The organism is Streptomyces gardneri (assembly GCF_006539185.1).
Taxonomy (GTDB): Bacteria; Actinomycetota; Actinomycetes; order Streptomycetales; family Streptomycetaceae; genus Streptomyces; species Streptomyces gardneri.
On sequence record NZ_BJMN01000005.1, the window covers coordinates 341,720 to 399,390 of the forward strand.

Consider the following 57,671-nt stretch of genomic DNA (forward strand, 5'->3'; position numbering starts at 1 on the left):
GCAGCGGGCACGATGCTACCGCCCGCCGGAAACGCGGCGCGCCGCACCTCCCGTTCGGGAAGTGCGGCGCGCCGTCGTGCTGTCGGTGCCGGGGGATCAGACCGCCGGAGCCGGGAAGGTCGGGTACTCCACGCCGGAGACGTGCTGGACGACCCGGATGACCTGGCACGAGTAGCCGAACTCGTTGTCGTACCACAGGTAGAGGATCGCGTTGTCGCCGTCGACCTTGGTCGCACCGGCGTCGACGATCGACGCGTGGCGCGAGCCGACGAAGTCCATCGAGACGGCGTCGGGGGCCGTGGTGAAGTCGATCTGGCGCTTCAGCGGCGAGTGCAGCGAGACGTCGCGGAGGTACTCGAGGACCTCGTCGCGGGTGGTCTCGCGGCCCAGGCGCAGGCTCAGGATGGCGATCGAGACGTCCGGGACGGGGACGCGGATCGAGCTGCCGGTGATGGGGGCCTTGAGGTCCGGCAGCGCCTTGGCGACGGCAGAGGCGGCACCGGTCTCGGTGATCACCATGTTCAGCGGCGCCGAGCGGCCACGACGGTCGGCCTTGTGGTAGTTGTCCAGCAGGTTCTGGTCGTTCGTGAACGAGTGAACCGTCTCGACGTGGCCGCGGAGCACGCCGTACTCGTCGTCCATCGCCTTCAGCGGCGGGACGATCGCGTTCGTGGTGCAGGAGGCGCAGGAGATGATCTGCTCGTCCGGCTTGACCGTCTCGTGGTTGACGCCGTGCACGATGTTCGGCACGTCACCCTTACCGGGCGCGGTCAGGACGACCTTGTCGATGCCGGGGCGCAGGTGCTTGGAGAGGCCCTCGCGGTCGCGCCACTTGCCGGTGTTGTCGATGAGGATGGCGTTCTCGATGCCGTACGCCGTGTAGTCGACCTCGGAGGGGTCGTTGGCGTAGATCACCTTGATCGTGTTGCCGTTGGCGACGATCGTGCTGTTCGCCTCGTCGACCGTGATCGTGCCCTGGAACTGGCCGTGGATCGAGTCGCGGCGCAGCAGCGAGGCGCGCTTCACGAGGTCCTGCTCGCCACCGCCGCGGACGACGATCGCGCGCAGCCGCAGACCGTTGCCGGAGCCGGCCTTCTCGATGAGGAGGCGGGCGACGAGGCGGCCGATGCGGCCGAAGCCGTAGAGGACGACGTCGCGTCCGTCGCGGCGCTCGATCTTGTTCTCACCGGTGGCGCCGGCGACGGCCTCGGCGGTGAACTCGGCCACGGAGAGACCGCGGTCGTCGGTCTTGTAGTCCGCGGCCAGCACGCCGATGTCGATCTGGCACGGGCCCAGGTCGAGGGTCGTGAGCGTCTGGAGGAAGGGCAGCGTCTCGGTGACCGAGAGCTCCTCGCCGTCGATCTGCCGGGCGAAGCGGTGGGTCTTGAGGATGCTGACCACCGACTTGTTCACCAGGGAGCGGCTGTGGACCAGGACGGTGACGTCCTGCTCCCGGTGCAGCTTCCCGATGATCGGGATCATCGACTCCGCGATCTCCTCGCGGTTCTTCCAGCTGGTGAACGAGTCGTCATTGACAGTCACAAGTTTATCTTTCGAGCTAGGCGGCGCTCATATGGTAACCCCAGGTCTGCGCGGTGCTTCAGAGGGGTGGCGCATCACACGCTCGGCCGCGGTGCGCCCTCGCGGACGCGCGCCAGTCGCTCCTCCAGGGCCGCCCGGCGTGCGGGCCACTCCTCGGCCACGATCGAGTAGACGGCGGAGTCGCGGAGCCGGCCGTCCTCGCCCGGGGCCCACGAGCGGGACCAGTTCCGCAGGACGCCCTCGAAGCTCGCGCCCGCCCGCTCGATCGCCGCCCGGGAGCGGGTGTTGCGCGCGTCCGTCTTGAGGTCCACCCGCGCCACGTCCCAGCTCTCGAAGGCGTGCCGGAAGAGCAGGTACTTGGCCTCGGTGTTCACGCCCGTGCCCTGGGCCGAGGCGGCGAGCCAGGTGAAGCCGATCTCGACCGCGCACAGGCGCTCACCGGACGGCCAGAGACGCGGATCCCAGAAGGAGGTGGCGCCGAGCACCCGCCCGGTGGCCACGTCCACCTGCGCGTACGGGGCGAGGATGCCCTGGGCGGCGCGGCCGAGCTGTGTGTCGACGTACGCCCCCATCTCGTCCCGCCCCGGCACCCAGGTGAAGCCGTACGAGTCCCGGCTCTCCTCGGCGGCCGCGGCGAGCCCGGCGGCGTGCTGATGCCCCAGCGGCTCCAGACGCACGATCGCGCCCTCGAGAACCGGCCCTTCCAGCGTGAAACCCATGGATCCGCACCCCGTGTACGTGTCGAGTTCGTCGGTGATCACCGAGCGGATCACCGAGCGGGGAGCAGAATCGCAGAGTCCGGGCGCGGGAGCACTCGCGTTTCACGGGCTGGTCAGGGCGGTCGGGGCCGGTCAGGGAAACGCGAGCGTCCGGAAGACCTCGCGGACCCGGGCCAGCGGACCGGGGTCCCGGGTGAAGTACAGCCGGTTCGTGAGGAGCACCGCCCAGCGCCCGCGCGCGGGCGAGACCCACAGGCCCGTGCCGGTGAAGCCGAAGTGCGCCCAGACGTCGTCCGCGGGCTCCGTACCTGGCGCCGGGTGCCAGAAGAGCCCGCGCGGCGGGGTCAGCGGGCCCGTGCGGACGCGCAGCGAGGCCGCCGTCCAGTCGGCGGAGAAGGTGCCGGGCACCGGGACGAGGAGGTGGCGCAGGAACCGGCCGACGTCGCCGGCGGTGGTGAAGACGCCGGCGATCCCGCAGGCGCCACCGAGCAGCCGGGCCGAGAAGTCGTGCACGGTCCCCCGGAGCGGGGCGCCGCTCTCCTCGTCGTACTCGGTGGGCGCGCACCGCTCCACGTCCTCGGCGGGCAGCGGCCCGTACCGCGTCTCCGTCATGCCGAGCGGCGTCCAGACCCGGTCCTCCGCGAGCCGGGTCAGCGAGCGGCGTGTGAGGTGCTCGGCGAGGTAGCCGAGGATCAGCGCCGCCCGGTCGGTGTAGGCGACGGCCTCCCCGGGCCGGTGCCGCAGCGGCTCGGCGAGGACCCCGTCCCGGACGTCCTGTGGGTCGGAGCCGTACAGCGGACGGAGGTTGGCGCGCAGCGGCAGCCCCGCGGTGTGGGTGAGGAGGTTCAGGGCCGTGACGCCGGCGAGGGGCCGCCCCGCGGCCTCCGGCCAGTACGCGCCGAGCGGCGCCTCAGGCTCCAGCTTCCCCGCGTCGACGAGGGTGCCGATCACGGCCCAGAGCGCGAGGATCTTGGTCAGGCTCGCGACGTCGAAGAGCGTGTCCCCGAGCATCGGCTCGCCCGGTCGCGCGGGATCGAGCGCCCCGACAGCCCCCTCGAAGAGGGTGGTACGGGCGTCGCCCACGGCCCACACGGCGCCGGGGTACACGCCCGCGCGTACGCCGTCGTCGAGGAGCCGCTCGAAGGGGTCGCTGCGCTGGGCCAAGGCGTGCCTCCGGCGGGTCGGGGCGGGCCTGACCGGGGCCGACGGGCAGGACCCGTCCGCTCCCTGACGGGCCGCGCTCCGGAGTCATGCCCTGGCTGTGGGGGAAGACACCCTTCCGTCAGCTCCTGTCCCAGGACCTCACTTGCACGTGACCTCGTCACGCGGGGTGTAGTGCGTCGTGAAGGTCTCGCGCTTCACCTCGGCGCCGCCGTCCTTGAAGACCCGGTCCACCGAGATGTCGAAGCCCTCCAGGGGCGGCTGCGGCACACAGGTCTCGCCGGTGCCCTCGCGCTTCGCGGGCTCCGTCTCGTTGGTGCGCGGACCGGCCACCGCCTCCACGGAGTCGTACTTCTTCGTCCCGAGGAAGCTCACGGTGACCGAGGAGTCCGTCGCGCCGGCCTTGATGTAGATCGGCTTGCCCGAGTCGTTGCGGAACTTCAGGTCCAGGCTGCCCCAGGCGACGGTGGCCTCGCGGCCGGCCGGGTAGCGCTCGATGTAGAAGGAGTGGGCGCCGTACTCGACGGGCTTCACCCCGGCGAAGAACATCGCGTTGAAGACGGTGGTCGCCATGGCCGAGACGCCGCCGCCCGGCGCGGACTGGTACCGGCCGTCGAGGATCATCGTGCCGTCCACGAAGCCGTTGTCCGGGGTGCGCTCGCCGACCGTCTCGTTGAAGCTCCAGACCTCGCCGGGCTGCACGAGCGAGCCGTTGATCAGCTCGGCGGCCCGGCCGATGTTGGTCGTCCGGTAGGGCGCGGTGGGGAAGTCCACCGTGAAGGTCGACATCTGCTCGGTGATGCCGATGCGGGCCAGCGAGTCGGCGGTCAGCTCGGGCTGCGTGACCTTGGTGGCCACCGTGGCCGTACGGGCCGCGGCGCCGTCCTTGGTGAGCAGCGGGCTCACGGCGTCGCCCAGCGCCTTCGCGGTGACCTCCTGCCCCGGCCTGCCCTCCGACTCGACGACGACCTTGCCGTCCCGCACCCCGAGGGTCGCCTCGACCGGGGCGCCCGTCATGGCCGCGAGGGGCTGGGCGACGTCCGGGTCGCGCAGGAGGGCCTCGGAGTCGAGCGCGGCGCTGAGCCTGCCGTTCTCGGTCTTCACGGAGAGGTGGTCGCCGAGGGTCGCGGGGGAGATCCGCAGCCGCTCGGCACCGGCGGTGAGCGTCACGGGACCGGAGACGGCGGGCTTGGCGTACGTGTCGAGGAAGCGGGTGACCTCGGAGTCGTCCAGCTTCGGCTCGGTGAGGGCGACGGGGAGGGTCACGGCCGAGGCGCCCGAAGCGGCGGGGTAGGCGGCGCGCAGGGTCTCGACGGCCCGGTCGGTCTCCAGCTTCTGGCCGGTCACCGCCCGGGTGGCGACGGCCTCGCCGCCGCGGAAGGCGACGGAGCCCTCGCGGACCTTCCGGTCGTTCTTCTTGGCCAGCTCGGCCACGGCGGCCTTCGCCTTGGCCTCGTCGTAGGCGAACACCGGCTGGATCTCCCGCTCGCCCGAGGAGAAGAGGCGCCCGATGACGGTCACGGGATCGCGGGACGGGTCGGCCGCCAGCTCGGCGGTCTTCTCCACGTCCACGGTCAGGCCCGCGGCGGCGGGGGAGACCGTGGCCTCACGGTCGCCGACCTGGACGGGTATCGGCGCGCTCCAGGCGGCCGGGGCCTCGGCCGCGAGCTTCGCCCGCGCCTCGGCGCGGCTCATGCCGCCCACGTCCACACCGGCGACGCTGGTGCCGGCGGATATGTCGGCCCCGGCGGTGACGAGCCCCGCCACGTACAGGCCGCCCACGGTGACGGCGACCACACCCGTCGCGATCGCCGCCGTCCGGAGGAGCGGACTGCGCCCCTCACGGGGCGTCGGGGCATGGTCGGTCCTGGAGCGGGGCACACGCTCTCCCGGGGCATCGAGGATGGGGGGATCCCCACGACGGTACGCCGAAAGAGTGTCAAATGCACATAAAGGAGTGATGACCTGCGGGGATACGGAGCGGGGCGGAGCCGGTACGGAGTGTCCCGACGGCCTCCGCGGCGGAGGCCCTCCCCGGGCGGTCCGTGGTCCGCCCGCAGCCCAGGGCGGCACAGCGTCGGACAGGCCCTAACCTGGAACGATGCCCGCCAACCCCAGCCCGAGCCCCGGACCCCAGTCCGTCGACCGGGCCCTCGCCGTGCTCGACGCCGTCGCCGACGCCGACCGGCCCGTCGCGGCGAAGACCCTGGCCCGGCGGCTCGGCTGCGCACTCTCGACCGTGTATCACGTCACAGGGCCCCTGCTCGCGCGCGGCTACCTCGTCCGCACCGCCGAGGGATACGCGCCCGGGCCCCGCGTCCCCGCCCTGCACCGCTCCCACCAGCGCCACCACGGCCTCGGCGCCGGGACCGGCGAGCTCCTCGGCCGGCTCCGCCGGGCCACCGGAGCGGAGGCGTACCACACCGCCTACCGCGAAGGACTGATCACCGTCGTCGACACCACCGCCCCGGTGACCGACGCCACCCACCCCTTCACCCCCGGCCCCGAGGACCGCGCGCACGCGACCGCCCACGGCAAGGCCCTCCTCGCCGCGCTCCCGCGCCCCCTGCGCCGGCGCTACCTCGCGGAGCACGGCATGGCCCGCTTCACCGAGCGGACCATCACCAGCGCCGAGCGCTTCGAGGCGGAGGCCACCCGCGTACGCGGCCAGGGTTTCGCCGTCTCGGTGGGCGAGGCGGACCTCGCGTACACCTGCCTCGCCGTGGCGCTGCCCGAGCGCGGCGACGGCATCGTGCACGCGCTCTCCGTCTCCCTGCCCACCGCCGACTTCGCGCGCCGACAGGGGGAGCTCCGGGCGGCGCTCGCCCGCGCCGTACCCGAGTTTCCGGCCCTGCCGGAATCCTGACCGGCCCGGCTGGTCCCGCCGGGCGGACCCCCGCAGGGTGGACGCATGATCTTCATCGCCGTCCGCTTCACCGCCCGCCCCGACCACGCCGACCGCTGGCTCGACCTGGTCGCCGACTTCACCCGCGCCACCCGCGAGGAGCCCGGCAACCTCTTCTTCGACTGGTCCCGCAGCGTCGACGACCCGAACGTCTTCGTCCTCCTGGAGGCCTTCGCCGACGCCGAGGCCGGCGCCGCCCACGTCTCCTCGGCCCACTTCACCGCCGGTCTCGCCGCGATGGCCGGAGCCATCGCCACCACCCCCGAGATCATCAACGTCGAGGTCCCGCAGCAGGGCTGGGGAGCCATGGCCGAGCTCGCCCCGACCGGGGCCTGAGCGCCCCGGGCCGCCGCCCTCCCGCCTGATAGGTTCGCGGGAAACGCAGGCGGGGCGGCGGCCCGAGGGGAGAACCGGCACATGGCGGTGAGCGGACGGCAGACCGGCAGGCCCACCCTGGAAGAGGTCGCGGCCCGGGCCGGAGTCGGCCGAGGCACGGTCTCCCGGGTCATCAACGGCTCCCCGAAGGTGAGCGAACAGGCCAAGGCCGCCGTCGAACAGGCCGTCGCCGAACTCGGCTACGTCCCCAACCGCGCCGCCCGCGCCCTCGCCGGCAGCCGCACCGACGCCGTCGCCCTCGTGATCCCCGAGACCGAGGCCCGCCTCTTCGCCGAGCCGTACTTCCTCGACATCATCCGCGGAGTCAGCGCCGAACTCGCCGAAGCCGACAAGCAGCTGCTGCTCACCCTGATCCGCAGCGACCAGGAGCGCCAGCGCTTCGAGCAGTACCTCGCCGCCCAGCGCGTCGACGGCGTCCTGCTCGTCTCCGTGCACGGCGACGACCCGCTGCCGGACCAGGTCCGCGCCCTCGGCCTGCCCGCCGTCCTCAACGGCCGCCGCAGCGAGGACGAGCGCGTCTCCTTCGTGGACTCCGACAACACCGGCGCCGGCCGGACCGCCGTCGCCCACCTCGCCGCCCGCGGCCGGCGCTCCGTCGCCACCATCACGGGCCCCCTCGACATGTACGTGGCCCGCTGCCGCCTCGACGGCTACCGCGAGGGCCTGGCGGAGGCCGGACTCGCGCCCGACGAGGCCCTGGTCGCCAACGGCGACTTCACCGAGGAGGGCGGCCGGCGCGCCATGCGGGAACTCCTCGACCGCAGGCCCGGCCTCGACGCCGTCTTCGCCGCCTCCGACGTGATGGCCGCCGGGGCACGCGCGGTGCTGCGCGAGGCGGGCCGCCGGGTCCCCGAGGACGTCGCGCTCGTCGGCGTCGACGACTCGGCCGTCGCCCGCCACATGGACCCGCCGCTCACCAGCGTCCGGCAGCCCATCGAGGAGATGGGCCGCACGATGGCGCGCCTGCTGCTCCAGGAGATCGCCGCGCCCGGCGAACCGGACGAGCAGCCCCGCCGGATGCTCCCCACCGAGCTGGTCGTCCGCGCCTCCTCCTGACGGGACGCGGGCCGGGACCTGCGCGGGATCCGCCTCGGGACCCTTCAGGGGCCCGTGCGGCTCCGGTGCGTTCCGGGCCGGTACGGGAGGCCGCGAGCCGTTCCGAGGTGCAGCCCGCTCCGGGCCCCCGGACAATGGACACCGTACGCGTCCGTATCCGCGACCAAGGCGCCCCACGGCGCCCGACCCGCTAGGGGGCGGTCGACGATGGCGTTGCGTCAGCCGATCCGGTCACGCACCGCGTCCGGATCACTCCGCGCGTGGACGCTGGTCTATCTCCTGGTCGTGACCCTGCTGACCGTCGCCTACCTGCAGTTCCCCGCCCGCCACACCACCCTCTGGGCACTCATCGGACTCGGCGGCGTCGTCGCCATCCTCGTCGGCGTCCGTCTGCACCGGCCCGCCCGGCGCTGGCCCTGGCTGGTGCTCGCCGCCGCCAACTTCGCCTTCGTCGCCGGCGACACCGCCTACAACGCCCTGGAGGGCTTCTTCGGCCAGACCCGGCCCTTCCCGTCCGTCGCCGACGCCCTGTACCTGGCCACCTACCCGCTGTTCGCCATCGGACTGTTCGGCTTCATCCGCTACCGGGCCGCCGGCCGCGACCTCGCGGTCGTCCTCGACGCGCTGATCCTCACCTCGGGACTCGCGCTGCTCTCCTGGGTCAACCTCATCACCCCGCTCGCCAGAAGCGAGGACATGACCTGGATCGAGAAGGCCATCTCCATCGCCTATCCCCTCGGCGACGTCCTGATGCTCGCGATGCTCGCCCGGCTGCTCGTCCCCGGCGGCCTGCGCTCACGGTCCGTGCAGCTCCTCACCCTCGGCACCTGCGGCATCCTCGCGTCCGACGTCATCTACGGCACCCTCCAGCTCAAGGGAACCTGGCAGGTCGGCACCCCCCTGGACCTCGGCTGGGTCGTGTTCTTCACCGCCTGGGGCCTCGCCGCCCTCCACCCCTCGATGACCGGACTGACCGAGCGCGCCCCCGAACCGACACCGCGCGTCGCGGAGCGCCGCCTCGCGCTCCTCGCCGGCGCCTCCCTCGTCGCCCCCGCCCTGCTCCTCCTCCAGTCGCTCCGCCACGACAAGGACCAGGACATCGGCGTCATCGCGATCTTCTCGGCCCTCATGTTCCTGCTGGTCCTCGCCCGGCTGTGGAGCATGATGACCGCCCACGGCAAGGCCGAGGCGCGCGAACGCAGTCTCAGGGTCGCCGCCGCCTCCCTCGTCGCCGCCCTGAGCCCGCGCGAGGTCGCCGGAGCGGTGGAGACGGCCTCCGCCACGCTCTTCGGCCCCGGCACCGACCACCGGGTCCTCCTCTTCACCCGGGACCGCAAGGGCGGCCTCACCGCCGTGGCCACCGCGGCCCACCCGTGGAGCTGCCGCACCGACCGGCTGACGCGCCCGCCCACGACGGCCTGGCCCGAGCTCGTCGCCCATGGCGCCCGGCTCGTTCCCGTGGACCGACTCGACCCCGCCGTGGCCGCCGAGGCGGCGCCCGAGTCCCACGTACTCCTCTGTCCGCTGGAGCTCCAGACACCGGCCGGACGCGAACCGCTGCTCGGCGCGCTGCTCCTCGCCGGACCCGAGAAGAAGCTCTCCGAGATCGCGGGCCCCGCCCAGTCCCTCGCCTCCCAGGCGGCCCTGGCCCTGGAGCGCTTCGGGCTCAGCGAGGAGGTCAACCGCCGGACGAGCGAGGCCTACTTCCGGACGCTCGTGCACAACACCTCGGACGTCATCCTCATCGTCGACGACGACGACACCGTCCGGTACGCGAGCCCGTCCGCCGAGTCCATGTTCGGTCACTCCCTGATCCCCGGCACCCCGCTCACCGAGCTGCTCGCGCCCGCCGACAAGGCCAGCGCCCTGCGCGTCCTCGCCGACGCCCGGTCACGCGCCACGGTCGACGCCCGGGACGACTGGAAGCTGCTCCACGGCGGCCCGGGCGGCCCCGGAGGCTCCGCCGACCGCCAGGTCGAGGTCCGGTGCAGCAACCTCCGCAACGAACGCACCGTGCACGGACTCGTCCTCACCCTCAGGGACGTCACCGAGCAGCGGAAGCTGGAGCGGGAGCTCACCCACCGGGCCTTCCACGACTCCCTCACCGGCCTCCCCAACCGCGTCCTGCTGCTCGAACGCATCGAGCGCGCCCTGCTCCGCGGCCGCCGCGAGTCCACCCTGACCTGCATGCTCTTCGTCGACCTCGACGACTTCAAGGTCGTCAACGACACCATGGGGCACTCCGTCGGCGACGAACTCCTGGTCGCCGTGGCCCGCCGCCTCACCTCCGTCCTGCGGCTCACCGACACGGCGGCCCGGCTCGGCGGCGACGAGTTCGCCGTCCTCATCGAAGGGGCCAGGGAACCCAGCGACGCCGAGACCCTCGCCGCCGAGATCGTGCACACCCTCAGCCAGCCCTTCCACCTCACCGACGGTGCCGTCTCCGTCTCCACGAGCGTCGGCATCGCGACGGTCCTCGACAGCGCCCACGCCGAGGAGCTCCTCGGCCACGCCGACCTCGCCCTGTACGCGGCGAAGGCGGCCGGCAAGAAGCGCTGGCGGCTCTTCCACCCCGAGCTCCACTCCCGGCTCGTCGCCCGGCACGAGCTCCAGGCGGGCATGGACACGGCCATCGCCGACCACGCCTTCGCCCTGCGCTACCAGCCCATCGTGGAGGTCGACGGCGGGGCCCCCGCCGGACTGGAAGCCCTCATCCGCTGGCCGCACGCCCGGCGCGGGATGGTGCCGCCCGACCAGTTCATCACCCTGGCCGAGGAGAGCGGCCACATCATGCCGCTGGGCGCCTGGGTCCTCGAACACGCGGCGCTCGACATCGCCCGCTGGCAGCGCTCCCGCCCGTACCAGCCACCCCTGTACGCCAACGTCAACGTCTCCGCCCGCCAGTTCCGCGACCCGGGTTTCCTCGAAGGGGTACGGCGCACCCTGCGCTCCTCGGGGCTGGCTCCGGGCTCGCTCGTCCTGGAACTCACCGAGACCGTCCTCATGCGCCAGGACACCCAGATCCGTACGACCATGGCCGCCCTGAAGGATCTCGGGGTGTCCATCGCCATCGACGACTTCGGCACCGGTTTCTCCTCGCTCAGCTATCTCCGCGAGTTCCCGATCGACATCCTCAAGGTCGACAAGTCGTTCATCGACGACATCACGACCGACCCCCAGCAGGTCGCCCTCGTGGAGGGCATCGTGCGCATCGCCGACGTCCTCGGCCTGATGGTCGTCGCCGAGGGCATCGAGCACGAGGAGCAGCGGGCGCTCCTCGCCGAGATGGGCTGCCGCTACGGGCAGGGCTACCTCTTCGCCCGGCCGATGACCGCCCACCAGGCCGAGTCGTACCTGCACCGCGCCCCGGCCACCGGCGCCCGCCCCGCCCTCCAGCCGGCCCGGCCCGTCTCCCCGGCCTCCTCGATCCTCCCGGCGGGAACCGTCCCGACCACCGTCGCCGCGACCGCCGCCCCCCGGCCCTCCACCGCGACCACCCCCGCCACCCGGACCGGCCGGCCGCCGCGCCCGTCCCGCTGGCGCGACCTGGAACACCTCCAGCGGACCAGCCTCATGTGCGACGCCGTCATCGACGAGGTCGACGGCCGCCGGATCCGGGTCGGCGAGGACTGGCTCGTCGACTTCGCCTCCTGCAACTACCTCGGCTTCGACCTCGACCCCGAGATCATGGCCTCGATCGAACCGGAGGTCAGACGGTGGGGTACCCACCCCAGCTGGTCCCGGCTCATCGGCAGCCCCCGGCTCTACCCGCGCATCGAGGAGCGGCTCACCGAGCTCCTGGGCGCCCCCGACACCCTCCTCCTGCCCACGATCACCCTCATCCACCAGTCCGTCATCCCGCTCCTCGCCGGCACCGGCCAGATCTTCGTCGAGGCGCAGGCCCACCGCACCGTGTACGACGGCTGCGTCGTCGCCCGAGGCCAGGGCGCCGAGATCCACCGCTTCCGCTCCGAACGGCCCGAGGAGCTGGCGACCCTGCTCCGCGGCGCACCCGGGGACGCGGGCCGGCTCGTCTGCATGGACGGCGTCAACAGCATGACCGGCAACTTCCCGGACCTGCCCGCCCTGGCCAGGATCTGCCGGGAGAACGGCGCCCTGCTGTACGTCGACGACGCCCATGGCTTCGGCGTCATCGGGGAGCGCTCCCCGGACGAGAGCAGCCCGTACGGCTCGCGCGGCAACGGCATCGTCCGCCACCTCGGCGAGACCTACGACGACCTGGTGCTGGTGGGCGGCTTCTCCAAGGCGTTCTCCTCGCTGCTCGCCTTCCTCGCCGTGCCGAAGTGGCTCAAGGACCACCTGAAAGTGGCGGCGGCCCCGTACCTCTACTCCGGGCCCTCGCCGACGGCCTCGCTGGCCACCGCGCTCGCCGGGCTCGCAGTCAACGACGAGCGCGGCGAGGAGATCAGGGCCGAGCTCTACCGCATGACGGCCCGGGTCCTCGCCCACGTCCGGGGCCTCGGCCTCGCGACGCCGAACACCGACGGGCTGCCGATCGTCGAGATCCCGCTCGCCGACGCCGAGGACCTCGACACCGTCGCCGCGTTCCTCTGGGAGCACGGGATCTACGTGACGCTCGCCTCCTACCCGCTCGTCCCGCGCGACCGGGTCGGCTTCCGCATCCAGATCACCGCCGCCAACACCGACGAGGAGATCGATCAGCTGTGCGAGGCGCTCACGGCGCTCGCCGAGCGGTTCACCCTCCAGCACACCGAGGCCACGGAGCCCGGTCCCGTCGCGGCCGGTCGCCGGCCGCCGGAGCGGTGATGGACAGGGCCGGGTCACCCGGCCCGCCGCGTCCGCAGGACCGGGTGCTGGGACCGCGCCGCAACCGTGACGCCGACTGGAACGCCTGGCCCGTCGCCGACTACCTCGCCGAGAACTACCGCAGGCTCCACCCCTGCGACGTCGGCGTCATCCGCCACCACGCCGCCGTCTACCGGACCATCGCCCCCGGCGCCCTGTGCCGCACCCTCGAACTGGGCGCGGGACCCAACCTGTACCCCCTCATGCAGGCGGGCGCCGCCAGCCTCCGGGTCGACGCCCTGGAACCGAGCGCCGCCAACGTCCGCTATCTGCGGCAGCAGCTCACCGACGGCCCCGACGACAGCTGGCGGCCCTTCTACACCCTGTGCCGCAGCCTCGACCCCGCGCTCCCGGAGAGCTGCACGGAGGCGCTCCGCAGGGTCCGGGTCGTCCCCGGCGTCGCGGAGGACCTGACGGACGGCACGTACGCCCTGGCGTCGATGAACTTCGTCGCCGAGAGCGTCACCGAGGACTTCGCCGAGTTCACCGTCCTCTGCGACGCCTTCGTCCGGGCGGTCCGCCCCGGCGGCCGGCTCGTCGCGTCCTTCATGGAGCGCATGCCGAGCTACCGCATCGGCACGGGACCGGTCTGGCCGGCCTGCCCCGTCGACGGGGCCGCGCTGCGGGCCGTCTTCGCACCCCGCACCACCGGCCTGCGGATCGAGCGGCTCGCGAAGGACCGCACCCTGCCGGAGTACGGCGACACCGGCGTCCTGCTGCTGACCGCGCTACGGCGTGACGGTCCCACGGCGTAGCGCGGGCGGACCCGGCCGTGGTCGAGTGTCAGGCGAGGAGTTCCCGGTAGAGCGCCGCGTACCGGGCGGCGAACCGTTCGGGACCGAAGTGGTCCTCCGCCAGCGACCGGCCGCGCTCCGCGAGCACGTCCCAGGAGCGCGGCTGGTCGAGCAGCCACGCCAGCTGCTGCCCGGTGCGGCGCGCGTCGCCCGCGGGCGCCCGCAGCACGGCGTGGCCGAAGTCCGCGAACTGCGGAAGGTCGCTGAGGATCGCCGGCCGCCCCGAGGCCAGCGACTGGAGCACGGTCAGCGGGATGTCCGCCTTCCCGCCGAGCGAGTCCGGCGGGTAGAGCAGCACGTGCACCGAGGCGATCAGGTCCCGCATGTCCTCGACGTGGCCGCGGACCTCGACGTCGGGCAGCCCCGCCGCGCCGGCCCGCTCCCGCAGCGCCTCGTCCAGAAGAGCGGTGCGCTGCCCCGGCCGGCCGCGCACCGCGAGCACCAGCCGGAACCGCGCGCCCTCCCGCCAGGCTTCGGCCGCCGCGTCGATCACCGTCTCCGCGCCGCCCCGCGCATCGTGGTACCCGGCGAAGAGGACCACCGGATAGCCCTTCGGGCGCGGCAGGTACGGCCACGCGTCCAGGTCGATCATGGGCGGGACGACCCGTACGTCCCCGAAGTCCGCGGCCCGCAGCCGTCGCGCCATCGACTCCGACAGGGCGACCGTCGCCCCCAGGGGCCTGGCACGGGCCAGGAAGCGGGGGTCCATCACCCCGGTCACGGTGTGGACGACCGGCCGCCCCCCGAGGAGCAGCGGGCGGAGCCGGGAGAAGAGGGGGAAGGCGCGGCCGACGGTGAGGAAGACATGGACCAGGTCGACCCGGCGCGCGAACACCGCTCCGGCGAGCGCGGCCTGTACCCGGTGCGGGACGTGCTGGGCGCCGCTCCGGGTGAGCATGCGGACGGGGCGCCCGCGGCGCGGCGGGTGCGGCCGGTGGTCCGGCCACTGGGCGAACCAGACGAAGTCGACGTCGGGCAGCGCTTCGAGGACGTCGGAGGCGAGCCGGACGTCCGAGCCCTCCGCCCCGTCCAGCGGGCAGCTGGTCAGGAGCAGGACGCGTGGCCGCTCACGGGGGAGCATCACGCACCTCCGCCCCCGAGGGGACCCTGACGGCCGTCACGACACGCCTCCGGCCGAACGGACCCCGTGGCGGGCCCCGGTGGCGGCCCGACGGGCGGGTCCGGACGTGGCGAGCGCGGAGGCGGCGGTTTCGGGATCGGCCGCGGGCAACAGGTACACCTCGGGCACGCACGGGATCCGGCCCTCGGGGAACAGGGTGTCGGCCTGTGTCCGGTAGCCCCGGACCAGTTCGGCCTTCCGGTCGAGACCCCGCTCCCAGTCGCGGGCCACGAGTCGGTGACGCCCGGTGAACGCGGGGTCGGCGACGGCGTGCTGGTTGTACGGGAAGTCGCTGTAGTAGACGACCCGCCGGCCGCTCAGCTCGGCGGCGGTGCGGACGAGGACGTGGTCGGCGTGCCCGCCGACGCCCAGCGGGGCGAGGACGAGGCCGCCGGAGCGCGCGGGCAGCAGCGCCTCGACGGTCTCGCCGACCGCGTGCAGGGTGCCGGCGTCGCGCTCGGAGACGCGGCCGCGGGCCAGGTGGAGCCGGTACGTCGGGTAGACATGGGCCAGTTCGGGCAGCAGCCGGGCGAGCCGCTCCGTACCGGCGCGCGGGCGCGGAAGACGGCGGAACAGGCCGTCGACGAGGCCGATGTGGCGCGAGCGGACGTCGAGCAGCTCCAGGACGTGCCGGTCCTCGGCCCGCCGGGCGGCGAACAGCTCCTCCGCGTCCCCGGTCCCCGTCCGCTTCAGGTACTGCCGGGCCGAGAGGGTGTACGGCGGTGGCGCGGCCTCAGTGAACAGCGTCGCGATCGTCACCGGCGCCCGCCGCCCCGCCCAGCCGAGCAGCGCGCCGCAGGAGAGTACGGCGTCGTCCAGGTGCGGCGAGAGCACGAGCATGGGGGCGCCCGATCCGACGACGGTCCGGACGAAGCTGGTCAGCGGGTCGTCGGGCATGACGTCCCCCTCTTCCTCGGCCGCCGTGCGGGGGCGGGTGCGTCCAGGAGCCGGTGGGCCAGGGCAAGATAGCGGCCCGTCATCTCGTCCCACGAGTAGCGCTGGGAGGCGAGCGCGGAGCGCCGCCCCAGGGCGCGGCGGAGCGCCGGGTCGCGGGCGAGCTCGCCCATCCGCTCGCCGAGGGCCGTCACGTCGAACGGCGGGACGGCCACGTCGCCGCCCTCGCGCATCCAGCGCAGGGCGGGCAGGTCGAAGTGGAGGACGGGCTTGCCGTACGACATGCCTTCGAGGGCCACGCGACCGAACGCCTCGTGGCGGGAGGGCAGCACGAGGAAGGCGCTGTCGCGCAGGAGTTGGTGCTTGCGCTCCTCGTCGGCGTACCCCACCCAGTGGATCCGCGGCTCGGGCCCCCGGGTGCGGGCGGCGACGAGCGCCGCGAGCCGGCGCTCCTCGGCGGGCGTGCCGCTGCCCGCGAGCAGCAGGTCCAGCGGCGGGCGGGCCCGGTCGTAGGCGTCGAGGAGCAGGTCGAGGCCCTTGGCCCAGGTGTCGATCCGCCCCAGGTAGAGGATGAACTGGCCGCTGCCGAGCCGGGACTCGTCGAGCGGGCGCGGCTCCACGCCCTCGGCGAAGACCTGGACGTCGGCCCGGGGGCAGAGCCGCCGGATCGCCGAGCCGTCCGCCGCGTTCATCGCCACGATGTGACGGTAGCGGCGCAGCCCGAGCCGCTCGACCGGGAGGAACGACACGGGGGAGCGGCGCCGTGGCACAGCGGCGCCGCGACCCCGGTCGATGCCGACGACGGGCGCGCTCGTCGCCAGCGGAAGGAAGCCGGTCGGGAACGGGGGAGTGAAGATCTCCAGCCACAGGTCGTGCCGGATGCGGCGGGCCACGAAGGGCAGCAGCGCCAGGAACGCCAGGCGCCTGGCGCGCGGTCCCGCCCGGCGCACCGGCAGCCGTACGTACCGGACGCCGTCCCGGTACTCGGTCCCGGCGCGTTGGGACGCCGTCACGACCGTCACCCGGAAGTCCTCCGCGAGCCTGCGGGCCACCTTGCCGACGACCAGGGCGGCGCCGCCGCCCCGATGGCCGCGGTCTCCGGACTCGTCGTAGACGGACACGACCACGTGCGGAGGCACCTCACCTCCGCGCTCGGTGCCTCCGCTCCCATGGCCCCCCTGCTCGGTGCCCGCGCTCCTCGGGCACCCGTTCCACCTGCCCCCGCTCGTGCCCCCGCCGTTCTCCTCCTCCGCGCCGTTCGCGGCCCTCTCCCGCACCGTGTCGAGGACCTGCTCCACGGCGGTGGCGGCGAGGAGCGACGGGGCCCGCGCGCCGTCGACGCGCGACACCCGCGGCAGCCGCGTGGACCAGGCCTGGTAGCGGTACCAGCGGTCGGCCGAAGCGCCGGTGGCCTCCTGCCGGCCGGGCCAGTGCAGCGGCTCGGGCCCGGTCTCCACGAGCAGCGTCAGACCGTACCGCTCCGCGATCCGGCGGAAGACGCGCGTGGCCACCGACGAGGGGGGCGGGTCGAACGTCACCAGTGCGTCGAGGGGCCCCCGGTCGGTCAGGACCACGGCCTGCCTGCCGTGCGCCCGCAGGATCGCCGTCAGCAGGGCGACCGCGATCCGCACCGCCGCCTCGGCGGCGTCGACGAACGCGTGGGCACGGCGCGGCAGGGACCCCCGGCGCTCGGGGTCCGAGGCCCGCCGTGCCCATCGCTCACCCGGCTCCCCCGCATCCCTCACCCGTGGCGGAACCGGGAACCTGCGGCACAGGAAGCAGCCGTGGCACTGCGTGGTGACCGGTACGCTCCGCTCGCGCAGCAGAATCGCGAGCCTGCGGACCAGCGAGGACGTGGCCGCGCCGTCCGGACCGGACACCGCGACGAGGACGACGCTCCGTGCGCCCGTCACGGCACCCGCCGCCTCACCACGACGAGGGCGGCCTGTCGACCGCGGCGGTGGCCGTTGTGGGCCGGAGGGGGTGGGCCGTCGGGTCCGGCTGGTTCGCCGGAACCGGCGCGGCGTGGCGCGTGCGCCCTGACCGTACGGGCGCGTCGGCGACGGGCGGCGCCGCGGGGCCTGCACGTCCGGCTGACGGGCGCGGGGGCGGCGGCGCGGAGCCGGTCGGAGGTCCGACGGGCGGGGTGTTCGGTGGGGCGGGGCTGTGTGCGGCAGACCCGACGGCGCCGGGCCTCGGAGAGGGGCCAGTCGGTCACCCGCCGCAGGGGATGCGGAGCGGGTGCCGCCGGCATGCGGTTGATGTGGAGTGAGGTCACGATGCGCCTCTTCCGGCAACCGACCCTACCGAGGGTCTGCTCAGGACGAAAATGATGCTCTCTCCAGGCTTAGCCCCCGGGATGTGATTCGTCAACCGGAGAGGTGACGGGGCCGCCGTGGGCGCGCCGGAGGCTGCCGTGGGCGAACCGCGAGAGGGCGTTGTGCGGCCGTTCGTCGAGGAGCGTGCCGAGGATGCGGGTACCGTCGCGGACCGTGCGCGGGTGCGAGGGGCCGTGGCGGCGCGGCAGTTCGCGACTGGGCACCTCGGCGACGCGCAGCCCGTAGTGCAGGGCGTGCGTCACGAGTTCGGCGCCGAGTTCGACACCGTCCTCGCGCAGGTCGAGGAGGTCGACGAAGCCCCGCCGGAACGCGCAGAACCCGTACCAGAGATCGGTGAGCTGCTGACCGTAGAGCCGGCGCGCCACGCGCAGGAGGGCGCGGTGGCCGAGGCGTCGGCCGAGCGGATAGTCGGCGACCGACCCGCCCGCGATGAAACGTGAACCCTTGACGAAGTCGAATCCGCTTTCCAGATAGTGCAGGTAGTGCGGAATCTCGTGCGGCGACATACTGCCGTCGGCGTCCATCAGCACGATCAGATCCCCGGTGGCCGCGCGCAGCCCCGCGTGCGGAATGTCGCCCCGGGTGAAGTCCCAGACCCCGAGCGTCCGGACGGTCATCCCGTCCCGCGCGGGTCCCGCACCCGTCGGCCCGATCAGGACCACGTCCCGCACGTCCTGCGGCACTTGGCCGAGCAGCAGGTCGAGCGCGTTCCCCGGGTCCTGCCCGTCGGGGCGGACCGTCAGGACGAGGCTCACGGTGGGGGAGCGGGGCACCCGGTCGGTCGACCGGCGGAGGGGGTGCGCGTCACTACTCATGGGTACGGCCTTCCGCGCGGCGAACCGCGCATTGCTGCACACCGCGCATCTCAGAGTCCTGCGCCGAAGGTGGCGGCGTCAAGAAATGCGGAAGAATATGCGGACAGCCGTGAAGAAATACGTTTCCCCGCCGTCCTTCTTTCTGCGCCGGAATTCTGGACGACATACAATCCGGTCATGGCAGGGCGAATTGAGGACTACGCCCTCGTCGGGGATCTGGAGACGGCTGCGCTCATCGGAACCGACGGGTCCGTCGACTGGTGGTGCGCGCCCCGCTTCGACTCGCCCGCCTGCCTCGCGGCCCTCCTCGGTGATCCCGCCCACGGCCGATGGCTTCTCGCCCCGGCCGGAAAGACCCGCTGCACGCGCCGGAGTTACCGCGGAGACACGCTCGTCCTCGACACCTTCTGGGAGTCCGTCACCGGCACCGTCCGCGTCACCGACTTCATGCCCCCGCGTTCCCCCGGCCCCGCCCCCGAAGGCGGTCCGAGAATCATCCGCGTCGTCGAGGGGATCGCCGGACGGGTATCCATGCGAAGCGAGTTGGGACTCCGCTTCCATCACGGCAGCATCGTGCCCTGGACCCGCTCGGTGGACCGGAGCACCGTCGCCTCCGTCGCGGGACCCGACGCCGCCTACCTCTCCTGCGGCCCCGGCGTCGACCCGACCGTCACCCCGGACCGCACCACCGTCGAGTTCACCGTCTCCGCCGGGAGCCGGACCGCCTTCGTCCTCGGCTGGCGCCCCTCGCACACGGGGGTGCCCCCCACCGCCTCGCCCGCCGAGATCGACGCCACCCTCCTGCGTACCCTCGCGTTCTGGAACGACTGGGCGGCCTCGCTCCGTTACGAAGGGCCGGCCAGGGAAGCCGTCCTCCGCTCCCTCCTCACCCTCAAGGCGCTCACCTACGCCCCCACCGGCGGCATCGTCGCGGCCGCCACCGCCTCCCTCCCCGAGAGCATCGGCGCACAGCGCAACTGGGACTACCGCTTCTGCTGGCTGCGCGACTCCACCTTCACCCTCTCCTGCCTGCTGCGCGGGGGGTTCCGCCGGGAGGCCGTGGCCTGGAAGGACTGGCTGCTCCGGGCCGTCGCCGGCGATCCCGCCGACCTCCAGCCGCTGTACGGGGTCGAGGGGCAGCGCCGGCTCCCCGAGGTGTACGCGGACTGGCTGCCCGGCTACGAGGGTTCACGCCCCGTCAGGTTCGGCAACGCGGCCGTCGACCAGTTCCAGCTCGACATCTACGGCGAGGTGCTCAACACCGTCTACTCGGCCGTACGCGCCGGGGTCGCCGTCGACCCGCCGGCCTGGGCCCTGGTGGCCGAGCTCCTGGAGTACCTCGGCACGCGCTGGTGCGAACCCGACGAGGGCATCTGGGAAGTCCGCGGCCCGCGCCGCCACTTCGTGCACTCCAAGGTCATGGCCTGGGTCGCCGCCGACCGCGCCGTCCGCCTCGCCCGCGTCGCCGGCCTGCGTGGCTCCGTACGCCGCTGGCAGGCACTGCGCCACGAGATCCACGCCGATATCTGCACCCGCGGCTGGAGCGAGGAGCAGCAGTCGTTCACGCAGTACTACGGCGGCCACGAGGTCGACGCCACCGCCCTGCTGATCCCCAGGCTCGGCTTCCTGCCCGCCGACGACCCCCGGGTCCTCGGCACCGTCAAGGCGATGGAACGGCTCGACGAGCACGGCTTCCTCCGCCGGTACGGCGACGTCAGGGACGGCGGGGCGCACCACCTCGACGACCTCGGCGGCACCGAGGGGGCCTTCGTCGCCTGCACGTTCTGGTACGCCGACGCCCTCGCCGCGACCGGCCGCCCCGCCGAGGCCAGGGCCGTCTTCGAGCGGGTCCTCGCCATCCGCAACGACGTCGGGCTCCTCGCCGAGGAATGGGACCCGGTGGCCCGCCGCCAGCTCGGCAACACCCCGCAGGCGCTCAGCCACGTGGCCCTGGTGAACACGGCCTTCACGCTGTACGGCACGCGCCGCCACGGCCGCACGGCCACCCCCCGGCTCGCCGTGGCGTGACCGCCCCGCCCCGCCGCTCGCGCCTTCGGCGTGTCGTTCGGGTGCATCCAGCGGGCGGGTCCGCCGCGCGTGGGTTCGAATCGGGGCATGGCTTCCAACGACAGGCTCCGCGCCGGCGGCACTCCGAGGCCGCTGGAGACCGGTGACACCTGGTGGTACGCCGCCGTGGCCGGCGAGGCCGCCGGCTCCTTCAGTACCAGGGTCCGCAGCCGGACCCGGCGTGCCTGCCTCGGGGCCGTCCTGCTCCTCACGGTCGTCTACGCGGGCCTCGTGCTCACCGCGACGGGCCGCCGCTGGGGCGACGCGGCCCTCACCGGACGGCGCGCCGACACCGCCGCCGCCACTCTGCTCCGCGAGCATCCCTCGCTCGCCGGACTCACCACGCTCTCGCTGCTCCTCGGCTGCGCCCTGCTGCTCGCCACCGGCCTCCTGCGCAAGCGGTACGCGCTCACCGGAGCCGTCGCGGGCGCCCTCGTCACCTCCCTCGCGCTGACCGGGCTCCTCCAGCGGTACGCGCCACGCCCCCGCCTCCTCGACGCCGGCGGGGCACTGGTCCAGAGCGGCTTCCCCAGCGCCCAGACCACCCTCGCCCTCGGCACGGCCTTCGGCCTCGCCTTTCTCGTCCCGTACCGGCTCCGCGGACTCACCGTCCTCGCCGGCACCCTCTGGGCCGGAGCCGTCGGCGCCTACACCGTCGCGGCGGGCGACCACCGCCCCGGCGACCTGATCGCCGCCGCCCTCGTCGTCCTCGCCGTCTTCTGCGGACTGGCCGCCCTCCTCGCCCGCAAGGGCAAGATCCGCCCCGCCCGCCGCGGCCCCCTCGCACGCGCCCTCGCCGTCGCCGTCCCGCTCGCCGCCCTCGCGGCCGGCGGACTCGGCGCCGGCCTCTGGCTCCTCGGCGACACCCTCTCCCTGCCCGCCACCGCCCCCTACGACCCGGCCGAGCTCCGGCTCGCGCACCGCTGCGGACAGGCCCTCGCAGCGGGCGTCACCGCCGCCGCGGGACTGCTCCTGCTCACCCTGCTCCGCCGCGTCGACATGGACCGGGCCCCCGCCCCGTACCGGCTCGGCGGCCCCTTCGTGGAGGCCGCCGGGGCGCCGCGCGACGGCGAGGTCGTGGGGCCCTTTACGGAGGACCTCGATCACGAGATATCTTGATGTCGAGCAATCTCGCATACGCAGACGTGGAGCTGGAGAACCCTGGTGACTGACTCGACCATCATCTACACCCACACTGACGAGGCGCCCGCCCTGGCGACGTACTCGTTCCTGCCCGTGATCCAGGCGTATGCCTCGCAGGCCGGCGTCACGGTCGAGACGCGGGACATCTCCCTCGCGGGCCGCATCATCGCCGTCTTCCCGGAGTACCTGGAGGAGGGCCAGCGCATCCCCGACGCCCTCGCGGAGCTCGGCGCGCTCGCCAAGACGCCCGGCGCGAACATCATCAAGCTGCCGAACGTCTCGGCGTCCATCCCGCAGCTGAAGGCCGCGATCGCCGAGCTCCAGGCGCAGGGCTACGCCCTCCCGGACTACCCGGACGACGCGCAGACGGACCAGGACAAGGACGTCCGCGCCCGCTACGACAAGATCAAGGGCTCGGCCGTCAACCCGGTCCTGCGCGAGGGCAACTCCGACCGCCGCGCCCCCGCCTCGGTCAAGAACTACGCCAAGGCGCACCCCCACCGCATGGGCGCCTGGACCTCCGAGTCGAAGACGAACGTCGCCACGATGAGCGAGAACGACTTCGCCTCCACGGAGAAGTCCGCCGTCATCGCGCAGGACGACACCCTCCGCTTCGAGTTCACCGCCGCCGACGGCACGGTCTCCGAGCTCCGCGAGCCGCTGAAGGTCATCGCCGGCGAGGTCGTCGACGCCGCCGTCATGCGCGCCGCCGCCCTGCGCACCTTCCTCAGCGAGCAGGTCGCCCGCGCCAAGGCCGAGGGCGTGCTCTTCTCCGTGCACCTCAAGGCCACGATGATGAAGGTCTCCGACCCGATCGTCTTCGGCCACGTCGTCCGCGCCTTCTTCCCGGCGACCTTCGCCAAGTACGGCGAGGTCCTCGCCGCCGCGGGTCTCTCCCCGAACGACGGCCTCGGCGGCGTCCTGAAGGGCCTGGAGTCCCTCCCGCAGGGCGCCGAGATCAAGGCCTCCTTCGAGGCCGAGCTCGCCGCGGGCCCCGCCCTGGCGATGGTCGACTCCGACAAGGGCATCACCAACCTGCACGTGCCGTCCGACGTCATCGTCGACGCCTCGATGCCGGCCATGATCCGCACCTCCGGCCACATGTGGGGCCCGGACGGCCAGGAGGCCGACACCCTCGCGGTCCTCCCGGACCACAGCTACTCGGGCGTCTACCAGGTCGTCATCGACGACTGCCGCGCCCACGGCGCCTTCGACCCGTCGACCATGGGCTCCGTCCCGAACGTCGGCCTCATGGCGCAGAAGGCCGAGGAGTACGGCTCCCACGACAAGACCTTCGAGATCGCCGAGGCCGGCACCGTCCGCCTCGTCGACTCCGAGGGCAACGTCGTCCTGGAGCAGGAAGTCGCCGAGGGTGACCTCTTCCGCGCCTGCCAGACCAAGGACCTGCCCATCCAGGACTGGGTCAAGCTCGCCGTCACCCGCGCCCGCGCCACCGGCGCCCCGGCCGTCTTCTGGCTGGACGAGAACCGCGCCCACGACGCGCAGCTGATCGCCAAGGTCAACGAGTACCTCCCGCAGCACGACACCGAGGGCCTGGACATCAAGATCCTGTCCCCGGTCGAGGCGACGAAGTTCTCCCTTGAGCGCATCCGCCGCGGCGAGGACACCATCTCGGTCACCGGCAACGTCCTCCGCGACTACCTGACCGACCTCTTCCCGATCCTGGAGCTGGGCACCAGCGCCAAGATGCTGTCGGTCGTCCCGCTGATGGCGGGCGGCGGACTCTTCGAGACCGGCGCCGGCGGCTCCGCCCCGAAGCACGTCCAGCAGCTCGTCAAGGAGAACTACCTCCGCTGGGACAGCCTCGGCGAGTTCTTCGCCCTGGCCGCCAGCTTCGAGCACCTCGCGACGACCACGGGCAACGCCCGCGCCCAGGTCCTCGCCGACACGCTGGACCGCGCCACCGGCACCTTCCTCAACGAGGACAAGTCGCCGACCCGTCGCCTCGGCGGCATCGACAACCGCGGCAGCCACTTCTACCTCGGCCTCTACTGGGCCCAGGAGCTCGCCGCCCAGACCGAGGACGCGGAGCTGGCCAAGGCCTTCGCCCCGCTCGCCGAGACGCTGGCCGCCAACGAGCAGAAGATCGTCGACGAGCTCGTCGCCGTCCAGGGCTCCCCGGCCGAGATCGGTGGCTACTACCAGCCCGACGCGGCCAAGGCCGAGGCCGTGATGCGCCCGTCCGCCACGCTGAACGAGGCCCTCGCGTCCCTCGCCTGATCCGGCGCGCGTCCGCCCCGGCGGACGACAGGTGCCGCCCCGGCCGGAAGGATTCCGGCCGGGGCGGTCCCGTCGGTGGCGCATCCGGCGTCCTGGTGTGAACCTGGATGGATGAGCTGGGCATCTTGGACGACCGCCGGTGTCTACACCGGGCGAGGTGGGGTGCTGACCGACGAGGCCGGCGTCGTCACGGGCGATCTGACCGTGCACACGACCTGGACCGAGGGCGAGGCACGCGTGGCCGTGCAGTACAGCGGCGCGTCCGACTGGTTCACCATGTCGGGCAGTCCCGTTCCGTGCACCACGGAGGAGGAGAGCCGCGACCTCCACGAAGCGGTCGTGGAGGCCGTCAGACAGGGCGCCGGGGCCACCGTCCCGAACCTGCCCCGACCACACGTGTAAGGTCTGTCCGCCGGACGGGCCCGGCCGTGACGCCCCGGGCGATCACGGCGATCGGACCGATTAAGTGTTATCCCTCCCGCTCCCACGGGTCTCCGAACGACGGGGGACTCGGGCCACGGATGAGGGAGCAGACCCATGCACAGCGACGAGCGCCGCACCACCGCACTGGTGGAGGCGGCCCGGGCCGGTGACACGCACGCCAGGGACGAGCTGGTACGCGCGTACCTGCCCCTCGTCCACAACGTCGTCGGCCGCGCCCTCGACGGCCACGCCGACACCGACGACATCGTCCAGGAGACGATGGTCCGGGCCCTCGACGGCCTCGCGGGCCTGCGTGACCCGGACCGCTTCCGCTCCTGGCTCATCGCCATCGCCATGAACGGCATACGGCGCCGCTGGCGCGAGAACCGGCAGGCCCCCGTGCCCGGCCTCGACCGGGCCGCCGACCTCGCCGACCCCGCCGGCGACTTCACCGAGCTCACCATCCTCCGCCTCCGCCTCTCCGGGCAGCGCCGCGACGTGGCCCGCGCCACCCGCTGGCTCGACGACGAGGACCGCGAACTCCTCTCCCTGTGGTGGCTGGAGGCCGCCGGAGAGCTGAGCCGCGCCGAACTCTCCGAGGGCCTCGGCGTCTCCCCGCAGCACGCCGCCGTCCGCGTCCAGCGGATGAAGGAACGCCTGGAGACCGGCCGGGCCGTGGTCGGCGCCCTCGACGCCGATCCGCCGTGCCCCGGACTCACCGAGTCCCTCACCGCCTGGGACGGCCGTCCCTCGCCCCTCTGGCGCAAGCGGATCGCCCGCCACCTGCGCACCTGCGCCGCCTGCACCGGGCAGGCGGTCGGCGGCCGCGGCCTCGCCCCCGTCGAGGGCCTGCTCGTCGGCATCGGGCTCGTCCCGCCGCTGGCGGCGGCGGCCGTGGCCCGGCGCGGCGCGGAAACCCTCGCGGCCGAACCCGTGGGCCGATGGACCCCGATACGACGCGCCTGCGTCGCCGGAGCCGCGACCGTCGCCGTCCTCGGCGCGCTCGCCGTGCTCGTCCCGAGGCAGGAGGAGGTACGCGTGACACCCGACCGGCCCCGCGCCGCGAGCCCGGCACCCGCGCCCCCGACCACCCCGGCGCCTCCTACCACCCGGGCGGCCACCGTCGCCGCCCCGGCCCCCACGACCCGTACCCCGGCACCCCGCCGCACCACGCCCCCGGCACCCGAGCCCACCGCAGAGGAGCGGGTGACCGAGAAGGTCAACAGGCTCCGGGCCGCGGCGGGTTGCGGCCCGCTGCGGACCGACCCGCGACTGGTCGCGGCGGCCCGGGGGTACGCCCGCGACATGGTCGCGCGGGGCTACTACGCCCACAACAGCCCGGAGGGCGAGTTCGCCGACGCGCGGATCACCGCCGCCGGGTACGACTGGAGCGCCTGGGCCGAGAACCTGGCCCAGGGGGCGACGGACCCGACGGCCGTCGTCGACGGCTGGACCGACGGGGCGATGCACGAGGAGAACATGCTGGACTGCCGGTACCGGGACACCGGTGTGGCGTCGGCGCCCGGTCCCGGCGGCATGATCTGGGTGCAGAAGCTGGCGGCCCCGGCCTCCTGAACCCGCGCGGCACCCCGAAGGGCGCGGATCAGCCCTTGGCACCGAAGTTCTGCACCCACCAAGGCCCGTTGGCGGTGAGGGTCACCCCGACGCCGATGTCCTTGAAGGAGCAGTTGAGGATGTTCTCGCGGTGACCCGGGCTGTCCATCCAGTCCTCCATCGCCTGCGCCGGGGTCACCGGCCCGCGGTGGATGTTCTCCCCCCACGTCGACCACCTGTACCCGGCGCCGGTCATCCGGTCGCCCGCGTCACGGCCCTCAGGGCTGTCGTGCTCGTAGTAGTCCCGCGCGGACATGTCGTCGGAGTGCCCCTGGGCGGCGGTCCGCAGGTGGCCCTCCGCGCGGAGCGGCCCGCAACCGGCCCTCTCGCGCTCGATGTTGGCGAGCGCGACGACCTCCTGGACGTAATCGGAGACCTTCCCGCCGGCGGCACCGGTGCCGGACCCGGACCCGGCCTCGGACCCCGACTTGGCATCGGAACCGCTGCCGGACTCGCGGCCGGAACCGGACCCCGTCGCGGCCTCGGAACCGGCGCCGGTGGATCCACCCGGCTGCCGCCCCTGCTCGCTCCCGTGCCCGGGCTGCTCCCGCGCGGGCGCGGAGGGGGAACCGGGCCGTGGTGACGTCGTCGCCGCCTTCGTCTCCGATGTGGACTCCGACCGAGGAGGTGCGGTCCGGGCCGCCGGCGTCTTCGCCGCGGAGCGGGCGGGCGTGGGCGCGGTCGAGGGGGCGGAGGGAGGCGCGGAGGGGGTCGCTGCCTCGCGGACCGTCGTGGCCGCGCCGGGCGAGGCTCCCGAGGTGTCCGGGGTGTTGGCGGGCGCGGCGACGGCCGCGGGGCCGGCGGCCGGGGCGGGGGAGGCGACGTACACCCCGGCCGCCACCGTCAGGACGACGGCCGCGGCCCCGGCGGCGGTGACGGCGGTACGGAAGCCCGGACGCCGCGGGGCGCGCCGCCGTGCGCCGTGGCCGCGGGCGCCCTTCCGGTGGCGCCCGCCGTCCCGCACGGGGTGATCGAGCCGTACGACGTGCTCGTCGTGCTCCGCATGTCCGTTCGAGTCGACGTGTTCAGGGTCTTCGGGATGACCGGGGTGGTCGTGGTGCCGCATGGAGCTCCGCTCTCTCGCCGAGGTCGCCGGACGGTCCGGCGCTGGGGAGAGCCACCGGGGCGACGGCGGTAACACTTTCCGCCCCCGGCCGCCCCGACACTCCTCGTCAACCCGACGCGTCAATGCACGTCCGAGGCTTTCAGCCCTGCGGGATCACCGCCACCGGGCACGGCGCGAGATGGAGCGCCGCGTGGGCCACGGAGCCGATGCGCGGGCCCACGGCGCCGCGCTTGGCCCGCCGGCCGACCACCAGGAGCTGCGCGGCTCCCGAGGCGGAGAGGAGGACCTGCCCCGCGCTGCCCAGTTCGACGTGCTCCGTCACCGGGACCTCGGGGAACCGCTCCCGCCAGGGCGCCAGGGCCTCGTGCAGCGCCTTCTCCTCGTACGGCACGAGACCGCCCGCCTCGTCGGCGAGCCGCATCGACGCCGGGCTGTACGCGTAGAGGGGCGGCAGGCTCCAGGCGCGGACGGCCCGCACCGACGCCCCGCGCGCGGCGGCGGTCTCGAAGGCGAAACCGAGCGCCGCGGCACTGTCCTCGGGACTGCCGAGCTGGCCGACGAGGACGTCGCCGACCGGAGGCTCGGAGGGCTGGCCGTCGCGGGACCTCACGGCCACCACGGGCCGGCCGGCGGCGCCGATGATCTGCTGCCCGTACGAGCCGAGCAGGAAGCCCACGAGGGCGCCGTGGCCGCGCGAGCCGATGACGAGCATCTCGGCCCGCTCTTCGGTCCCGAGCAGCGCCGCGACCGGGGTGTCGAGCAGTACCTCGGCCGTGAGGGTGACGTCCGGGTGGCTCCGCGCGACCGTCGACTCGGCCTCGCGCAGGAGCTTTTCGGCGGCCCGCTCCTGGCCCGCCCGGTCCTGGACCAGCGGGATGTCGAGGGGTTCCCAGCGCCAGGCGTGGGCGAGCCGCAGCGGGAGCCCCCGGTGGAGGGCCTCGCGGGCGGCCCAGTCGGCCGCGGCGAGACTCTCCGGGGAACCGTCGACTCCTGCGACGATCTCACGACTCATCGGACTGCCTCCGTCGGTAGCGTGCCGGGCCCGCCCGGCGGCCGGGCCCTCCTCCCTCCAGCTTGGGCCCATCGGCAGCCCGAGGAGAGGGACGGACGTCCCGACATGCCGGACCGTCCGTCCCTTCTGTGGTGCGGTGAGGTGCGGTCAGGTGTGGCGTCGGGTGGGGTCAGGCCGGCAGGGTGAGTCGCGCGTGGGTGCCGTTGAGGTAGTGGTCGCCGATGTCGCGGAGCCGGTGTGCCGGCTGCGTGTGGGCGGTCAGGGCACGGGCGTTGCGCCAGAAGCGGTCGAATCCGGGCCCCCCTGACTGGGCGTCGGCGCCCTCGGCTCCGTCGACGAGTTCGAGGACGCGGGTCGTGACGCGGACGGCGGCCCTGCTGGTGATCGTCTCGGCGGCGGAGACCAGGACGGCGATGTCGGCGCGCTCCTCGGGGCTCAGCGTCGGTCCGGCGAGGAGCCCGCGGGCAAGGGCGTCCGTCGCCCGCTCGACCACCGCCGAGGCGGCGTGCGCGGTCGTGGCCAGCTCGCCGTAGGCCAGGAGCAGGTAGGGGTCGTCGCCCGCACCCAGGGGATCCGCGCCGACGGTGGCCGGCCCGCCGTCCGCCGGGTGCACCGGGGCCGGTCCGGCCTGCCCGGCGCGGCTGATGTCCCGGGCCTCGGAGAGCGCTCCCTCGGCGATGCCGAGCCCGACCTGGACGAGGAGCAGCCGCAGGGCGAGCGGGGCGAGGCCGGCGAAGGGGGTGACGGCGTGATCGTCGTGGGGGAGCCGACCGAGGACGTCGGCGGCCGGGACCGGGACGTGGTCGAAGGTGACGGTGCCCGCGCCGGAGAGCCGTTGTCCGACCCGGTCCGTGCCGGCGTCGGTGAACACGCCGGGGTGCGCCGGGTCCACCAGGACGATCAGCCAGTCGCCGGTCCCGCCGGGCCGGGCGCCGACGACCAGCCGGTCGGCCACGGCGACTCCGGAGGCGAACGTGCGGCGTCCGTCGAGGATCCAGCCGCCCGCGTCGGGCGTGAGCCGCAGGCCCTGGTCCTTCTCGGTGCGCGGCGGCTCGATGCCCCCGCCGAGCAGCCAGTGCTCCTCGGCGGTCCGTGCGTCGAGGGCGCCGGTGGGGGCGGGACAGGCGGGGGCGGTCGCCGTGTCCTCCGCCGGGCCGAAGAAGCGGCTGCTCCAGGACAGGACGTAGTGGTGGGCGAGGAGCTCGCCGACCGAGCTGTCGGCGGCGGAGATCTCCCGTACGACGGCGGACGCGGCCCGCCAGTCCGCGCCCCGCCGGTTCGCCCCGGGCGCCGTGAGGAGGGCGGGCAGTCCGGCCTCCTGGAGCCGGGCGACCTCGTCGAAGGGGGCCTTGCCGGCCCGGTCCCGTGCGGGCGCGTCGACGGCGAGGTCGTCGGCGAGCTCGCGGGTGACGCGGGGCCAGATCTCGTCGTCCGCGGGCCGGTCGGCCGGTGCCGGGACGATACGTATCGCGGTTCTTCTGAGCGATTTCCTCGGCGTACTCACGTCACCTCACCCGATCCCTCGTATCCCCACTGGATTACTAGGAATAGTGGCAGAGGCGGTGGCCCACCCCCAAGGGGCGTCCGAGGAGTGGACACGTGCGTCTTGTTCGGTGAGACGTCGTCATGTCGACGCTGGTCGCGCGGAGTTCTCCGCGTCGAGAACCGGCCGGACAGAAGGTTTCCGGACACCCGGTCAGGGGTTGGTCCAGGCCTCCGGGTCGGCCGCGAGCGCGGTGATCCCCGCCGGCAGCTCGGCCGCCGCGACCTCCGCGAGCGAGACCCCGAGCACCTCGCGCACGCTGGCGCGCAGGGCGATCCACAGCGGGAGCAGAGACTCGGCGGGCCCCGTGTACGCGAGGTCCGGAGGCCGCTCCCCGCGCACGGAGACCAGCGGGCCCTCCACGCAGCGGATGACGTCCGCGACCGAGATCGACTCGGCCGGCCTGGCCAGCCAGTACCCGCCGTTGCCGCCGCGCTGGCTCTGGACGAGCCCGCCCTTGCGCATGTCGCCGAGGATGCCCTCCAGGAACTTGTGCGAGATCCCCTGGACTTCGGCGATCGCCTCGGCCTTCAGCGGCCCCGCGTCCTGGGCGGCGGCGAGCTGGAGGGCGGCCCGCACCGCGTAGTCGGCCCTGGCTGAAATGCGCATGCGCGCATTATTCCGTACGCCCCCCGCCTGATACGCGCGCCCCGGAGGTGGCGCGTCCCGCACCCTTGACGTCACGGGTGACCGGTCGGAGACTCGTGGAAGCGAGAAACCGAGCGAACGGGTAGGGAATCATGGGACGCACCGGCCGGCGGGACACCGCACACGCCGTGCCCCTCCCGCGCTCCGTGTCCCTCACCTCGCGGCGCCACATCGACCTGCTGCGGGTCTGCAGCGCCGCGTAGTCGCCGTATCCGCCGAGGGGGCCTCCGTGCCCGCTGAGCCCGCCGGCCCAGCCCTTTCGGCTCTGCCTGCCGTCGCTTCGGCACCCGGGTCCGGACACGGACCACTCCCCGGTCCGCCCGCCTCCCCGGCCCGTCCGTCCCGTCGGTCCGTCCCCACGTCGGTCCGTCCGCCTCCTCCTTACCCGTTCCTCTGCTGCCTCGGGGCCCTGCGTGACCGCCGACGCCGTCGTGACGCCACGTCGGCGTCGCCGCCGCGCACCGCCCCGACCCAGCACCGAGCACCCTCCAGGGAGAAGCATGTCCGTCGTCCCGTCCTCGCTCCTGCCCGCCTCCTCCGTGCCCGCCTTCCGGGGCCGGATCGGCCGCGACGTGCGCAGCGGCCACTACGCCGTACCGCACCGCTACCGACTCCATCTGGCACCCGCCGGCCCCGGCTGTCTGAGCATCGCCCTCACCCACGGCCTGCTCGGCCTCGACGACACGCTCCCGCTGACCGTGCTCCCCGGGACCCCCGACACCCCCGACGGCGGATACACCGCACTCCGCCCGCTGTACGAGGCGAGCGCCCACCTGTACGCGGGGCCGTCCGCCGCGCCCCTCCTGAGCGACGGGTGGACCGGGCGGATCGTCAGCACGCACGTGCCCGACATCCTGCGGGACCTCGCCCTGCGCTTCCGGGGCGAAGGCCCCGACCTGCTGCCCGAGGAGCACCGGGGCGAGATCGAGGCCATCGCCGACCTGTGCGAGCGGAGCATCAACAGGGCCGCCCAGCGCGCCGGTGAACTCGGCCTCGACGGTGACGCCGCCCACCACGACCCGCTCGGCGTCCTCTTCGCGGCGCTCGGCTCCCTGGAGCGGCGCCTCACCGGCAGCCCGTACGTCCTCGGCGACCGCCCGACCGCCGCCGACGTGCAGGTCTGGGTCACCCTCGTCCAGCTCGACACCGTCCACCGCTGGCATCTGGACGCCGCCGCGATGGACCGGGTCGCCGGACACCCCGCCCTCTGGGCGTACGCCCAGCGCCTGGCCGCCCGACCCGAGTTCGCCCGCCACCTCGACATCGACGCCGTACTGCGCCGGCACAGCGCCCACTGCCGCGGCCACGAGGCCGCGGGCGCCGGGATCCGGATCGTGGACTGGTCGGGCGCGTCGGGCTGACGACGGTCGCCTCAGACGGGCGGGGCTGCGTCGGACCGGGCGCAGTCGCGTCGGGCCGGGCGCAGCCGCCCCGCGCTCTCAGCCGATGCGGTGGCCCGCCAGGGGAGCCGTGTCGTCGCCCGTGCCCGCGCGGACCCCGCGCAGGAAGGCCTCCACGGCCTCCAGCGAGCTCGCCGACGGTTCCCACTCCAGCTCCCGCCGGGCCCGCTCGGTGGCGAGCAGGGGCATGTGCCGCAGTGCGTCGAAGAGCCCGGGGGAGGCGGGGGCGAGCCGCAGGCGCCAGGCCGCCGACAGTGCGCCGCGTACGGCTCCGGCCGGGACCTTCACGGGCCGGGCGTTCAGCAGCCGGCCGAGGTTGTCGGCGTCGAGCACCGGGTCGGCGGCGAGGTTGAACGCGCCGCGGACGTCCCGGAGGATCGCCCTCCGGTAGGCGTCGGCGGCGTCCTCGGTGTGCAGGACCTGGAAGCGGAGCCCCTCGAACTCCGGGAGCAGCGGCAGCAGTTCCGGCCGCATCAGCTGACCGGGGAAGAACCGGCCCGCGAAGATCCGCCGCTGCCCGCTCGCCGACTCCTCCTTGAAGAGGAAGGCGGGGCGCATCCGGACCACCCGGGTCAGCGGATGGTCGCGCTCGAAGGTGTCGAGGACCCGTTCCAGATAGGCCTTCTCCCGGGTGTACGCGGCGCCGGGCCAGCCGTGCGTCGGCCAGGCCTCGGACACCGGCGCGCCGCCCTTCGGGCCGGGGGAGTACGCGCCCACCGAGGAGGCGTGCACCAGGACCGGCACCCGCGCCGCCGCGACCGCGTCGAAGACGCGCACCGCGCCCAGGACGTTGGTCCGCCAGGTCTCGACCGGATCGTGTGTCGGACCGAAGCGCCAGGCCAGATGCACGACCGCGTCCGCGTCGGCCACGTACTGGGCGAGCCGGGGCTCGTCCCCCTCCAGGGAGAGGTCGACCTCGGCCCACTCCACGCCGGGCAGCTCCAGGCCGGGCCTGCGCCGGGCGAGTCCGAGGACGGAGCCGACCCGCGGCTCACGGGACAGCGCCCGCACCAGGCTCGTGCCGACGTTGCCGGTGGCGCCGGTGACGACCACCCGCTGTTGCGCGCTCGGGTTCATGTCTCCGACCCTCCGCCATGGGCGGCGGAACCGCACTCCGGAACCCGCTCCGTCACGCACCGTGTCCGTGCGGGTCGCGGGCGTGGTCGACGACCTGCAAGATGGAGCGACTCGGGAGCCAGGAGAAGGGAGGAACCCGATGCTGCTGCCCGACGCGAACACGGTCGACCGGCTGCTCCGGCACTACCGCACCCAGGAGCGGTCCGTGCTCGCCAGGCCGTGCGACCTGTCGGTCCGCCGGCGCTTCGAGGACACGGCGTACACCCTGTGCGTCCTGATGGGAGAGCGGACCGCGCACGAGGCGGTCCGTGCCGCCGAGCGGTACGTCGCCCAGGGCCCGCCCGCGCCGACGGAGGCGCTGGGAGGCCTGGCGGGGAGCTGACCTGCGGTCCGTCAGGAATCGAGAAGCGTGGCCGTCGGGCCCCGGTTAGCGTGGCCGTCGTGGGCATCGCGATTTCCCGGGCGCCGGGGACGAAGCGGTGCAATGATCGCGATGATCATGTATTCGACCCGTCCGACAGAGGAGAAACGATGAGCCACGCTGCCCCGAGGACGGGTGCCACAAGGCCGGGCAAGGGGCCGGCGGCGCCGCACGCCGCCGACAGCCACGACACGATCCGTGTGCTCGGGGCCCGCGAGAACAACCTCAAGGACATCAGCATCGAGATCCCGAAGCGCCGGCTCACGGTCTTCACGGGAGTCTCCGGCTCGGGCAAGAGCTCCCTCGTCTTCGACACGATCGCCGCGGAGTCCCAGCGGCTGATCAACGAGACGTACAGCGCCTTCGTCCAGGGCTTCATGCCGACCCTCGCGCGGCCGGAGGTCGACGTCCTCGAAGGGCTGACGACCGCGATCATCGTCGACCAGCAGCGGATGGGCGCCGACCCCCGCTCCACCGTCGGCACCGCCACCGACGCCAACGCGATGCTGCGCATCCTCTTCAGCCGCCTCGGGAAGCCCCACATAGGCCCGCCCAGCGCCTACGCCTTCAACGTCCCCTCCGTCCGGGCGAGCGGCGCGATCACCGTCGAGCGCGGCGGCAAGAAGGCCGTCAAGGCCACCTACGAGCGCACCGGCGGCATGTGCACGCGCTGCGAGGGCCGGGGCAACGTCTCCGACATCGACCTCACCCAGCTCTACGACGACACCAAGTCGCTCGACGAGGGCGCCCTCACCATCCCCGGCTACACCCCGGGCGGTTGGAACTACCGGCTCTACAGCGAGTCGGGCCTGGTCGACCCGGCCAAGCCGATCCGCAAGTACACCAAGAAGGAACTCCACGCCTTCCTCCACCACGAGCCGACGCGGATGAAGATCGCGGGCATCAACATGACCTACGAGGGTCTGATCCCGCGCATCCAGAAGTCCTTCCTGGCCAAGGACAAGGAGGGCATGCAGCCGCACATCCGGGCGTTCGTCGACCGGGCGGTCACCTTCACCACGTGCCCCGAGTGCGAGGGCACACGGCTCAGCGAGGGGGCCCGGGCGTCGAAGATCAAGAAGGTCAGCATCGCCGACGCCTGCGCCATGCAGATCAGCGACCTGGCCGAGTGGGTCCGCGGTCTCGACGAGCCCTCGGTCGCGCCGCTGCTCACCGCCCTGCGGGACACCCTCGACTCGTTCGTGGAGATCGGCCTCGGCTACCTCTCGCTCGACCGGCCCGCGGGCACGCTCTCGGGCGGCGAGGCGCAGCGCGTCAAGATGATCCGGCACCTCGGCTCCTCGCTGACCGACGTCACGTACGTCTTCGACGAGCCCACCATCGGGCTGCACCCCCACGACATCCAGCGGATGAACGACCTGCTGCTCCGGCTGCGCGACAAGGGCAACACGGTGCTCGTCGTGGAGCACAAGCCGGAGACGATCGCGATCGCCGACCACGTCGTCGACCTCGGCCCCGGCGCCGGTACGGGCGGCGGCACCGTCTGCTTCGAGGGCACCGTCGAGGAGCTGCGGGCGGGCGACACCGTCACCGGCCGGCACTTCGACGACCGGTCGTCGGTCAAGGACACCGTGCGGACGCCCACCGGCACGCTGGAGATCCGCGGCGCGTCTGCGCACAACCTCCGGGACGTCGACGTCGACATCCCGCTCGGCGTGCTCGCGGTCGTCACCGGAGTCGCCGGCTCCGGCAAGAGCTCGCTCGTGCACGGATCGATCCCGCCCGGCGAGGACGTCGTCTCCGTCGACCAGGGCGCCATCCGCGGCTCGCGCCGGAGCAACCCGGCCACCTACACCGGGCTGCTCGAACCGATCCGCAAGGCCTTCGCCAAGGCCAACGGCGTGAAGCCGGCGCTGTTCAGCGCCAACTCCGAGGGCGCCTGCCCGACCTGCAACGGCGCGGGCGTCATCTACACCGACCTGGCGATGATGGCCGGGGTCGCGACCACCTGCGAGGACTGCGAGGGCAAGCGGTTCCAGGCCTCGGTCCTGGAGTACCACCTCGGCGGCAAGGACATCAGCGAAGTGCTCGCGATGTCGGTGACCGAGGCCGAGGAGTTCTTCGGCGACGGTGAGGCGCGCACACCCGCCGCGCACAAGATCCTCGACAGGCTCGCCGACGTCGGCCTCGGCTACCTGAGCCTCGGGCAGCCGCTCACGACGCTCTCCGGCGGCGAGCGGCAACGACTGAAGCTGGCCACGCACATGGGTGACAAGGGCGGGATCTACGTCCTCGACGAGCCGACCACCGGCCTCCACCTCGCCGACGTCGAGCAGCTCCTCGGCCTGCTCGACCGGCTGGTCGACTCCGGGAAGTCGGTCATCGTCGTCGAGCACCACCAGGCGGTCATGGCCCACGCCGACTGGATCATCGACCTCGGCCCCGGCGCCGGCCATGACGGCGGCACGATCGTCTTCGAGGGCACGCCCGCGAAGCTCGTCGCCGACCGCTCGACCCTCACCGGCGAGCACCTCGCGGCCTACGTGGGCGCCTGACCGCACAGCCGGAGGGGTGTCCGGCCGGATCGGCAAGAGACCCCCAGGGGGTGCCCGGCGGATCAACGGGCACCCCTCCGGCAGCCGGACCGTGCGGCGCCCACCGGACCGTCGCCGATGACGACCGTCCGATGTCTCCAGTGGCGCCGCACGACCGGCGGTTCGTGACCCCCCGTCCCCCCTTGTGGTCCACCCCTGCCCGCCGGCACGCCGTCAGACCCGGTGGGCCGCCCTGCGGCGCACGGCCCACAGCGCGAGGGCCGCGGCACAGGCCGAGCCCACCAGCGCCAACGGCAGCCCGGCCGACGGTCCGCCCCCGTCCACGGAGCCCTCGGGGGGCGCGGCCACCGCCTCCGACCCGGCGCGCGGCGCCCCACCGGCCGCGACGGCGACGTCCTCGTCGACACGGCCGCGGTCACGCGCCGCCTTCACGGCCCGGGTGCCCGCCTCGGCGGTGGTCTTCTCCGTGCGGTCCGGCAGCAGCGAGCCCACCGGCTGCACCCGCCCCGCCGCCTCGAAGCCCCAGTCGAGCAGCGAGCGCGCCTCCTCGTAGACGGTGAACCCGCCGCCGCTCTGCGGGTTCATCACCGAGACGACCAGCGTCCGGCCGTCCCTGCGCGCGGCGGAGATCAGGGTGTTGCCCGCGTTCGTCGTGTAGCCGTTCTTGATGCCGATGAGCCCCGGGTAGCGGTCCACGCCATCCGCGCCCGTCAGGAGCCGGTTGGTGTTGGCGATGCCGTACGACCAGGAACCCGCCGGGAAGTCCGCGTACGGCGTGGAGCAGTACCGCGTGAAGGCGGGATCCTGGAGCCCGGCCCGCCCGAAGACCGCGAGGTCGTACGCGGAGGACACCTGACCCGGAGCGTCGTACCCGTCGGGGGAGACCACATGGGTGTCCCGGGCGCCGAGGGAGCGGGCCTTCTCCTGCATCTGCCGGGACATCGACTCCCAGCCGCCGTTCATCGCGGCGAGGACGTGCACGGCGTCGTTGCCCGAGCTGAGGAAGACCCCGTTCCACAGATCCGACACCTTGTACGTGTACCCCTCCTTGACCCCGACGAGGCTGCTGCCCTCCCCGATCCCGGTCAGCTCGGAATCGGCCACGGTGTGCTGTTCGGAAGGGTCGTTGTGGGGGAGCGCCGCGAGCGCGAAGAGCGCCTTGAGAGTGCTGGCCGGCGGCAGCTTGCGGTGGGCGTTCCGCGCGGCGAGGACCTCGCCCGAGGACGCGTCCGCCACCACCCACGAGAGCGCGGAGACCTCCGGGACGGAGGGCGCGCCCGGCAGCCGCTGCACCTGCGTGCCCCGCCGGTCGAGCCGCGCGCGGTCGACGAACTTCGGTGCGGGCGGAGTCGGCTCCGCCAGGGAGGAGCCGGGGGAGAGGGGAGGAGCGGGGGAGGCCGTGGCCGCCGGAGCGGGCAGCACGAACAGCAGCGCCGCGGTACCGGCGGCGGCATGACGGACAGCTGACGTGACGATCATTCAGCCACCGTAGGAAGGAGGGGTGGCCCGCGCAGATCGGAGTGCGCCGACCGGCGTAGAGGTTCCGGCGTACGGCCGCACGGCGTGCGCCCGCCCGGGGGAGGGCGGTGCCGCTTCGGCACCGGCGACCGCTGTCGGTGCCACAGGGCATCCTGGTGACGTGCCCTCACACCCGAACCAGACCAACGCCGTTCCGGCCGCGAGCGCCGGTGCCCCACCGGCCGGAGCGCCTCCCGGGGCCGGTCGGCCCGCCGGAGCGCCTCCCGCCGACGCGGCCGCACGGCCGGTGCCCGGTCCCGCGCGCGCCCCGGGCAGCCCGGCCGGCGGGCCCTTCGGCGCGCCCGCGACCAGGATCGAGCGGCAGCCCCGCACGGCCCCCGCCGGACACATGATCGTCTGCGGGGACGATGCCCTCGCCCACCGCCTCGCGGGCGAGCTGCACGGGGTGTACGGAGAGCGGGTCACCCTCCTCGTACCGGTACGTCCCGACGCCCCGCCCACCCCCACCGCCCGCCCGGGCCGGGCGCTCGCCCTCTTCGGGCGCGTCACCGCCGCCGTCACCCGCACCACCGCGGCGACCGGGACGGCGACCGCGGGCCCGGCCACGGGCGCGGCCGGAGGCGAGGCGGACGGAGGCGAGCCGGCCGGCACGCTGCGGGTCGTCGAAGCCGCGGAGGCCGACGACCGGGCCCTCGTGGACGCCGGAGTCGAGCGCGCCGCCGCGCTGGCCCTCGTCCACGACGACGACGAGACCAACATCCGCGCCGCGCTCACCGCCCGCCGCCTCAACCCCCGCATCCGCCTGGTCATCCGGTTGTACAACCGCAAGCTCGGCCAGCACCTCGAAAACCTCCTCGACCAGGCGGCGGCCGTCGCCGAGCCCGGCCTCGACCCCGAGAAGCTCGACGCCGCCACCACCGTCCTCTCCGACGTCGACACCGCCGCCCCGGGCCTCGCCGCGGCGGCCGTCGCGGGCACCAGCAAGGTCGTCCAGGCGGGCGGACTCCTGCTGCACGCCGTCGAGCGCACGCCGCCCGCGGGCGCGGCCCCCGACCCCGGCCGGTGCACCCTCGCCCTGCTCTCCGCCACGGCGGGCGACCCGGCGGGCTGCGAGGGCTCCGAGCGCAGCGGCGACGACGGCCCGCGCCTCCTGCCCGACGACCGCACGGTGGCCGCCGCGACCGGTCGAGCCGCCGTCACCCTCGAAGCGGTCACCGCGGCCACCCCGAGCCTCCCGGCGGGCCGCTTCGGCGGCACCGGACTGCCCGTCGCCTCGCTCTTCTCCCGGCGCCTGCGCTGGTCCCTCGCCGGAGCCGCGTCCGCCGTCCTCGCCCTGGCCCTCGCCTCGACCTTCACCACCGGCGACCACCCCCTGCACGCCGCCTATCTGACACTCCTCGACATCTTCGCCATCGGCGACCCCGCGGTCGGCGAGTCGACCAGCCGTCAGGTCCTCCAGATCCTCGCCGGGTTCGTCGGCCTGCTCCTGCTCCCGGTGATCGTCGCCGCCCTCCTCGAAGGCCTCGGCACCTTCCGCACGGCGACCACACTGCGCCGGCCGCCGCGCGGGCTCCACGGCCACGTCGTCCTCCTCGGCCTGGGCAAGGTCGGCACCCGCGTCCTCGCCCGGCTCCGCCGGATGGACATCCCCGTCGTGTGCGTCGAGTCCGACCCGGAGGCCCGCGGCATCGCCCTGGCCCGGCGGCTGCGCGTCCCCACCGTCATCGGCGACGTCACGGAGGAAGGCGTCCTGGAGGCCGCCCGCGTCCACCGGGCCGACGCCCTGCTCGCCCTGACCAGCGTCGACATCACCAACCTGGAGGCCGCGCTCTCCGCCCGCTCCGCCGCCCCCGACCTACGGGTCGTGCTCCGCCTGTACGACGACGACTTCGCCACCGCCGTCTACCGCACCCTGCGCACCGCCCACCCCGAGGCGCTCACCCGGAGCCGTAGCGTCTCCCACCTCGCCGCGCCCGCCTTCGCCGGGGCCATGATGGGCCGCCAGGTCCTCGGTGCCGTACCCGTCGAGCGGCGCGTCCTCCTCTTCGCCGCCGTCGACGTCGCGGACCACCCCCTCCTGGAGGACCGCACGGTCGCCCAGGCCTTCACACCCGGAGCCTGGCGGGTCATCGCCCTCGACCGCGGCCCCGGTTCGTACGGAGTCCCGTACGGGGCCGGGGCATCGGCCCAGGACTGGCGCCTCGCCCCGGAGCGGGTCCTCGGCCCGGGCGACCGGGTGATCGTGGCGGCGACCCGCCGGGGCCTGGCGGAACTCCTGGGCCGCGGCGGGACGACCGGCCGGACCCCGGACAACTCCTCACCCGTGAGCGGAGGTTGATCGTAGGATCTGACCGCCTGCGTGCCGCACAGGCCCGCCTCCCTCCGCAGTCAGGAGCGCCTTCCGTGAACACCCCGCACAGCGCCGCCCCCGGCCGGCCGCCGCACCGCATGGACCCGGCCGGCGGCTGCCCGCACGCGGCCAACGCCCGGCTCCTCGCCGAGGGCGCCGTGACCCCCGTGATCCTGCCCGGCGAGATCGAGGGCATGGCGGTCCTCGGCCACGACGCGCTCCGTGACTTCCTCTCCCACCCCGACGTCGCCAAGGGCGCCCAGCACTTCACCGCCCTCACCGAAGGCCGGATACCCGACGGCTGGCCGCTGCGCACTTTCGCCACCGTGCCCGGCATGACCACGGCGGACGGCGCCGACCACCGCCGCCTGCGCGCTCTGGTCAGCAGCGCCTTCACCGCACGCCGGGTCGAGGAGCTCCGCCCGCGCGTCGAGGCCGTCACGGCAGGACTCCTCGACGGACTCGCCGAAGCGGCCCGCGCCGGCGGAGGCGTCGCCGACCTGCGCCGCCACTACGCGCTCCCGCTGCCCCTCGGGGTCATCTGCGAACTCCTCGGCGTCGACCCCGCCCACCAGGACCGGCTGCACCACCTGTCCAGCCTCGTCGTCGCCACCGACACCGAGCCCGCGCGGGCCGTCGCCGCCAACCGCGAACTCGTCGAGCTCCTCGCCTCCATCGCCGGCGACAAGGCCCGCGCGCCCGGCGACGACCTCACCAGCGCCCTTCTCGCGGCCCGGGACGACGGCGGCGACCGACTGAGCCAGCCCGAGCTCATCGGCACCCTGCTCCTGATGATCATCGCGGGCCACGAGACCACGCTGAACCTCGTCACCAACGCCGTACGGGCGCTCTGCGGCCACCGCGAACAGCTCGCCCTCGTCCTCGAAGGCCGGGCCGCGTGGGCGGACGTGGTGGAGGAGACCCTGCGCTGGGACAGCCCGGTCAGCTACTTCCCGTTCCGCTACCCCACCCGCGACCTCACCGTCGACGGCACCCTCATCCCCCAGGGCACCCCCGTCCTCGCCGGCTACTCGGCGGCGGGCCGCGACGCCAAGGCCCACGGCCCGGACGCCGACCGCTTCGACATCACCCGCGGCACGGCGACGAAGCACCTCTCGCTCGGCCACGGCCCCCACTACTGCCTGGGCGCCCCGCTCGCCCGCATGGAGGCCGCGATCGCCCTGGAGGCGCTCTTCACCCGCTTCCCCGACCTGGACCTGGCCGTCCTGGACAGCGAGCTGACCCGCCACGCGGGCTTCGTCGGCAACAGCGTCCGCACCCTCCCGGTCCGCCCGACCCCCTGACGACCCGCCGCCGAAGCGCTACCCACTCCTCCCCCACACACTCGCGGGGGAGGCCCGCAGCGAGGAGACGAGGCGCAACAACCGGTCCTCGTTCCCCGAAAGGCCCGCCGCGCGAAGGGCCTCGTCGGCCTCCGCCATCGGATGGGTGAGCATCACCCCGGCGTACGGGGCGAGCTGCGGATCGGTCAGCACGGCCTGTGTGGACTCCAGTAGCCGCAGGTACGCCTGGGCCGCGGCGCGCTCGGTGGCGGTCATCGTGATCATGTCGGGCTCCCTCTCGACAGGTCTACGCCCACCACCCTCTCGCACGGGTCTGACAATGGGGGTGAGGGGCCGTCCCCCTGACCTGCCGGACAGGCCCTACGCGGCTGCGCCCAGGTGCTCCGTCAGCCGTTCCAGGAAGACCCGCTGCCCGGTGACGAGCAGCGGAGCGGCCTCCTCCGGGATGAACCAGCCGACCCGGTCGATCTCCGGGAAATCCTGGTGGTTGCCTGACCGGGGCGGCCACTCCATGGTGAAGGTGCCGGGGACCACCGCCCCCGGGTCGAGGTCCCCCTCGACCGCCCAGACGGTGACGAGCTTCCCGTTCCGCTGCCGGGACTCCCCGAGGTCGATCCAGACGCCCTCGGGGGCCGGCAGTCCCAGCTCCTCCAGGAACTCCCGCCTCGCCGCCGCCTCGGGAGCCTCGTCAGGCTCGTACTCCCCCTTGGGGATCGACCAGGCCTCCCGCTCCCTGGAGGCCCAGAAGGGACCGCCCATGTGACCGATGAGAACCTCGACGCCCCTGCCCGCCGTATGACGGAAGACCAGAAGACCCGCGCTGCGTTTGTCCGACATACAGGCCAGTCTGACGGAACGTTCCTAGGACGCGTACTCCTCCGCGCCGACCACCACGGGACCGCCCGCCGGATCCACGCCGCTCGTCCACTCCGGCCCGAGCCGCACCGAACGCCAGGGAACCGGATCCCCGCGCAGCCGCTCCCGCCGGAGGGGCGAGCCGTCCTGGGTGACGGTCAGGAGCGGTCGTACGAGCCGCCGGTCCGGCCGTACGAGCAGGGGGACGGCCGTCGGACCGAGGAGCCCGGGGGTCACCCACCGCAAGGGCCCCGCCGTCAGCACCGGCACGCCCGCCGTCGGCCGAGGCCGGCCGGCGAGCAGGTCGAGGACGGCGTCGGCGACCGCGCGGCCCTCGGCGGCGGCCACCTGCGCCGGTTCCACCCCGCGCAGGAGGTTGCCGACGGCGAAGACCCCCGGCTCGGCCGTGCGGTACGCCCCGTCCGTGACCGGCCCGCGGGTGCCCGGCGCCAGTGCGAGACCGCGGGCCCGGGCCAGCTCGTGATCGGGGATCCAGTCCCCGGTGAACACCACGGTGTCGCAGCGCAGCACGGACGTCACCCCGTCCCGCCCCCGGACCGCGACCCCGGTCAGTCGCCCCCGGCCCAGCAGCTCGACCACCGCCGTCCGCGTGAGGACGGGTACGGCTCCGAAGCCATGCGCCGCACACGGGAGTTCGGTGACGACCGCGGCCGTCTCCACGCCCGCCGCGCGCAGCGTCCGCACCGCGTGCCGGGCCACCGGCTCACCGCCGACGACCACCGCCCGCCGCCCGAGCCGCCCACGCACGGCCTCGCCGCCGGAGCCGGACAACCCCACCGTCTGCTGGAGTTCGCCCGTCGTCAGCACTCCGGCCGGCCGTGTGCCCGGTACGAGCCGTGCGCTGCGCGGGCGTTCGCGTGCCCCCGTCGCGAGGACCACGGCCTTCGCCCGGATCCGTTCGAGCCCGGTCGGCGCGGTGACGTCCAGGCTGAGCGGCCCGGCCCAGCCGGTGGCGGAGACCCCCGTACGGACGGCGGCCCCGGAGCGGAGCGCCGCCCGGAGCGCGCGGCGCGCGTACCCCGGGCCGTCCAGCGGCCGTCCCCGGTGGTCCGCGCCGAACCCCGGGTGCCCGCAGTGCCGGGGTACGCCCCCAGCCGCGCGTTCCCGCTCCAGCACCTCGACCCGCCCGGCGCCCGCCGCCGCGAGCCGAGCGGCGGCGGCGAGCCCGGCGGGCCCCGCGCCCACGACGAGCACGTCGACCACGCGGCTCATCGCGCCCCCTGCCCGTACTCCTCGCTCAACGCCCGTATCTCCGCGCCGCAGAAGTGCCCTTGGCACCGTCCGCCCCGGGCGCGGGTCCTGCGGCGCAGCCCGTCCGGGCCCGCCGGGGGGATGTCCGACGCGTAGGCGGCCCGGATCTCGCCGCGCGTCACGCGCTCGCAGTGGCACACGATCATCCCGAACTCCGGCTCCCGCGCGATGAGTTCGGCGTCGCGGTACGGGCGGGGGAAGGCCTCGCCGAGATTCGGCATGCGGACGGGGGCGAGCGGACGCTCGGGCCCGAGTTCGAGACCGCAGTCGGCGAGGAGCCCCAGCACATGCTCGGCGAGTGCCAGGGAGGCGCTGAGCCCGGTGGAGCGGATCCCGCCCACCGTGACGTACCGCAGCGCGGGGTGGGCCGCGCACCGGTAGTCCTCCTGCCCGGTGGCGGCCCGCAGGCCCGCGTAGACCGCCGTGACCTCCTCGTCGAGCAGCGCGGGCACGATCCGGCCGCCCTGCTCGCGGAGCCCGGCCAGTCCCTCGGCCGTCGTGCCGGTGGCGGTCTTGTCGTCGAGGTCCTCGGCGGTGGGCCCGAGCATGACGTTCCCGTACACCGTGGGCGAGACGAGCACACCCTTGCCGAGCGGCCCGGGGACGGGGAGGAGAATGTGGCGCACCAGGTCGCGGGCGAACTTGTCGAAGACGAGCAGCTGGCCACGGCGCGGGGTGACGGTGAAGTCGCGGCGGTCCAGGAGCGCGTCGAAGGCGTCGGCGTGGAGGCCGCAGGCGTTCACCAGGTGGCGGGTCCGCAGCACCCCGCGCCGGGTGACGAGCCGGTGCCAGGGATCGCCCGTACGGACCTTCTCCACCCGGCAGTCGAGATGCAGGTCGACCCCGGACCGTACGGCCTGCGTCGCGTACGCGAGGGTGGTCGTCCACGGGCAGATCACCGACTCGCCGGGAACGGCGAGCGCGGCCAGCGCACCCGGCCCCAAGTGCGGCTCCCGGAGCCGCAGTTCGTCGGCCGAGAGCAGCCGGGTGGTGCGGTGTCCGTTGCGTTCCGCCTTCTCCGCGAGGCGGGGGAGCGCGGCCCGCTGCTGCTCGTCCCAGGCGACGAGCAGCGCGCCGAGCGGCTCGACGGGGATGCCCGCCTCGCCCGCGAACGCGCCGAGCAGCCGGTGGCCCTCGCGGACGAGCCGGGCTTCGAGCGTGCCCGGTGCGGCGTCGAAACCGGTGTGCAGGATCGCGGTGTTGGCCTTCGACGTACCGTCGCCGACATCGCTCGCGGCCTCCACGAGCGCGACCCGCAAGGGGTGGCGGGCGAGAGCGCGCGCGATGGCGCAGCCGACGACTCCCGCGCCGACGACCACGACGTCGTACTCGGCCTCCGGGCCCGAGGGCAGCGGACCGGTACGGGTGACGCTCACCCGGCACTCCCGGCGCCTGCGGCACTTTCCGCACCCCTGGCGCCCGCGACACCTTCCGCGCCCCCGGAGCCGCCGGCACCCCCCGCGCCCGCGCCCGCGCCGCCGCGGTCGACCAGCGCCGACACCTCCGCGCGGAACGCGGCCAGGCGCGCGGCGGCCTCGTCGGCACCGATCCGGGGCTCGTAGACGGCCGAGGGCTTCCACTCCGGAACCGCCTCGTGGAGCGCGAGCCCCGGGTGGAGGCCGAGGCGGGCGACCGCGCCCACCCCGAGGGCCGTGGCGTCGGGCGAGGACGCCACCTCGACGGGGAGTTGCAGCAGGTCGGCCTGGGTCTGCATGAGCAGCGCCGACCGGGTCAGCCCCCCGTCCGCGCGCAGCGAGGTCAGCGGCGCTCCCCGGTCGGAGGCGACCGCCGCGGCGAGCTCCACGACCTGGGCGGCGATGCCCTCGCACAGCGCGCGCACCAGATGGCCGGGGGAGGTGTCCAGACCGAGCCCGGTGAGGGAGCCGCGCACGTCCCCCCGCCACCACGGCGCGGCGAGGCCCGCGAGCGCGGGCACGAACGTGACCCCGCCGGTGTCCGGCACACCGCCGCCGACCGCGTCGATCTCCTCCGCTCCGGCGAGCACGCCCAGGTCGGTGAGCCAGCGGACGGCCGAGGCCACCGTGTACACCTGGCCGTCCAGGCAGTGCTCGACGCGCCCGCCGAGCCGCCAGGCGACACAGCTCACCAGGCCCGAGGGGACGCGCCGGGGCTCCGGCCCGGTCCGCGCGAGGAGGAAGGCGCCCGTGCCGTACGTGCACTTGGCGGCGGACGGCTCGCCCGCGCTCTGCGCGAGCAGGGCGGCCTGCTGGTCGACCAGGAGGCCGGTCAGCGGCAGCGGCGGGCCGAAGGCCGTCGTGGTGCCGACCGGGGTGTCGCAGTCCACCACCCGGGGCAGCCGCTCGCCGCCCAGGCCGTACAGGTCGAGCGCCGTCTCCGACCACGCGACCGTGTCCGGATCGAGCAGCCCGGTACGTCCGGCGGTGGCCGCGTCGGTGACGAAGGCGCCCGTCAGCCGGTGGACGAGCCAGGCGTCGCTGGTGGTGACCACCCCGGCGCCGGTGGCGTGACGGCGGATCCAGGCCATCTTGGGCGCGGCGAAGTAGGGGTCCACGGGCAGACCGGTCAGCCGGTGCAACAGCTCGGCGTGGTCGGCGAGTCCGTCGCAGACGGAGGCGGCCCTGCGGTCCTGCCAGACCAGCGCGTCCGTCAGCGGATCGCCGGTCGCCGGGTCCCAGGCGAGCACCGTCTCGCCCTGGTTGGCGAGACCGACGGCCGTGACCGGGGTGCCGGCCTCGGCCAGCGCCGCCCGCCCGGCCGCGACGACGGAGTCGTACAGCTCACGAGGGTCGACCTCGACGAGGCCGCCCGGGAGGTGGCGGGGCCGGACCGGAGCCGTGCCGGTGCCGATCACCCCGCGCTCCGGGCAGAGGACGAGCGCCTTCGTGCCCGACGTTCCCTGGTCCACGGCGAGTACCGGGCCGCCCGTCATTCCGCTGCTCCCGCCGCCGGATCGGAGGGTGATCGTCCGATCACCGAAAAGCGTCAGGGTGCCGTCGCCCGGGGCCCGCGTCAAGTGCCGGCGAACGACACCGTCAGGTCGGTCCCGTCTACCTGACAGTAAGTCAAATCCAGTCGCTGTCTTAATAGTTACCGTCGCCGAGAAGAGTGGACTGGTCGAGTCCAGTGCCCTCTATAGTGATCGCCGATCAACGGCAGGAAGGCCGTCGGGGGACTGACCACCCCCCTCCATCCACCGAGGAAGCATGTCACCCACACCAGGCCCCACCCCCTGATGGCCGCACAGGGCTTCCGGCCCGTCTACCACCCCGCGGGGCACGACCACGCCCTGCGCAACGCCGTCCAGGACCTGCGCACCGGCCGCTGGGTGGCCATGGCCCGGCTGCTCGACGAGACCTCCGGGTGGGACGGCTGGACCCGGCGCACCCAGGTCCTCGCCGCCGTCGCCGCGGGCACCGACGTCGTCCACGCCTGGCGCACCGAGCAGCCCGGCAGCATCGCCGCGACCGTGATGCACAGCCGCGTCGCCGTCGAGCGGGCCGTCCGCGCCCACCGCGCCGGCCACGCCCGCACCCGCGAGCTCTGGCAGGAGGCCTGGACCGCGTGCCGCGAGGCCGCCGAACTGGCCCCCGCCGACCCCGTGCCCTGGGTCGGCCTCCTCGCCCTCGCCGCCCTCGACGGACGCCAGCGCATGGCCGAGCACCGGCTCTCCCCGCCGGCCCCCATGCTGGCCCCCGGCCCCTGGGGGCTCCTCGCCGAGGCGGAGAAGCGCGACCCGTACAACCGCGAAGCGCACCACCGCATGCTCCAGTTCGTCTACGCCCGCAGCCCCGGACCGCTCTCCGAGGCCGTCAACTACGCCCAGTGGGCCGCCACTTCGGCGCCCGTCGGCTCCGCCCTGCACGCCCTCCCGCTCTATGTGCGGGTCGAGCGCTACCGGCGCGAGCGCGGCCACGAGCGCGCACTGGACCTCCACTGGGTCGCCGAGGACGCCGTACGCGACGCCGAGCGCGCCCTGGACACGTGGTTCCTCTTCTGCGCCACCGAAGAGGCCTCCCTGCTCGACCTGAACCACCTGGCACACGCCCTCTACGGCGCCCTCCGCTTCGACGACGCGGCCCGGGTCTTCAAGGCCCTGGGCCCCTACTACGCGACGCTGCCGTGGGCCTACCGCACGGCCCGGCCGGACGACCGGGCCCTGGCGGAGGACATCTTCCTACGCGCCCGAGCCCGCTGCCTCACCGGCTGACGCGGGCCACGGCGCCCCCTCGTACGTGTACGACCCGCTCCCGCTCAACCGCCCGTCCCCCCGGAGGTCCCCATGTCCCGCACCGCAGCTCCCGCCGACGCGATACGCAAGCCACCCCCCGCCCAGGACGAGGAGGCGAGACTCAGAGAGCTCGGCTACCAGCCGGTCCTGGCCCGCCGCATGGGCGGCTTCGGCAACTTCGCGATCAGCTTCTCCGTCATCTCGGTCCTCTCCGGCTGCATGACGCTGTACGGCTTCGGCATGGGCACGGGCGGACCCGCCGTCATGCTCTGGGGCTGGGCCGGCGTCGGCCTCTTCGTCCTGTGCGTGGGCCTCGCCCTCGCCGAGGTGACCAGCGCCTACCCCACCTCGGGCGCGCTCTACTACATGGCGGACCGGCTCGGCGGGCGGCGCTGGGGCTGGTACACCGGCTGGCTGAACCTGCTCGGCCTGCTCGGGGCCATCGCCGGCATCGACTACGGAGCGGCCCTCTTCACCGGGGCCTTCCTCAACCTCCAGTGGGGCTTCGAACCCACCGCAGGCTCCACCTTCCTCATCTTCCTGGCGATCCTCCTCCTGCACGCCGTCCTGAACCTCTTCGGCGTCCGCCTCGTCAGCGTCCTCAACTCGATCAGCGTCTGGTGGCACCTCGCGGGCGTCGCGGTCATCGTCGGCGCGCTCGCGTTCATCCCCGACCGCCACCAGTCCGCCGAGTTCGTCTTCACGGAGTTCGTGAACGACACCGGCTGGGCCAACCCCTTCTACGTCGCCGCGATCGGCCTGCTCCTCGCCCAGTACACCTTCTCCGGCTACGACGCCTCGGCCCACCTCTCCGAGGAGACCTCCAACGCCTCCGTCACCGCCGCCAAGGGCATCGTGCGGGCCATCTGGGTCTCCTGGATCGCCGGCTTCGCCCTCCTGGCCGGACTGAGCTTCGCCATCCAGGACTACGCCGCCACGCAGAACACCGCGACCGGAGTGCCGCCCGCCCAGATCCTCCTGGACGCGCTCGGCTCGGGCGGCGCCACCGCCCTCCTGCTCGTCGTGATCGTCGCCCAGCTCTTCTGCGGCAACGCCGAGGTCGCCGCCGCGAGCCGCATGGTCTTCGCCTTCAGCCGCGACAACGCCCTCCCGGGCTCCGCCCTCTGGCGGAAGGTCAGCACCCGCACCCAGACCCCGGTCCCGGCGGTCTGGCTGGCCGTCGCCGTGGCGGCGCTGCTCGCCGTACCCTCCCTGTACTCCGCCACCGCCTACGGCGCGGTCACCGCGATCAACGTCATCGGCATCACCCCCGCCTACGCCATCCCGATCTACCTCCGCCTGCGCGCCGGGAAGCGCTTCACCCCCGGGCCGTGGAGCCTGGGCCGCTGGAGCAAGCCGATCGGCTGGACCGCCGTCGTGTGGGTGGCCCTGGTGACCGTCCTCTTCTGCCTGCCGCAGAAGTCCCCCGTGACGGTCGACACCATGAACTACGCCGTGATCGCCCTCGCCGTCGTCCTCGTCCTGGCCAGCGTCTGGTGGTACGTGGCCCGCCGCTCGTACGGCACCCCGACGACGTACGGCACGGCCCGCGAGGAGGCGGACATCGCCGAGGGAATCGTGTAGCCGCCCCGGTCCGCTCCGCCCCGCTCCGCCCCGCCCGAGCCTCGGGCCGCGCCGCGAGGTCCGGGTCCCCGTCCGGCTGACGTACGGACGAACCGGCCCGTCCGGTCCCGTCACCGGTCGGCCGGGGACCCGGAGCCGGACGGGCGGAGCTCGGCGCGCCGGATCACGGGGACGGAGAGGCCGAGCGCCGCGGCGAGCAGGCAGATCGCACCGCATCCGACGAAGAACACGTCCGCCCCCCACAGGGCCACCGTGATACCGACGGCCGGGAAAAGCACGGGCGCGAGGCCCAGCGTGCACAGCGTCGTGAGCGCGGTGACCCGTCCGAGGTAGCGGGGTTCCGTCTCCGTCTGCACCAGGGCACCGGTCACCGTGGTCGTGAACCCGCTGGTCAGTCCGATCAAGGCGCCCAACGCGACGGCGACGGGCAGCGAGGGCGCGTGCCCCAGGGCGACCGCTCCCACCGCGGTGACGAGCAGCGCTCCACACATCGCCGACCCCGCGCGCGGTATCCGGGTCGAGACGGTGAGCAGCAAGGCCGAAGCCGCGGCGCCGATGCTGAACGCGCTGGCGATCCACCCCATTCCCGAGGCGCCCCAGCCGCGTTCGTCGGCCAGCAGCACCAAACCGGTGGCGACCGGACCGCTGAAGCACATCTCGCCCAGCCCGATCACCGTGACCAGCGGGGCAAGCATCCGGTGACGGCGGACGTAGCGCAAACCGTCACCCAGCTCACGCCAGGCGGAGACGCGCTGAGACACCTCCGTCGAGGAAGCGATCCGCACGCCGAGCAGCGTGACGAGCGAGAGGGCGAACAGAGCACCTGCGGCCGTGAACGCACCGGCCGCACCACCCAGCACCAGGACGGCTCCCGCCAGGAGCGGGCCGACGGCATTGCTCAGCCGGATCGACAACGCGCGCATCCCCTGGACGCGGGCGAGCTGTGCTGCTTCCGTGATACGCGGCGGGAGCGCGCCCACCGCCGGCATGAACACCGCGTCCACCACGCCGAAGGTCAACGCCACCGCGACGAGCAGCCACACGCTCGGGGAGGCCGCCATGACCGCAGCGGCGGCGGCGAGGATCACCACGCACCGAACCGCGTCGCTGGCGACGGCAACTCGGCGCGGCCCGAACCGGTCGGCCACCACGCCCCCGGCGAGCATGAGAACCGCCCGCGGAAGAGCTCCCGCGGCGACCACCAGGCCCACCTGCGACGGTCCGCCGGCGCGTGTGGCAGCCCAGGACAGGGCGAGAAAGTACACGACGTCGCCGGTGACCGAAGCCGTGTACGCGGTAAGCCAGCGCAGGACGTTGACGTCCCGGTAAGCCGGCCGCCCGGAGGTGGCCACAGGGTGCGCGGTCACGCGTCACCGGCCGACGGCAGGGCCGGGCCGAGCACCGGGAACGCCTGCACGTGCAGTGCTACCGGCGAGGAGCCTTCGGGCGCCTCGCTCTCGCCATGCCGATACCGGGAGATCACTTCGAAGATCTCGGCTCGCATACGGTCCAGGTCGTGTGGAGTCAGGTGCAGAAGGAAGTCGCTGTAGGCAGTGACGTCGAGCCACTCCTGAGGGAGCAGCGGCACCTCGTGCGCAGCCCTGCGCAGGCGATCCGCGGCGGCCAGGGCGACCGCGTGCGTGTAAGCGCGTCCGGCCTCGCGCTGCTCCGCAGGTGCGGCAGCGGGATCGTGGATCGACTGGCGATGGGCGGATCGCCACCACCGCTCGCGTCCGGTGCCGCGGTCCGCCTCCTCCACGATGAGCCCGCCCGACGCAAGTCGACGCAGGTGGTAACTGGCCGCGCCGGGGTTGATGCCCAGTTCGTCGGCGATGCGGGTCGCGGTGGACGGGCCACGCTCGCGCAGCAGGGTGAGGACGTTCACGCGCAACGGGTGGGCGAGTACGCGCAGGGCGGCGGTGTCGAGCTCGACGTCCTGTCCCGGTAACTCGCCGGATCCGGCAGAGGAATCAACCATGCGCCGAGCCTAGACCTACAACAGTTGTTTCAAAAGAGATGTTGTGAAGAGGAGTCGGACCGTGGGTATCTCCCGCTCACCCACCGGGGGTTCACGGTGCATCCGGCGTTCACTCCGGCGACCCCGATGCTCCACCCTCCGTCCGTAGCGTCTCGCCCGTCCTGACACGCCACCGAGGAGTACCGTGAGCGCTTCCGCTCTGACCGCCATCGCCGCCGCCGCCCTCGCGGTGGTCACCGCGGCGACCGCGACCACCCAGCCCGTCCCCGCCACCGTCACCGCGCGCGTCGAGACGCCCGCCGTGTACGACGACGAGGCCGGCGGCAACGCGAACGCCGACGACCCCGCCGTGTGGGTCGACCCGACGCGCCCCGACCGGAGCATCGTGATCGGCACCCTGAAGGAGGCCGGGCTCGACGTCTACGGCCTCGACGGACGCCGCCTCCAGCACATCGCCGCGCCGCAGGCCCCCGGCGAGGACGCCGCGCCCGGCCGCTTCAACAACGTCGACATCGTCTACGGATTCGACCTGGCCGGCCGGAAGACGGACCTGGCCCTCGTCAGCGACCGGGGCCGGGACCGGGTCCGGGCCTACGCCATCGACCCCGTCGCCGTCGCCAAGGGCCGCCCGCCCCTGCGCGACGTGACCGCCGCCGACGTGGCGCCGGTCTTCGCCGCCGACGAGTCCGAGGTGGACGAGCAGCGCACCACGTACGGTCTCGCCGCGTACAGCGACGACGACGACGCGTACGTCGTGGTCTCGCGGCGCGAGGAGACGAGCCTGCGCCTGCTCGAACTGGAGGACCGGGGCGGCCGGGTCGGCTACCGCACCGAGGACACCCTCGACCTGCCCGCCTCCTTCACCCTCCCCGACGGCGCCTCCTGGCGGCCGTGCGCCGACCCCGGCGAGCGCCCGCAGGTCGAGGGCATGGCGGTCGACCAGGAGGAGCAGGTCCTCTACGCGGCCCAGGAGGCCGTCGGCCTGTGGCGCGTCGAACTCGACGACGCCGAGTTCGAGAAGCCCGTACTCCTCGACCGGGTCCGCGAGTACGGCACTCCGTGGACGTACGACAGCGCCGAGGAGGAGTGCGTCCTCGACGCCGCGAACGACCCCGGCTTCGGCGGCAGGCACCTGAGCGCCGACGCCGAGGGCGTCACCGTCTACCACGCGGGCGACGGCGCGGGCTACGTCCTCGCCTCCAGCCAGGGCGACAACACCTTCGCCGCCTACGACCGGAAGGGCGACAACACCTACCTCGGCTCGTTCGCGATAGGCGACGGCGCCGCCACCGACGGCGTGCAGCACTCCGACGGCAGCACCGTGGTCAACGTCCCGCTCGGCCGGAGCTTCCCGCGGGGCCTGCTCGTCACCCACGACGGCGAGGCCGCGCCCGCCGACGGCGACCGCGAGAGCACGAACTTCAAGTTCACTCCCTGGGAGTCGGTGGCCCGCGCCTTCCCCCGGCCCCTGCGCGTCGACACGGAGTCCTTCGACCCGCGCGACACCGACTGACGGCAACCGATCCCGGGGCGGCGACGACTGGGAGGTACGCAACGGCTCTCTTCCCCCGCTGGAGGACTCGTGCAGTACCCGCAAGTACCCGTCGTCGCCCGCCGTCTGGCCACCGCGCTCGTGGCCGGTGTGGTGACCTGTGCCGCGCTCACCGCGACCACCGGGACCGCGTCCGCCGCCACCGCGCGGCAGGTGGAGCGGCTCGACCGGGGCGTGGTGAGCGTCCACACCGGGACCGGGAACCTCGTCAGCTGGCGCTGGCTGGGCACCGACCCGGACTCCGTCGCCTTCAACGTCTACCGGGCCGGTTCAAAGGTCAACGCCGCCCCCGTCACCGCGTCCACCAACTACTTCCACGCGGGCGCGCCGAGCCAGGCCGACTACACGGTCCGCGCCGTCGTCGGCGGCGTCGAGCAGGCGGACTCCGTCCACGCCGTGCAGCTCCGCACCGGCTACAAGGACGTGCCGATCACCCCGCCGGCCGGCGGTACGACGCCCGACGGGGTGGCGTACACCTACGAGGCCAACGACGCCTCCGTCGGCGACCTCGACGGCGACGGCGACCTGGACTTCGTCCTCAAGTGGCAGCCCACGAACGCCAAGGACAACTCCCAGTCCGGCTACACCGGCAACACCGTCGTCGACGGCGTCACCCTCGACGGCACCCGCCTGTGGCGGATCGACCTCGGCCGCAACATCCGCTCCGGCGCGCACTACACGCAGTTCCAGGTCTACGACTACGACGGCGACGGCCGGGCCGAGGTGGCCATGAAGACCGCCGACGGCACCGTCGACGGACGCGGCACGGTGATCGGCAGCGCCTCCGCCGACCACCGCAACAGCAGCGGCTACGTCCTGACGGGAGCCGAGTACCTGACGATGTTCGACGGGCTCACGGGCGCCGCCATGGGCACCACCGCCTACGTGCCCGCGCGCGGCACCGTCTCCTCCTGGGGCGACGGTTACGGCAACCGGGTCGACCGGTTCCTCGCGGCCACCGCGTACCTCGACGGCGCCAGGCCCTCGCTGATCATGGCGCGCGGCTACTACACGCGGAGCGTGATCGCCGCCTGGGACTGGCGGAACGGCGCCTTCACGCGCCGGTGGACCTTCGACTCGTCGAGCTCCACGAACACCGGGAAGGGATACGACGGCCAGGGTTCGCACAGCCTCTCCGTCGGCGATGTGGACGCCGACGGCAAGGACGAGATCGTCTACGGCGCGATGGCCGTGGACGACAACGGCAACGGCCTGTGGACCACGAGGACGGGCCACGGCGACGCCCAGCACCTCGGCGATCTCGACCCGGGCACGGCGGGCCTGGAGTACTTCAAGGTCTCGGAGTCCTCCTCGCAACCCGCCCAGCTGTACATCGACCCGGCGAACGGCTCCGTCCGCTGGCAGCTCGCGGCCTGCTGCGACAACGGACGCGGGGTCGCCGGCGACATCTGGGCCGGGAACGACGGAGCGGAGGTGTGGTCCTCGTCCGACACCTCTGTACGGGACGAGGCCGGGGCCGCCAAGGGCCGCGAGCCCTCGTCCGCCAACTTCCTGAACTGGTGGGACGGCGACACCACCCGGGAGCTCCTCGACGGGACCCGGATCGACAAGTACGGGACGGCCGGCGAGACCCGGCTTCTCACCGGCGGCTCGGTGGCCTCGAACAACACCACGAAGGCGACGCCCGCGCTCTCCGGGGACATCCTCGGCGACTGGCGCGAGGAGGTCGTGTGGCGCACGAGCGACAACACCGCGCTGCGGATCTACTCGACGCCCTACGAGACGGGCACCCGGATCACGACCCTGCTGCACGACACCATGTACCGCACAGGGCTGGCCTGGCAGAACACCGCCTACAACCAGCCCCCGCACCCGAGCTTCCACATCGGCAACGGCATGCGGACCCCGCCGAGGCCGCTGGTCACGACGCCGTAGCGGGGCGGGAGAACCCTCCTCTCAGGCGCTGAACTCGTAGGTCCAGGCCGCCGACCGCGCCGAGAAGTCGATGTCCGTGATCTCCAGCGCGTGCCCGTGCTGGTCGCTCACCACCCGGTGGACGAGCAGCCGGGCCGCGCCGTCGTTCGCCGCCGCCGTGCCGACCGGGACGGGTGGCACGCCGACCGACTCCCGGTGGGTGACCCGCAGCCCCGCCTGGTGCATCCAGTGGTAGAGGAGTCGTAGGTCGGGCTGGTGATGACTGTCCTTGATCCGCCGGTAGCGGGCGAGTTGGGGAATCTCGGAGAGCGCCGGCCGGGAGAACCACGACACGGCCCGCTGGAGCGCCGCCCCCTGGGGCCCGAACACCAGATGGCGGTGGACGAGCGTCGGCTCGCCGGGGGCGAGCAGCAGCCGGGAGGTGAGCGGGGTCGGCGGTGGTTCCCAGGTGAGCGAGGCCCGCACCAGGGCCTCGCTCACGCGCGGACCGCCGGGGAAGGTCGGCCGGCGGGCCGTGAGCGGCGGCGGTGCGGGATCGGCGCCCGCCGCCGCGGCGAAGGTGCCCCGGCGGTCGGTGACCACGAGGCGCTCGTCCCGCAGGAGCTGGAGCGCGCTGCGGACCGTCTGCCGGTTGACGTGGTAGCGCTGGGACAGGCAACGTTCCGAAGGGAGCCGGCTCCCGGGGGAGATGCGCCGGTGGGCGAGGTCCTCGCGCAGGACGGCGGCGACCCGGAGGTAGAGCGGCACTTCGGCCGCCTCGGCATCGGGCTCGGCCATGATCAAACCCTCTCTAAGCACAGCGTGACCGCATGGGCCGTATCGGTGATCAATTCCTATCATTGGTCTAAACCATTCCGCTAGAGCGGCCCGGCAGAGTGGCCGAAACGAGCGTCGCGCCGTGTAATGGGGTCCAGATGGCGGGCACAGTGCCGCGGCGACGGAAGAGGCGGGTGAGGCCGGATGACGACACCGTCGGAGCGCGCGGCCAGGGGCCGGGAGGCCCGCAAGCGCGTCCCCCGCTCCTCCCACGGCCGCTGGATCCCCTCCGCCCAGCGCCCCGACCCGCTGGTCGTCCTGGAGCGCGAGGCCCAGGACCGCCTGCCCGAACTCGTCCCCTTGCGCTACGGCCGGATGGCGGTCTCCGCCTTCGCCTTCCTCCGCGGCTCCGCCGCCGTCATGGCGGCCGACCTCGCCGCCCAGCGCCACACAGGACTCACGGTCCAGCTCTGCGGCGACGCCCATCTCCTCAACTTCGGGGTGTACGCCTCACCCGAACGGACGCTCCTCTTCGATGTGAACGACTTCGACGAGACCCTCCCCGGGCCCTTCGAGTGGGACGTCAAACGACTCGCCGCCAGCGTCGCCGTCGCCGCCTTCCAGAACGGCAGCACGAAGGCCAAGGCCCACCGGGCCGCGCTCGTGGCCACGGAGTCGTACCGCACGACCATGAGGAGCCTGGCGAAGCTCGGCGAACTCGACGTCTGGTACCAGCGGATAGCCGCCGACGACCTGCTTCCCCTGGTCCGCGGCGACGAGCGCGCCCGCGTCGCCGACCGGATCGCCCGTGCCCGCCGCCGCACCAGCCTCCAGGCCTTCAACAAACTCACCGAGACGGATGCGTCCGGCGCGCGGCGCATCGTCGAGGACCCGCCGCTCCTGGAGCGGATCCCGGACATCGACCGCGTCACCCTCGGCAAGATCTTCAGCGACTACCGCAGCTCGCTCCCCGAGGAGCGGCGCCTCCTGCTCGACAGGTACCGCTACGTCGACGCGGCCCGGAAGGTCGTCGGCGTCGGCAGCGTCGGCACCCGCTGCTTCGTCCTCCTGCTCGAAGGCCGCGACGACGGCGACCCGCTCATGCTCCAGATCAAGGAGGCCGGCCGCTCCGTCCTGGAGCCCTATCTGCCGGCGACGGCCTACGACCACCAGGGCCGCCGTGTCGTCTGCGGACAGCGCCTCACCCAGGCCGCCAGCGACATCTTCCTCGGCTGGATGACCGGGCCCGAGCAACGCCACTTCTACTGGCGCCAGTTGCGCGACATGAAGGGCTCGGCCGAGGTGGAGACCATGTCCCCGGACACCCTCAGGACCTATGCGCGGCTCTGCGGCAGGGCCCTGGCCCGCGCGCACGCGCGCTCCGGCGACAGGATCGCCATCGCCGGCTACCTGGGCACCTCGGACGTCTTCGACCGCGCCGTCGCCGACTTCTCGCTCGCCTACGCCGGCCAGAACGCCGACGACTACGCGGCGCTCGGCGCGGCCATCGCGGCCGGCATGGTGACGGCGGCCCCGGGCGCCTGAACAGGCCGGCACCCGGGACCGCCGCGCCACCCTCTGTGTGTCGCGACCGCTACGCGTCGCGGCGCAGCGGCGGTCCGGCCGGGGACTCGGCCACCGGCCCGAAGAGCACCGCCCGCGCCACCGCGGGGGCGAACAGCCCGGTCATCGGCGCGGTGAGGTGGAGAGCCTCCCGGAAGGCCGCCCCGACGACCGGGTCGCCCGCCGCCCGCTGCTGCACCCGGCCCATGTACCAGCCGACCGCCTTGTCCAGCGGTCCCGGCTTCGTCGTGTCCCCGACGGCGCCGGGCATCTTCTTGTCGGAGCCCGCCGAGATGTCCCAGGCGGGCTTCGAGGCGTCGAGGAGCGCGCGCTGCACCCGCTGGGTGGTCGGCGTCCGCTTCGGATCGGCGAGCGCACGGCGCAGGGCGAGGGCGCTGATCGCGGCGACCGCCATGCCCTGCCCGTAGATCGGGTTGAAGGCGCAGAGGGCGTCGCCGGTGGCGAGGAAGCCGGCCGGACGGCGGCCCGGACGGTCGTACCGGCGGCGGATGTTCGCGGTCTTCCGGAAGCCGTAGACCGGCGACACCGGCTCGGCCGTCGCCAGCCATTCGCTGATCACCGGGTGGGGCATCCGCTTCGTGTACTCCTCGAAGGCCTCCTCCTCCGTCGGCGGCCGGTCGTCGCGCAGCCCCGACAGGGTCACGAGATGGTGCCCGTCACCGACGGGCAGCACCACGGCGCCGTACTGCTGGGCGGGGTTGGGCACGATGAAGTAGCCCATGGTGTCGCTGCCCAGGGCGCCGTCCGGTGCCCGGTAGACCCGGGTGCTGTACGCGAGACCCGTGTCGAGGGTGTCCTCGTGCGGGGCCTCGGCACCGATCGCCGCGAGCCAGTCCGGCGCCTTCGTGGACCGGCCGGAGGCGTCCACGACCAGGTCGGCCTCCAGGACGCGGGTCTCCTTCTCGGCGCCCGCGCCGCGCTCCCGGAGCCGTACGCCCCGGACGCGCGAGGAGTCACCGATCAGGCCGACCGTCTCGTGGCCCTCGACCAGCTCCACGCGGGGATCGGCGAACACCCGCTGCCGTACGAGCCATTCCAGCTGCGGGCGCGGACCCGCGTAGAAATGCAGGGTCGGGGGCGTCCGGTCGAACCACTTGCCGTTCTGCCACTGG

At 73.8% G+C, this 57,671-nt stretch carries 43 protein-coding genes and 1 riboswitch (2 of these 44 running past the window's edge); of the genes, 20 read left to right on the forward strand and 23 right to left on the reverse strand.

The features are described from left to right. Positions 1-12, reverse strand: a riboswitch (ZMP/ZTP riboswitch); it reaches 80 nt to the left of the window's first position. 84 nt (positions 13-96) lie between these two features. From SGA01_RS03910 to SGA01_RS03925, 4 genes are all read right to left on the reverse strand, one after another. Next, complete coding sequence (locus SGA01_RS03910; protein WP_141293289.1) at positions 97-1,542, reverse strand: glyceraldehyde-3-phosphate dehydrogenase; 1,446 nt, start codon at positions 1,540-1,542, stop codon at positions 97-99. A 74-nt stretch (positions 1,543-1,616) separates the two neighbouring features. Continuing rightward, positions 1,617-2,261 (reverse strand): GNAT family N-acetyltransferase, encoded by a 645-nt coding sequence (locus tag SGA01_RS03915; RefSeq protein ID WP_141293291.1) that lies wholly within the window; start codon positions 2,259-2,261, stop codon positions 1,617-1,619. Between the two features lie 132 nt (positions 2,262-2,393). After that, positions 2,394-3,425 carry a serine hydrolase domain-containing protein gene (locus SGA01_RS03920; protein ID WP_141293293.1) on the reverse strand — a complete coding sequence of 344 codons (1,032 nt, stop codon included), beginning with the start codon at positions 3,423-3,425 and terminating at the stop codon, positions 2,394-2,396. A 138-nt stretch (positions 3,426-3,563) separates the two neighbouring features. Then, complete coding sequence (locus SGA01_RS03925) at positions 3,564-5,303, reverse strand: VanW family protein (RefSeq protein ID WP_141293295.1); 1,740 nt, start codon at positions 5,301-5,303, stop codon at positions 3,564-3,566. Positions 5,304-5,523: 220 nt separating this feature from the next. Here SGA01_RS03925 and SGA01_RS03930 point away from each other — a divergent pair, with 220 nt between their 5' ends. The 5 genes from SGA01_RS03930 to SGA01_RS03950 all read left to right on the forward strand — a co-directional run bounded on the left by SGA01_RS03930 (position 5,524) and on the right by SGA01_RS03950 (position 13,361). Further along, entirely contained in the window at positions 5,524-6,288 is a 765-nt protein-coding gene (locus tag SGA01_RS03930; protein WP_141293297.1) for an IclR family transcriptional regulator, read from the forward strand. 45 nt (positions 6,289-6,333) lie between these two features. Further along, on the forward strand, positions 6,334-6,663 hold the full coding sequence (locus SGA01_RS03935; protein ID WP_055645003.1) for a putative quinol monooxygenase: 330 nt from the start codon (positions 6,334-6,336) through the stop codon (positions 6,661-6,663). 81 nt (positions 6,664-6,744) lie between these two features. Further along, the gene (locus SGA01_RS03940; protein WP_055645004.1) at positions 6,745-7,779 is read left to right on the forward strand and encodes a LacI family DNA-binding transcriptional regulator; all 1,035 of its coding nucleotides are present in this window, start codon (positions 6,745-6,747) and stop codon (positions 7,777-7,779) included. A 207-nt stretch (positions 7,780-7,986) separates the two neighbouring features. After that, the gene (locus tag SGA01_RS03945; protein WP_229917921.1) at positions 7,987-12,567 is read left to right on the forward strand and encodes an aminotransferase class I/II-fold pyridoxal phosphate-dependent enzyme; all 4,581 of its coding nucleotides are present in this window, start codon (positions 7,987-7,989) and stop codon (positions 12,565-12,567) included. Beyond that, a complete protein-coding gene (locus tag SGA01_RS03950; protein WP_229917919.1) occupies positions 12,567-13,361 on the forward strand; it encodes a class I SAM-dependent methyltransferase in 795 nt (264 codons plus the stop codon). Before SGA01_RS03945 ends, SGA01_RS03950 begins: the two co-directional genes overlap by 1 nt. A gap of 28 nt (positions 13,362-13,389) precedes the next feature. Here SGA01_RS03950 and SGA01_RS03955 read toward each other — a convergent pair whose 3' ends face one another. The 4 genes from SGA01_RS03955 to SGA01_RS03970 form a co-directional block, all read right to left on the reverse strand. Next, positions 13,390-14,481 carry a glycosyltransferase family 4 protein gene (locus SGA01_RS03955; RefSeq protein WP_229917948.1) on the reverse strand — a complete coding sequence of 364 codons (1,092 nt, stop codon included), beginning with the start codon at positions 14,479-14,481 and terminating at the stop codon, positions 13,390-13,392. A 36-nt stretch (positions 14,482-14,517) separates the two neighbouring features. Further along, positions 14,518-15,417 (reverse strand): PIG-L deacetylase family protein, encoded by a 900-nt coding sequence (locus SGA01_RS03960; RefSeq protein WP_141293301.1) that lies wholly within the window; start codon positions 15,415-15,417, stop codon positions 14,518-14,520. Further along, on the reverse strand, positions 15,399-17,327 hold the full coding sequence (locus tag SGA01_RS03965) for a glycosyltransferase family 4 protein (protein WP_167533997.1): 1,929 nt from the start codon (positions 17,325-17,327) through the stop codon (positions 15,399-15,401). Before SGA01_RS03965 ends, SGA01_RS03960 begins: the two co-directional genes overlap by 19 nt. A gap of 434 nt (positions 17,328-17,761) precedes the next feature. Then, positions 17,762-18,568, reverse strand: coding sequence for a glycosyltransferase family 2 protein (locus SGA01_RS03970; RefSeq protein ID WP_141293305.1), 807 nt, complete (start codon positions 18,566-18,568; stop codon positions 17,762-17,764). 177 nt (positions 18,569-18,745) lie between these two features. Between SGA01_RS03970 and SGA01_RS03975 the strand changes: the two genes are divergently transcribed. From SGA01_RS03975 to SGA01_RS03995, 5 genes are all read left to right on the forward strand, one after another. Then, the gene (locus SGA01_RS03975; RefSeq protein ID WP_141293307.1) at positions 18,746-20,596 is read left to right on the forward strand and encodes a glycoside hydrolase family 15 protein; all 1,851 of its coding nucleotides are present in this window, start codon (positions 18,746-18,748) and stop codon (positions 20,594-20,596) included. Positions 20,597-20,683: 87 nt separating this feature from the next. Next, positions 20,684-21,754 (forward strand): phosphatase PAP2 family protein, encoded by a 1,071-nt coding sequence (locus SGA01_RS03980; protein ID WP_141293309.1) that lies wholly within the window; start codon positions 20,684-20,686, stop codon positions 21,752-21,754. Between the two features lie 45 nt (positions 21,755-21,799). Beyond that, positions 21,800-24,019 (forward strand): NADP-dependent isocitrate dehydrogenase, encoded by a 2,220-nt coding sequence (locus SGA01_RS03985; RefSeq protein WP_141293311.1) that lies wholly within the window; start codon positions 21,800-21,802, stop codon positions 24,017-24,019. A 111-nt stretch (positions 24,020-24,130) separates the two neighbouring features. After that, entirely contained in the window at positions 24,131-24,421 is a 291-nt protein-coding gene (locus SGA01_RS03990) for a hypothetical protein (RefSeq protein ID WP_141293313.1), read from the forward strand. 135 nt (positions 24,422-24,556) lie between these two features. Beyond that, positions 24,557-26,017 (forward strand): sigma-70 family RNA polymerase sigma factor, encoded by a 1,461-nt coding sequence (locus tag SGA01_RS03995; protein ID WP_141293315.1) that lies wholly within the window; start codon positions 24,557-24,559, stop codon positions 26,015-26,017. Positions 26,018-26,045: 28 nt separating this feature from the next. Here SGA01_RS03995 and SGA01_RS41695 read toward each other — a convergent pair whose 3' ends face one another. The 4 genes from SGA01_RS41695 to SGA01_RS04015 form a co-directional block, all read right to left on the reverse strand. Continuing rightward, a complete protein-coding gene (locus SGA01_RS41695) occupies positions 26,046-27,122 on the reverse strand; it encodes a CAP domain-containing protein (protein WP_229917918.1) in 1,077 nt (358 codons plus the stop codon). 139 nt (positions 27,123-27,261) lie between these two features. After that, positions 27,262-28,134 carry a universal stress protein gene (locus SGA01_RS04005; RefSeq protein ID WP_141293317.1) on the reverse strand — a complete coding sequence of 291 codons (873 nt, stop codon included), beginning with the start codon at positions 28,132-28,134 and terminating at the stop codon, positions 27,262-27,264. 169 nt (positions 28,135-28,303) lie between these two features. Beyond that, entirely contained in the window at positions 28,304-29,638 is a 1,335-nt protein-coding gene (locus SGA01_RS04010) for an acyl-CoA dehydrogenase family protein (protein ID WP_141293319.1), read from the reverse strand. A gap of 192 nt (positions 29,639-29,830) precedes the next feature. Continuing rightward, positions 29,831-30,286: an RrF2 family transcriptional regulator gene (locus SGA01_RS04015; RefSeq protein ID WP_055645017.1), complete on the reverse strand. Its 456-nt coding sequence runs from the start codon at positions 30,284-30,286 to the stop codon at positions 29,831-29,833. A 539-nt stretch (positions 30,287-30,825) separates the two neighbouring features. On the opposite strand from SGA01_RS04015, the gene SGA01_RS04020 reads away from it, so the two are divergent. Next, positions 30,826-31,686 (forward strand): glutathione S-transferase C-terminal domain-containing protein, encoded by an 861-nt coding sequence (locus tag SGA01_RS04020; protein ID WP_141293321.1) that lies wholly within the window; start codon positions 30,826-30,828, stop codon positions 31,684-31,686. A gap of 78 nt (positions 31,687-31,764) precedes the next feature. Here the strand turns inward: SGA01_RS04020 and SGA01_RS04025 are convergent, their stop codons facing one another. Continuing rightward, positions 31,765-32,802, reverse strand: coding sequence for an NAD-dependent epimerase/dehydratase family protein (locus SGA01_RS04025; protein ID WP_055645019.1), 1,038 nt, complete (start codon positions 32,800-32,802; stop codon positions 31,765-31,767). Positions 32,803-32,941: 139 nt separating this feature from the next. Between SGA01_RS04025 and SGA01_RS04030 the strand changes: the two genes are divergently transcribed. Continuing rightward, entirely contained in the window at positions 32,942-33,184 is a 243-nt protein-coding gene (locus SGA01_RS04030) for a DUF5133 domain-containing protein (protein WP_141293323.1), read from the forward strand. Positions 33,185-33,333: 149 nt separating this feature from the next. Continuing rightward, positions 33,334-35,739, forward strand: coding sequence for an ATP-binding cassette domain-containing protein (locus SGA01_RS04035; RefSeq protein WP_141293325.1), 2,406 nt, complete (start codon positions 33,334-33,336; stop codon positions 35,737-35,739). A 213-nt stretch (positions 35,740-35,952) separates the two neighbouring features. On the opposite strand, the gene SGA01_RS04040 is transcribed toward SGA01_RS04035, so the two are convergent. Continuing rightward, a complete protein-coding gene (locus SGA01_RS04040) occupies positions 35,953-37,218 on the reverse strand; it encodes a D-alanyl-D-alanine carboxypeptidase family protein (protein ID WP_141293327.1) in 1,266 nt (421 codons plus the stop codon). Between the two features lie 388 nt (positions 37,219-37,606). Between SGA01_RS04040 and SGA01_RS04045 the strand changes: the two genes are divergently transcribed. Beyond that, entirely contained in the window at positions 37,607-39,556 is a 1,950-nt protein-coding gene (locus SGA01_RS04045) for a potassium channel family protein (RefSeq protein WP_141293512.1), read from the forward strand. A gap of 110 nt (positions 39,557-39,666) precedes the next feature. Next, positions 39,667-40,872 (forward strand): cytochrome P450 family protein, encoded by a 1,206-nt coding sequence (locus tag SGA01_RS04050; protein ID WP_141293514.1) that lies wholly within the window; start codon positions 39,667-39,669, stop codon positions 40,870-40,872. Between the two features lie 18 nt (positions 40,873-40,890). On the opposite strand, the gene SGA01_RS04055 is transcribed toward SGA01_RS04050, so the two are convergent. The 5 genes from SGA01_RS04055 to SGA01_RS04075 form a co-directional block, all read right to left on the reverse strand. Further along, positions 40,891-41,127 (reverse strand): hypothetical protein, encoded by a 237-nt coding sequence (locus SGA01_RS04055; protein ID WP_174867204.1) that lies wholly within the window; start codon positions 41,125-41,127, stop codon positions 40,891-40,893. Positions 41,128-41,232: 105 nt separating this feature from the next. Continuing rightward, positions 41,233-41,709 (reverse strand): NUDIX hydrolase, encoded by a 477-nt coding sequence (locus SGA01_RS04060; protein WP_141293331.1) that lies wholly within the window; start codon positions 41,707-41,709, stop codon positions 41,233-41,235. A gap of 24 nt (positions 41,710-41,733) precedes the next feature. After that, positions 41,734-42,960 carry an FAD-dependent oxidoreductase gene (locus SGA01_RS04065; protein WP_141293333.1) on the reverse strand — a complete coding sequence of 409 codons (1,227 nt, stop codon included), beginning with the start codon at positions 42,958-42,960 and terminating at the stop codon, positions 41,734-41,736. Further along, entirely contained in the window at positions 42,957-44,375 is a 1,419-nt protein-coding gene (locus SGA01_RS04070; protein ID WP_141293335.1) for an FAD-dependent oxidoreductase, read from the reverse strand. The genes SGA01_RS04065 and SGA01_RS04070 overlap by 4 nt, the downstream gene beginning before the upstream one ends. Next, positions 44,372-45,910: an FGGY family carbohydrate kinase gene (locus tag SGA01_RS04075; protein ID WP_141293337.1), complete on the reverse strand. Its 1,539-nt coding sequence runs from the start codon at positions 45,908-45,910 to the stop codon at positions 44,372-44,374. The genes SGA01_RS04070 and SGA01_RS04075 overlap by 4 nt, the downstream gene beginning before the upstream one ends. Before the next feature lie 303 nt (positions 45,911-46,213). Between SGA01_RS04075 and SGA01_RS04080 the strand changes: the two genes are divergently transcribed. Further along, on the forward strand, positions 46,214-47,188 hold the full coding sequence (locus tag SGA01_RS04080; RefSeq protein ID WP_141293340.1) for a hypothetical protein: 975 nt from the start codon (positions 46,214-46,216) through the stop codon (positions 47,186-47,188). 72 nt (positions 47,189-47,260) lie between these two features. After that, positions 47,261-48,793, forward strand: coding sequence for an amino acid permease (locus SGA01_RS04085; protein ID WP_167533998.1), 1,533 nt, complete (start codon positions 47,261-47,263; stop codon positions 48,791-48,793). Positions 48,794-48,903: 110 nt separating this feature from the next. Here SGA01_RS04085 and SGA01_RS04090 read toward each other — a convergent pair whose 3' ends face one another. Both SGA01_RS04090 and SGA01_RS04095 read right to left on the reverse strand, forming a co-directional pair. After that, entirely contained in the window at positions 48,904-50,145 is a 1,242-nt protein-coding gene (locus tag SGA01_RS04090; protein WP_141293518.1) for an MFS transporter, read from the reverse strand. Between the two features lie 11 nt (positions 50,146-50,156). Beyond that, entirely contained in the window at positions 50,157-50,771 is a 615-nt protein-coding gene (locus SGA01_RS04095; protein WP_141293342.1) for an ArsR/SmtB family transcription factor, read from the reverse strand. A 184-nt stretch (positions 50,772-50,955) separates the two neighbouring features. Here SGA01_RS04095 and SGA01_RS04100 point away from each other — a divergent pair, with 184 nt between their 5' ends. Both SGA01_RS04100 and SGA01_RS04105 read left to right on the forward strand, forming a co-directional pair. Further along, a complete protein-coding gene (locus tag SGA01_RS04100; RefSeq protein WP_174867200.1) occupies positions 50,956-52,284 on the forward strand; it encodes a phytase in 1,329 nt (442 codons plus the stop codon). A gap of 69 nt (positions 52,285-52,353) precedes the next feature. Next, the gene (locus SGA01_RS04105) at positions 52,354-54,219 is read left to right on the forward strand and encodes a rhamnogalacturonan lyase (protein WP_167533999.1); all 1,866 of its coding nucleotides are present in this window, start codon (positions 52,354-52,356) and stop codon (positions 54,217-54,219) included. A gap of 21 nt (positions 54,220-54,240) precedes the next feature. Here the strand turns inward: SGA01_RS04105 and SGA01_RS04110 are convergent, their stop codons facing one another. Continuing rightward, positions 54,241-54,996 carry a GntR family transcriptional regulator gene (locus SGA01_RS04110; RefSeq protein ID WP_141293344.1) on the reverse strand — a complete coding sequence of 252 codons (756 nt, stop codon included), beginning with the start codon at positions 54,994-54,996 and terminating at the stop codon, positions 54,241-54,243. A gap of 183 nt (positions 54,997-55,179) precedes the next feature. On the opposite strand from SGA01_RS04110, the gene SGA01_RS04115 reads away from it, so the two are divergent. Next, complete coding sequence (locus tag SGA01_RS04115; RefSeq protein WP_141293345.1) at positions 55,180-56,520, forward strand: DUF2252 domain-containing protein; 1,341 nt, start codon at positions 55,180-55,182, stop codon at positions 56,518-56,520. A gap of 49 nt (positions 56,521-56,569) precedes the next feature. On the opposite strand, the gene SGA01_RS04120 is transcribed toward SGA01_RS04115, so the two are convergent. Continuing rightward, a protein-coding gene (locus tag SGA01_RS04120; protein WP_141293347.1) for an NAD(P)/FAD-dependent oxidoreductase crosses the window boundary here: on the reverse strand, positions 56,570-57,671 show its 3' portion. 290 nt of this gene lie beyond the right edge of the window; only the last 1,102 of its 1,392 coding nucleotides appear in the window; its start codon lies beyond the right edge, outside the window; the stop codon is at positions 56,570-56,572.

What these genes read in the sequence shown, in the direction of transcription:
- SGA01_RS03915 (WP_141293291.1), bottom strand. Translation starts at nt 2,261, where the DNA reads ATGGGTTTCACGCTGGAAGGGCCGGTTCTCGAGGGCGCGATCGTGCGT.
- SGA01_RS03930 (WP_141293297.1), top strand. Translation starts at nt 5,524, where the DNA reads ATGCCCGCCAACCCCAGCCCGAGCCCCGGACCCCAGTCCGTCGACCGG.
- SGA01_RS03935 (WP_055645003.1), top strand. Translation starts at nt 6,334, where the DNA reads ATGATCTTCATCGCCGTCCGCTTCACCGCCCGCCCCGACCACGCCGAC.
- SGA01_RS03940 (WP_055645004.1), top strand. Translation starts at nt 6,745, where the DNA reads ATGGCGGTGAGCGGACGGCAGACCGGCAGGCCCACCCTGGAAGAGGTC.
- SGA01_RS03945 (WP_229917921.1), top strand. Translation starts at nt 7,987, where the DNA reads ATGGCGTTGCGTCAGCCGATCCGGTCACGCACCGCGTCCGGATCACTC.
- SGA01_RS03950 (WP_229917919.1), top strand. Translation starts at nt 12,567, where the DNA reads ATGGACAGGGCCGGGTCACCCGGCCCGCCGCGTCCGCAGGACCGGGTG.
- SGA01_RS03955 (WP_229917948.1), bottom strand. Translation starts at nt 14,481, where the DNA reads ATGCTCCCCCGTGAGCGGCCACGCGTCCTGCTCCTGACCAGCTGCCCG.
- SGA01_RS03960 (WP_141293301.1), bottom strand. Translation starts at nt 15,417, where the DNA reads ATGCCCGACGACCCGCTGACCAGCTTCGTCCGGACCGTCGTCGGATCG.
- SGA01_RS03970 (WP_141293305.1), bottom strand. Translation starts at nt 18,568, where the DNA reads ATGAGTAGTGACGCGCACCCCCTCCGCCGGTCGACCGACCGGGTGCCC.
- SGA01_RS03975 (WP_141293307.1), top strand. Translation starts at nt 18,746, where the DNA reads ATGGCAGGGCGAATTGAGGACTACGCCCTCGTCGGGGATCTGGAGACG.
- SGA01_RS03980 (WP_141293309.1), top strand. Translation starts at nt 20,684, where the DNA reads ATGGCTTCCAACGACAGGCTCCGCGCCGGCGGCACTCCGAGGCCGCTG.
- SGA01_RS03990 (WP_141293313.1), top strand. Translation starts at nt 24,131, where the DNA reads ATGAGCTGGGCATCTTGGACGACCGCCGGTGTCTACACCGGGCGAGGT.
- SGA01_RS03995 (WP_141293315.1), top strand. Translation starts at nt 24,557, where the DNA reads ATGCACAGCGACGAGCGCCGCACCACCGCACTGGTGGAGGCGGCCCGG.
- SGA01_RS41695 (WP_229917918.1), bottom strand. Translation starts at nt 27,122, where the DNA reads ATGCGGCACCACGACCACCCCGGTCATCCCGAAGACCCTGAACACGTC.
- SGA01_RS04005 (WP_141293317.1), bottom strand. Translation starts at nt 28,134, where the DNA reads ATGAGTCGTGAGATCGTCGCAGGAGTCGACGGTTCCCCGGAGAGTCTC.
- SGA01_RS04015 (WP_055645017.1), bottom strand. Translation starts at nt 30,286, where the DNA reads ATGCGCATTTCAGCCAGGGCCGACTACGCGGTGCGGGCCGCCCTCCAG.
- SGA01_RS04020 (WP_141293321.1), top strand. Translation starts at nt 30,826, where the DNA reads ATGTCCGTCGTCCCGTCCTCGCTCCTGCCCGCCTCCTCCGTGCCCGCC.
- SGA01_RS04025 (WP_055645019.1), bottom strand. Translation starts at nt 32,802, where the DNA reads ATGAACCCGAGCGCGCAACAGCGGGTGGTCGTCACCGGCGCCACCGGC.
- SGA01_RS04030 (WP_141293323.1), top strand. Translation starts at nt 32,942, where the DNA reads ATGCTGCTGCCCGACGCGAACACGGTCGACCGGCTGCTCCGGCACTAC.
- SGA01_RS04035 (WP_141293325.1), top strand. Translation starts at nt 33,334, where the DNA reads ATGAGCCACGCTGCCCCGAGGACGGGTGCCACAAGGCCGGGCAAGGGG.
- SGA01_RS04040 (WP_141293327.1), bottom strand. Translation starts at nt 37,218, where the DNA reads ATGATCGTCACGTCAGCTGTCCGTCATGCCGCCGCCGGTACCGCGGCG.
- SGA01_RS04045 (WP_141293512.1), top strand. Translation starts at nt 37,607, where the DNA reads ATGATCGTCTGCGGGGACGATGCCCTCGCCCACCGCCTCGCGGGCGAG.
- SGA01_RS04050 (WP_141293514.1), top strand. Translation starts at nt 39,667, where the DNA reads ATGGACCCGGCCGGCGGCTGCCCGCACGCGGCCAACGCCCGGCTCCTC.
- SGA01_RS04055 (WP_174867204.1), bottom strand. Translation starts at nt 41,127, where the DNA reads ATGACCGCCACCGAGCGCGCCGCGGCCCAGGCGTACCTGCGGCTACTG.
- SGA01_RS04060 (WP_141293331.1), bottom strand. Translation starts at nt 41,709, where the DNA reads ATGTCGGACAAACGCAGCGCGGGTCTTCTGGTCTTCCGTCATACGGCG.
- SGA01_RS04065 (WP_141293333.1), bottom strand. Translation starts at nt 42,960, where the DNA reads ATGAGCCGCGTGGTCGACGTGCTCGTCGTGGGCGCGGGGCCCGCCGGG.
- SGA01_RS04075 (WP_141293337.1), bottom strand. Translation starts at nt 45,910, where the DNA reads ATGACGGGCGGCCCGGTACTCGCCGTGGACCAGGGAACGTCGGGCACG.
- SGA01_RS04080 (WP_141293340.1), top strand. Translation starts at nt 46,214, where the DNA reads ATGGCCGCACAGGGCTTCCGGCCCGTCTACCACCCCGCGGGGCACGAC.
- SGA01_RS04085 (WP_167533998.1), top strand. Translation starts at nt 47,261, where the DNA reads ATGTCCCGCACCGCAGCTCCCGCCGACGCGATACGCAAGCCACCCCCC.
- SGA01_RS04095 (WP_141293342.1), bottom strand. Translation starts at nt 50,771, where the DNA reads ATGGTTGATTCCTCTGCCGGATCCGGCGAGTTACCGGGACAGGACGTC.
- SGA01_RS04110 (WP_141293344.1), bottom strand. Translation starts at nt 54,996, where the DNA reads ATGGCCGAGCCCGATGCCGAGGCGGCCGAAGTGCCGCTCTACCTCCGG.
- SGA01_RS04115 (WP_141293345.1), top strand. Translation starts at nt 55,180, where the DNA reads ATGACGACACCGTCGGAGCGCGCGGCCAGGGGCCGGGAGGCCCGCAAG.